Origin of the sequence: Streptomyces sp. NPDC001744 (assembly GCF_042892575.1) — a bacterium.
Taxonomy (GTDB): Bacteria; Actinomycetota; Actinomycetes; order Streptomycetales; family Streptomycetaceae; genus Streptomyces.
This window is the reverse complement of sequence record NZ_JBIAUG010000009.1, coordinates 171,029-228,699: the sequence shown is the minus strand read 5'-3', so window position 1 is coordinate 228,699 and position 57,671 is coordinate 171,029. Positions and strand designations below refer to the sequence as shown.

Genomic DNA, 57,671 nt, shown 5'->3' with positions numbered 1-57,671 from the left:
CGTGGTGTCCTCCACCGTGCGCCGGGCCTGGTCCAGGGTGCGGTCGACACCGCGCTTGGCGGCCTTGGTCACCTTCACGGCGGCGTACACCCCGAGCACCAGGAAGGACAAGAAGAGCAGGGCCATGATCGTGACAATCGTGGCTTCCATGGGCGCCCCTCCGGCATCGGTCGACTCACCACACGGCTGTGGTTCCTCCACGGTAAACGGAACGGGCAGGCCGCGGGTTCCCTCGGAACCCCCAACCTGCCCGTAGGGGAAACCCCCCATGCGCGGCCGCTCACCGGCCGCGCGCCGCTAACCGGCGACGATGTTGACCAGCTTCGGCGCGCGCACGATCACCTTGCGGATCTCGGCGCCGCCCAGCGCGGCGACCACGTGCGGGTCGGCCAGCGCCAGCGTCTCCAGCTCCGCGTCCGTGATCGACGGGGAGACCTCCAGACGGGCCTTGACCTTGCCCTTGATCTGCACGACGCAGGTCACGGTCTCGTCCACGACGTACGCCGGGTCGGCCACCGGGAAGTCCTGGTGGACGACCGACTCGGTGTGGCCCAGCCTGCGCCACAGCTCCTCGGCGATGTGCGGCGCCAGCGGGGCGACCAGCAGGACCAGCTGTTCGGCGACGGTCCGGGAGACCGCGCCGCCGGACTTGGTCAGGTGGTTGTTCAGCTCGGTGATCTTGGCGATGGCGGTGTTGAAGCGCATCGCGGCCATGTCCTGCGCGACGCCGTCGATCGCCTTGTGCAGGGCGCGCAGCGTGTCCTCGTCGGGCGCGGCGTCCACGACGGTGACCTCGCCGGTCGACTCGTCGACGATGTTGCGCCACAGCCGCTGGAGCAGCCGGTACTGGCCGACCACCGCGCGCGTGTCCCAGGGGCGGGACACGTCCAGCGGGCCCATCGCCATCTCGTACAGGCGCAGGGTGTCGGCGCCGTACTCGGCGCAGATCTCGTCCGGCGTCACGGCGTTCTTCAGGGACTTGCCCATCTTGCCCAGGACGCGGGAGACCTTCTCGCCCTGGTACCAGAAGCCGCCGTCGCGCTCCTCGACCTCGGCCGCCGTAACGGCGATCCCGCGCGCGTCCCGGTAGACGAACGCCTGGATCATGCCCTGGTTGTACAGCTTGTGGAAGGGCTCGGCCGAGGAGATGTGGCCCAGGTCGAACAGGACCTTGGACCAGAAGCGCGCGTACAGCAGGTGGAGCACGGCGTGCTCGGCGCCGCCGACGTACAGGTCCACACCGCCGGTCGGCATGCCCTCGCGCGGGCCCATCCAGTACTGCTCGACGGCCGGGTCGACCAGCTTCTCGGAGTTGTGCGGGTCCAGGTAGCGCAGCTCGTACCAGCAGGAACCGGCCCAGTTGGGCATGGTGTTGGTCTCGCGGCGGTACTTCTTGGGGCCGTCGCCCAGGTCCAGGGTGACGTTCACCCAGTCCTCGTTGCGGGAGAGCGGGGTCTCCGGACGGGTGTCCGCGTCGTCCGGGTCGAAGGTGCGCGGCGAGTAGTCCTCGACCTCCGGCAGCTCCAGCGGCAGCATCGACTCGGGCAGCGAGTGGGCGACGCCGTCCTCGTCGTAGACGATCGGGAAGGGCTCGCCCCAGTACCGCTGGCGGCTGAACAGCCAGTCGCGCAGCCGGAAGTTGACCGTGCCCTCGCCGATGCCCCGGTCGGCCAGCCAGGCGGTGATCCTGGCCTTGGCCTCCACGACGCCCAGGCCGTCCAGAGAGATCTCGCCGTTGGCCGAGTTGACCAGCTTCGCCTCGTAGGAGGCGAAGGCGTCGTCCCAGGTGGAGGGGTCGGTGCCGCGGTCGTCCGAGGGCTCGACGACGCAGCGCATCGGCAGCTCGAAGGCGCGCGCGAAGGCGAAGTCGCGGCTGTCGTGCGCCGGGACGGCCATGATGGCACCGGTGCCGTAGCCCATCAGGACGTAGTCGGCGATGAAGACCGGGACCCGCTCGCCGCTGACCGGGTTGGTCGCGTACGCGCCGGTGAAGACGCCGGTCTTGTCCTTGGCCTCGGCCTGGCGCTCGACGTCGGACTTGGAGGCGGCCTGCTTGCGGTAGGCGTCGACGGCCTCGGCCGGGGTGGCGTGACCACCGGTCCACACGTCGTGGGTGCCTTCGGGCCAGGCGGCCGGGACGATCTTCTCGACCAGCTCGTGCTCGGGCGCCAGGACCATGTAGGTGGCGCCGAACAGGGTGTCCTGGCGGGTGGTGAAGACGGTGATGGCGCCGGCGTCGCCGACCCGGAAGTCGACGCGGGCGCCCTCGGAGCGGCCGATCCAGTTCCGCTGCTGCAGCTTGATGGCCTCGGGCCAGTCCAGCGCGTCCAGGTCGTCGAGCAGGCGGTCCGCGTAGGCGGTGATCCGCATGTTCCACTGGCGCAGCTTGGACTTGAAGACGGGGAAGTTGCCGCGCTCGGAGCGTCCGTCGGCGGTGACCTCCTCGTTGGCCAGGACGGTGCCCAGGCCGGGGCACCAGTTGACGGGCGCGTCGGAGGCGTACGCCAGGCGGTACCCGCCCAGGACGTCGGAGCGCTCGGCGGCGCTCAGCTCGCTCCACGCGCGCGTGGAGCCGGGAACCTCACGCGTGCCGTTCTCGAACTGCTCGACCAGCTCGGCGATCGGGCGAGCCCTGCCGGCCTCGTCGTCGTACCAGGAGTTGAAGATCTGCAGGAAGATCCACTGGGTCCACTTGTAGTACTCCGGGTCGATCGTCGCGAACGACCGGCGCTTGTCGTGGCCCAGGCCCAGCCGGCGCAGCTGGACCTTCATGTTCTCCATGTTGGCCTCGGTGGACACGCGCGGGTGCGTGCCCGTCTGCACGGCGTACTGCTCGGCCGGCAGGCCGAAGGCGTCGAAGCCCAGGGTGTGCAGCACGTTGTGGCCGGACATGCGCGCGTGGCGGGCGAAGACGTCCGTCGCGATGTAGCCCAGCGGGTGTCCGACGTGCAGTCCCGCGCCCGAGGGGTACGGGAACATGTCCATGATGAACTTCTTGGGCCGGGCGGCGACCGCCGGGTCGCCCGCCAGGTCACCGGTGGGGTTGGGAGCCTCGTACGTGCCCTCGGCGTCCCAGAAGTCCTGCCAGCGTGCCTCGATGTCGGCGGCCATGGCCGCCGTGTAGCGATGCGGGGCCGCCGTCTCGGCGGCCGTATTGATCTCGGTCATGGTCCTTGAAGCTCCATCGATCGTCTCTGCCCACGGCCACTGACTGCCCGAAATGAAAAATCCCCTCGCACAGGAGGGGATGCCGCGCCGACTCCGACGAAATGTCTGTCACCCGTCGGGACTGGTCAGCGCGGCTCGGTAAGCAGGAGGCGTACGGCACGCATGGCGCCAGGGTACCGCAGCGCCCGAGCGGGCCGCACCGGCGTTCCGGGACCGGGACGCGAGAAAGCGGGCCACCCGATCCGGGTGACCCGCTCTCCCCTCCACGAGCCTTCCGTGGAGTTCCTGTGGAGCTAAGGAGAATTGAACTCCTGACCTCCTGCATGCCATGCAGGCGCTCTACCAACTGAGCTATAGCCCCTTGCTTTCCGTCTCCGTGTCGGTTTCCCTCGCGGCGACAGACAGAACATTAACCGGCTCCCCGGCAGATCTCCAAATCGATTCCCGGGGCCCTTCCGGCCCTCCGGGTAGGGTCGCCGACTGTGTCCGTCTCCCCGCTCTCGAAAACCCGCGCCCGGCCGTGGCCCCTGGTCACCGCCGCCGCGGTCTGCCTGCTCTCGCTCACGGCCTTCTGGGTGGCGCAACGCCTCGCCCACGTGAACATGCTCGACGTGATGGTCTACCGGGCGGAGGGGGAAACGGTCCGGGCCGGCGGCGACCTGTACGCGATGCGCGCCACCTCGGCCAACCTGGGCATGACCTATCCGCCCTTCGCGGCCCTGCTGTTCGTCCCGCTGACCCTGGTGGGCGTCCCGCTGATGCGGACGCTCGCCACCGCGGGGAACCTGCTCCTGGTGGTCGCCCTGGTCCAGCTGTCGGTCCAACTGGTCCGCCCGTCGCTGTCCCGCCCGGCCCTGTGGCGTACGACACTCTGGATCGCCGCGGCCGTGGTCTGGTGCGAGCCGGTGTGGACGACGCTGCGGTACGGACAGATCAACCTGCTCATAGCGGTGGCGGTGCTCTGGGACCTGACGCGGCGCGAGAGCAGCCGCTGGGCCGGTCTCGGCATCGGCCTGGCCACCGCGGTGAAGCTCACACCGGGACTCTTCGTGGTCCTGCTGCTCGTCGCCGGCCTGCTGCTGTGGCGCCGGGACCGCTCCTGGAACCGGTGGCTGCGCACGGCGGCGACGGCGACCGGGGTGTTCCTCGGGACGACGCTGGCCGTGGCGCTCGTCCTGCCCGCGGACTCGAAGAAGTTCTGGACGGAGACCCTGTTCGAGACCGGCCGGGTCGGTTTCGCCGAGGAGACCGCCAACCAGTCGATCCGGGGCGTCCTGGCGCGGCTGATGCACACCGACGACCCGGGCACGTGGTGGGCGGTGACGGCGGCCGTCCTCGGCGGCGCGGCCATGGTGGTGGCCGTACGGGCCGCGCTGCGCGGCGACAAGGCCGTGGCGGTGGTCGTCTGCGCCTTCACCGCCCTGATGATCAGCCCGATCTCGTGGTCCCACCACTGGGTCTGGTGCGTGCCGCTGCTGATCCTGCTCGCGGACCGCTCCACGCGCGCGTGGGCGGTGACGGGGACCGTGGCCCTGGTGTTCGCGTCGTTCGCGCTGTGGTGGGTCCCGCACGACCCGGGCCGCCCCGAACTGGACCAGAACGCGGGGCAGATGCTGCTCTCCGCCGTCTATCCGCTGACGGCGACGGCGCTGCTGCTGGGGTACGTGCTGACGCGGCGGCACCGGGCCGTGACCAAGGAGCGGGGCCTTCCGGAGAACGGGCGCCGGGCCGTGACCGGGGAACGGGATCTTCCGGAGAACGGGAGCCGATCCGCGGCCGGGGAGCGGAGCCTTCCGGAAGACCGGCGTCAGGCCGTGGCGAAGGAGTAGAACCGCTTGAGGGTGCAGTGCTCGTCGAGGAGCCGGCCGTAGATCGGCTCCCCCTCCAGCTCCCGGTACGTCTCGATCGGGTCGCCTTTTATGATCAGCGCCCGTGCGCACTCCTCGCACCAGTACTGGAAACCGGGGTTGACGGGGTCCATGTCGCGCACGATGGGCGTGCCGCTGCCGCACCAGTCGCACTTCCGCCTGTGTGCACCCATCAGTCAGCTCCAGCTGTGGCCGCAGGTCGTGCACCCACAGGACACCCTGCCGTTGTCGCCGAGCACGTGGGTCACCCTCCCGTCCGGATCTTCGTCCCCCTCCGGCCGTCCGATTCTGCCATGGCCCCGCAAGGGGGTCGGCGGACTTGGCACGAGAACCCCCCGGCGACGGGGCCGCGGGGCGGGAAGGACGGGGGAACGACGAATCCCGCCCCCTGATGGGGACGGGATCCGGTGACCGTGGAGCTAAGGAGAATTGAACTCCTGACCTCCTGCATGCCATGCAGGCGCTCTACCAACTGAGCTATAGCCCCTCGTGTTCTTCGCGCTCCGCGCTGCGAACAAGAAGAACTCTAGCCTGTGACCTGCCGGAAAGTGAAATCCGGGTCCGGCGGGCCGGTCGCGGGAGCTCAGTCGTCGTCGCCGAGGACCGGTGTGGGCAGCGTGCCGGCGTTGTGCTCCGTCAGGCGCCAGCCGCGCGCGCCCTCGCCGAGGATGGACCAGCAGCAGTTGGAGAGCCCGCCCAGGCTCTCCCAGTGCCGGGACTCCAGGCCCAGGAGCCGGCCGATGGTGGTGCGGATGGTGCCGCCGTGGCTGACCACCACGAGCGTGCCGTTCTCCGGGAGCTTGTCGGCGTGCTCCAGGACCACCGGGGCGGCCCGGTCGGCCACCTCGGTCTCCAGCTCGCCGCCGCCCCGGCGCACGGGCTCGCCGCGCTTCCACGCGGCGTACTGCTCGCCGTACCGCGCCACGATCTCCTCGTGGGTCAGTCCCTGCCACTCCCCCGCGTACGTCTCGCGCAGGGCGGCGTCGTGGGCGACGTCGAGGCCGGTGAGGGCGGCGAGCTCGGCGGCGGTGGCCGCCGCCCGCTTCAGGTCGGAGGCCACGATGGCGTCCGGTTCGAGCGCGGTGAGCAGCCGTGCGGCCCGGCGCGCCTGGGCGACGCCGGTCTCCGTCAGCTCGATGTCGGTCGAGCCCTGGAAGCGGCGCTCCAGGTTCCAGGCGGTCTGGCCGTGGCGCCAGAGGACGATGCGGCGGCCACTGCCGCCCCCGGTGGTGCTCAGCTCAGCTCACCGTCCGCTCCGTCCGGGAGCCCGGAGGCGTGGTCCGCGGTGTCGACGCCGGTCAGGGCGGCGTGCTCGGCGCCCTTGCCCCGGGTCTTCAGGGCGTCCTCGGGCAGCTCCAGCTCGGGGCAGTCCTTCCACAGCCGCTCCAGGGCGTAGAAGACCCGCTCCTCGCTGTGCTGGACGTGGACGACGATGTCGACGTAGTCCAGCAGGATCCAGCGCGCGTCGCGGTCGCCCTCGCGGCGGACCGGCTTGGCGCCCAGCTCCTTGAGCAGCCGCTCCTCGATCTCGTCGACGATCGACTTGACCTGGCGGTCGTTGGGTGCGGAGGCGAGCAGGAAGGCGTCGGTGATCGACAGCACGTCGCTGACGTCGTACGCGATGATGTCGTGCGCGAGCCGGTCGGCGGCCGCCTGGGCGGCGGTCTTGACGAGCTCGATGGAACGGTCCGTAGCGGTCACAAGCAGGCTTTCGTCGGCGGTCCAGTACCCCTCCAGGGTCTCACGGACCGCCGACACCGCCGTCTGCCTTTTCCGGAGCGCCGCCGGGACCGCCCCGCCGGGGCGCGACCGGGGCGGTCCCGGGGCGCGTTCCGGAAGCGGCCCGGCCGCCCGAGGGGCGGACGGGACCTCCGGAGAACACGCCCTACCGGGCTCCCGGGGCCTCGTAGTCCCGGCCCAGGACCACGGTGACCGCGGCCGTCCCGGTCGGGCTGCCCTTCTGGACGGAGCCGGCGGGCAGACCCAGCGTCCTGGCCACCTCGGCCGCCGTCGCCTTCCGGGCGTCGTCGCCGTAGAGGACCTGGGACTTCTCCCGCGCCGGCGCGCCGGTGGCCCCCACGAAGGCGTAGCCGCCGTTGACCAGGGCGATCCGGGCGGCCTCGGCCGCCTTCCCGCCCGATCCGTCCCGCACCGAGACCCGGGGCACCCCGCCCGTCTCCGGGGCGCTGACCTTGCCGCCGAGGACGTCCTTCACCAGGGTGTCGCCCGCGCCCTCGGAGAGCGCGCCGTCCTGCTCCACCGGGAGCAGGGCCGTCTTGTAGGCGCCGACCTTGGCGTGCTCGGCGAGCTTGGCCAGGGAGGCGCCGAGGTCCTTCTCCGGGAGCGAGGGGTCGAGGATCTGCTGGAGGGTCCCGATGGTGACGGTGGCGGCCTCGGGGTCGCCGGAGATCTTCCGCAGCACCCCGTACAGGACCTGGCCGAACCGCCGGAGCTGCTCGGCCCCGGTCTCGCCGGGGGCCCGGTGGGTGGCGTAGGCGACGGCGGCACGGCCGTTCAGCGTCTGCTTCTCGCCCTTCCTGACGAGCGGCTCGCCGCCCTTCTTGGGAGCGGGCACGTCGGTGTCGGTGTCGGTCTCGATGCCGCCGACGATCTCGACGAGGTTCTCCAGGTACGGGGTGTCCAGGCGCCAGGTTCCGGTGATCCGGGTGCCGAGGAGGTTGTCGATCGCCTCCCGGGTGCCGCTGGACCCGTCCTCCTCGACCGACTTGCCGAGGGTGGTCGGGGAGCCCTCGCCGTCGGCGACGACGAGGGAGTTCGGGAGCAGGACCGTGGTGCCCTGGCGGGTGGTCCCGTTCTCCACGAGCAGGGCGGTGGAGGTCCCGCCGCCGGTGGTGTCGTGGAGGTGGACGACGATCGCGTCGCGCTTCTGGGGGCCGCCCGCGGCGGTCCCCTTCTCCTCCGGGGCGGACGTTCCGGGGAGCATGCCCGCGGACCACAGGTAGCCGACGCCGCCGGCGAGGGCGAGCACGAGCGCGACGACGAGCGCGACGAGCCGGTTGCGGCCGCGCCGTCTGGCCTCCTCGCGCCGTTCCGAACGGCTCTCGGTGAACTTGAGCCAGTCGATGACGTCCTCGGAGTCCTCGTCGGGCTCCTCGATGAACGAGAACTGCTCGGTGCGGTACTCGCGGTCGTCGTCCCTCCGGGGCGCGGCGGAGCGCTCGGAGGCGGGGCGCTGGCCGGGGACCCCGGGCGGGGCGGCGACGGGCGCGGCCGGCGGTTCGGGAGCCGCCGGAACGGCCCGGACGGGCTCGGGCGGGGACTGCGACGGGAACGGGGCGGCCCACTGCTGCCCGGTGTCGTGGGAGGGGTGGGCGTAACCCTGCTGGGCGTACGGGTCGTACGGCGGCTGCCAGGTCTCCTGCGACGGCTGCTGGGCGTACGGGTCGTAGCCGTACGCCTGCTGCGGCTGCTGCTGCCGGTCGTCGTACGCCTGCTGCTGCCGGTCGCCGTACGGGTCGTGGTGCCGCTCGGGCGCCCGCCGCTGCGGCTGCTGGTACACCGGCTGCCCGTACTCGTCGTAGCCGATGATCTGCGGCTGCGGATGGTACGGGTCGTACGGGTGCTGCTGGTCGTTCACCGGTCCCCCTCCCCGAAGCTCACTGGTCGCGGTACAGCTGGCGCTTGTCGATGTAGCGCACCACGCCGTCCGGGACCAGATACCAGACGGGGTCGCCCTGGGCGACTCTCGCCCGGCAGTCGGTGGAGGAGATCGCGAGCGCGGGAACCTCGACGAGTGAGACCCCGCCCTTGGGGAGCCCGTCGTCGGTGAGGTCGTGGCCCGGACGGGTGACGCCGATGAAGTGGGCGAGCGAGAAGAGCTCCTCGGCGTCGCGCCAGGTGAGGATCTGCGCCAGCGCGTCGGCCCCGGTGATGAAGAAGAGGTCCGCGTCACCGTTGAGGGAGCTCAGGTCCCTGAGGGTGTCGATGGTGTAGGTCGCGCCGCCGCGGTCGATGTCGATCCGGCTGACCGAGAACTGCGGGTTGGAGGCCGTGGCGATGACCGTCATCAGATAGCGGTCCTCGGCCGCGGACACGGCCTTGTGGCTCTTCTGCCACGGCTCCCCGGTCGGCACGAACACCACTTCGTCCAGATGGAACAGGGCGGCGACCTCGCTGGCCGCCACCAGGTGTCCGTGGTGGATCGGGTCGAAGGTTCCGCCCATCACGCCGAGTCGGCGCTTCCCGCGCCCGCCAGTAGGCACTTCCTGCTCTCCCATGCGTGCAGAGCCTACTGGCACGGCGGCGGCCGCCGGATCGGCGGTGTCGGTTCAGCGGTCGCGGTTGAAGCGGGTGGTGATCCACAGCAGCAGAAGCAGGGCACCGAAGGCGCCGAAGCCGGTGAGGTAGGGGCTGAGGCTTTCGTGGTTGCCGCCGTGCTCGGCCCCTTCGGCGAGGGTGACCAGGTGGGCGGCGGTGCTGTGGAGGCTCATCTTCGGCAGACCTATCGATCGGGGGCGGGAGCGGAGACTTCGCGCACATCGTATGCGGGCCGTCCCGGCGTGCTCACGCCGACTCAGGCGTTGGCGTCGCGCTCGGTGTTGCCGTCCGTGCCGTCCGCCGCCCGGCCGCCGCCCGTTCCGTCGACGGTGCCGGCGGCGTCGTCGCGGTATCCGCGCAGCAGGAACCAGGCGAGCAGGGCGCCGCCCACGATCGAGACGAGCAGCACGATCCGGAGCGTGTCGCCCGGGCCCTCCCCCACGGCGAGCAGGGCGGTGGCGATGGTGTCCGGCATGTCGGTCGTGCCCTTCGTTCGTCCTCGGCGCCCGAGTTATCCACAGGCTTCGGCACACGGTAACGCCAACGCCTAGGCTGGGCGCAGTCAGGGGGACGAGCACCGACTCGTACGAACAGGGGGCATCCATGACCGAGAACGTCCAGGGGAGCACGCCGAGCAGGCAGCGGAAGCGGTTCCCCGGCATCTCCTCGCGGGCCTACGAGCACCCGGCCGACCGCTCGGCGCTGGTGGCGCTGCGCAAGCTCAGCGGCTTCGACACGGCCTTCAAGGCGCTCAGCGGGCTGCTGCCGGAACGCAGCCTGCGACTTCTCTACCTCTCGGACTCCGTCCGGGTGAGCGACGCGCAGTTCAGTCACCTCAACGAGATGCTGCGGGACGCCTGTTACATCCTGGACCTGGAGAAGGTCCCGCAGATGTACGTGACGCAGGACCCGAAGCCCCAGGCGATGTGCATCGGTCTGGACGAGCCGATCATCGTGCTGACCACCGGTCTCGTGGAACTCCTCGACGAGGAGGAGATGCGGGCCGTCGTCGGTCACGAGGTCGGTCACGCCCTCTCCGGGCACGCGGTGTACCGCACGGTCCTGCTGTTCCTCACCAGCCTGGCGCTCAAGATCGCCTGGATTCCGCTGGGGACGGTCGCGATCACGGCCGTCGTGACGGCGCTGCGCGAGTGGTTCCGCAAGTCGGAGCTCTCCGCCGACCGGGCCGGGCTCCTCGTGGGACAGGACGTGCGGGCCTCGATGCGCGGTCTGATGAAGGTCGCCGGCGGCAACCACCTGCACGAGATGAACGTGGACGCGTTCCTCGCCCAGGCCGACGAGTACGAGAAGGCCGGTGACCTGCGGGACTCGGTCCTGAAGATTCTCAACGTGCTGCCGCGCTCGCACCCCTTCACCGCCGTCCGGGCGGCGGAGCTGAAGAAGTGGTCGGAGAGCCGCGACTACCAGCGGATCATGGACGGCCACTACCCGAAGCGGTCCGAGGACAAGGACACCTCGGTCACGGACTCCTTCCGCGAGTCGGCCGGGCACTACGCCGAGACCGTACGGACCAGCAAGGACCCGCTGTTCAAGCTGGTCGGGGACATAGCCGGCGGCGCCGGTGACCTGGCGGGCGACCTCGGCGGGCGGCTGCGCAACCGGTTCGGCGGCCAGGGCGCTCCGAAGGCGGACGGGGGGAAGGACTCCCCGAAGGCCGGCGGCGCGGACGGTCAGGGCGAGGGCTGAGCGTTCGGCGCCAGCGCCCCGCACAGCGGCGGAGCGGCGGGCCGGGCCGTGGCGTACGGGTCGGTGACCGCCGGCCCCTCGCCCGCCCCCGGCGCCTCCGCTCCCGCCAGGAGCGGCCTCAGGGAGCCCGTGGCGTCCGGGCCGCACGCCTGCGGTCCGGCCTCCACGGTGCTGATCAGCAGCTCGGTGCGGTGCGTCCGCAGGTCCTCGCGGTCGAAGCGGAAGCGCATCGCCCGGTGGACGGTGAAGAGGGACGCGGCGGCCGGTCCGGCGTTCCCGGTGGCCGGGCGGAGGGCGTAGGTGTACGTGTGGTCCGCCGTGACGTCCAGGGTGTCGGGGCCGACCTCCTCGAAGCGCAGGGCGCCCCGCACCCGGACCTCGGGGGCCGCGAGGGCGACCCGGCGCGGGTCGAAGCGGACGAGCCAGGCGGCGAGGGCGTGCCGGCCGTCGTCGGCGGGCGCCTCGACGCTCCGGTCGAACTGTTCCCACTGGTCGGGGTCGAGCAGCAGGCGCGGGGGGCGCACGGTGGCTCCGGACAGGACGCCGGGCTCCAGGGAGGAGGCCACCAGGTAGTCCTTGGCGATGGCGAGGGCGGTGACGACCTGGCTCTCGGCGAAGTGGGGGGTGCGTCCCGTGACGGGCAGGTCGATGCCGGCGGCCCCGGCGCGGTGGTGGGCGGCCGGGCTGCGGGCGAAGAGCCGGGCGGGCTCGCCGCCCGGGACGGGGTTCCGGGGGGCGAGCGGGACCACGGTGGTCCGCAGGGGCTCGGCGCGCTGGTCCGCCGGAGGCAGGTACGGGTTGCGGATGCCCAGGTAGACGGCGGTGCCGAAGGCGAGGAGGACGAGCAGGACCAGCAGGCCCGCCTGGCGGGGGCCGCTCCTCCTCTCCCGGGAGGGGAGGCTGCGGACGGCCTGGGCGTGCCCTTCCAGCCGTTCGCGGGCGGAGGACTCCTGGAGGCGGGCAGCGCGGACGAACTCCTCGTCGAAGACGACGGACCGGTACTCGTCCTCACCACCGCCGGGGAACCCCTCGGGCGTCCCTTCGGGCGGGTCGCCACGCCCTGCCATACCTTCAGGGTAGGTCCGCCGGGCCTTCGGTAAACGCCCAGGTACACGACAGATTCGGAAGAATTCCGCCATGAGGGTGCGGGGACGCGGCGAAGACACGGAGGTGGCCGGGCGGCGGGACGCGGTGCGGATCCGGAGGACCGCCGGGGGCTATTCGGGGGACGCGGAGCGTACGGCGGGCGCGCGGGCCGCGGGCGGGGCCGGGCTCGGGGCGTCGACGCCGGTGGTGGCCGGCGACGGGACACGGTCCTGGCGGTTGGCCGCGGCGCCCCGGTAGACGGCGCTGAAGGCGAGGGCGACCATGCCGACCCCCATGACGAGAGCGAGGACCCAGGCGACGGGGCGGTGCCAGCGCGCACGGCCCCGGTAGGGGCGCAGGGCTCCGCCGTGGCGGCCGTAGGGGCTGTCGTCGTCGCCGATGTCGTCGGGCTCGTAGACGGGGCCCGGGAGGTCGGGGTCGCCCCCGTGGAGGTCGTCGTCGGCCGGTCCGCCGGCGCGGGCACGGGCCGCCTCGGCCTCGGCGCGGGCCTGGGCCGCGGCCAGGAGCCGTTCGACCGCGGACGGTTCGTGCACGGGGGCGGCCCGTACGAACTCCTCGTCGAAGACCACGGCGGCGTGGACCTCGTCGGCGCCTCCGCGGTCGACAGAGTCCTCGGGGTCCCCGCCGTTCTGGAACGGCCTGCCCCCCACGTCGTCCGGCACGGATCCAGGGTAGACCCGGAAGGGGGTCGAGGGCAGGGAGAGTGCGAACCCTCCCCGCCCGTGACGGAGAAAGGTGCTACCGCACGTGGCCGTCGCCGGTGACGATGTACTTGGTCGAGGTCAGCTCGGGGAGCCCCATGGGGCCCCGGGCGTGCAGCTTCTGGGTGGAGATACCGATCTCGGCGCCGAAGCCGAACTGACCGCCGTCGGTGAACCGGGTGGAGGCGTTCACGGTCACCGTGGTGGAGTCGACCAGTTGGGTGAAGCGGCGGGCCGCGGCCTGCGAGGTGGTGACGATCGCCTCGGTGTGGCCGGAGGACCACATCCGGATGTGCTCCACGGCCTTGTCGAGGGAGTCGACGACGGCGGCGGCGATGTCGTACGAGAGGTACTCGGTCTCCCAGTCCTCGGGCGTGGCCGGGACGACGGTGGCCCGGGAGCCCTCGGCGAGGGCGAGGACCCGCTCGTCGGCGTGGACGGTGACGCCGGCCTCGGCGAGGGCGTCGAGGGCCCTGGGGAGGAACGCCTCGGCGACGTCCTGGTGGACGAGGAGGGTCTCGGCGGCGTTGCAGACGCTGACCCGCTGGGCCTTGGAGTTGATCAGGATGTCGACGGCCATGTCGAGGTCGGTCTCGGCGTCGACGTAGACGTGGCAGTTGCCGGTGCCGGTCTCGATGACCGGGACGGTGGACTCCTCGACCACGGTCCGGATGAGGGAGGCACCGCCGCGCGGGACGAGGACGTCGACCAGGCCGCGGGCGCGCATCAGTTCGCGGACCGACTCGCGGGACTCGCCGGGGACGAGCTGGATCGCGTCGGCGGGCAGTCCGGCGCCCCCGACGGCGTCGCGCAGGACGGTCACCAGGGCGCTGTTGGAGGCGTACGCGGAGGAGGAGCCGCGGAGGAGGACGGCGTTGCCGGACTTGAGGCAGAGGGCGGCGGCGTCGACGGTGACGTTGGGGCGGGCCTCGTAGATGATGCCGACGACGCCGAGGGGGACGCGGACCTGGCGCAGGTCGATCCCGTTGGGGAGGGTGGAGCCGCGGACGACCTCGCCGACGGGGTCGGGCAGCGCGGCCACGTCGCGGACGTCGGCGGCGATGGCCCGGACGCGCTCCGGGGTGAGGGTGAGCCGGTCGATGACGGCCTCGCTGGTCCCGGCCTCCCGGGCCCTGGCGATGTCCACGGCGTTGGCCTCGACGATCTCGGCGGTGCGCACGTCGAGGGCGTCCGCGATCGCCAGCAGGGCGTCGTCCTTGGCCGCGCGCGGGAGTGGCGCGATTTCGGCGGCGGCGCCACGGGCCCGGTAGGCGGCCCGGACGACCGGGGAGAGGTTGTCGAGGGGCATGAGCGAGGTCATGTCCGCAGGGTACTGGCACCCCCGCGGACATCCCTCCCGTATCCCGCACTCCGAGACGTGCCCCGGCCGGGCGGCGCGCCCCGCCCCTGAGACCCGCTCCGGGCGGCGGGCCCGTCCCTCAGTACGGGTGGACGCCGACCGGGGCGGCGGGCGGCGGGCCGTAGCCCTCCGCGATCCGCTGGTGGTAGGTCTCGCGGTCGATGACCTCCAGGCCCACGATCTCCCACGGCGGCAGCTTGGCCGTCTGCCGGTGCTCGCCCCACAGGCGCAGGGCGACGGCCGCCGCGTCGTGCAGGTCGCGGGCCTCCTCCCAGTACCGGATCTCCGCGTGATCACCGGCGTAACGGCTGGTCAGCAGGAAGGGGTGGTCGTGGGCCAGCTGTTCGAGCCCGCGTCGCACCTCCTTCAGCGGCGACTCCACGCCCGACACGCTGAGCGTGATGTGCCAGAGCCTGGACACGGGCCGCTGCCGTTCCCCGGCGCGTGCCTCGTGCGTCTCGCGTGCCTCGTGCGGGTCGGTGGTGGACCCGGTCCTCCTGTCCGTGGACCCGTCCCGTGCCTCGTCGAAGTCGGCTCCGGCCTCGACACTGGTCAGGGCGCGTTCGGCAGTCCCGCGGGGCGGTGCCCCAGGGCGCGCTCGTCTCACCGGCGGCCTCCTGTGTGATGCGTGCGGTGCTGTACCCGCCTTGCTCGTACCCCCGGGACAAAGTTGACCAGTCCGAGGCGGCGCGTGGGGCGGTTTTGGGGAACGTCCCTTCCGGACGGCCGTGGTTTCGGCCGTTTCGGCACGGGGGCTCAGCGGATGACGACGAGGCCGTCGCGGTGCACGACCTCGCGTTCGTACTCGGGTCCCAGCTCCCCGGCGAGCTCGTGGGTGGAGCGGCCGAGCATCCGGGGGATCTCCTTGGCGTCGAAGTTGACGAGGCCGCGGGCGACGGCCCGGCCGGCGGTGTCGCGCAGTTCGACGGGGTCACCGGCCACGAAGTCCCCCTCGGCGGCCACGACGCCGGCCGCGAGCAGGGACTTCTTCCCCTCGACCACGGCACGGACGGCCCCGTCGTCCAGGGTGAGGGAGCCCTGCGGGGTGGAGGCGTGGGCGAGCCAGAGGAGCCGGTCGGCGGAGCGGCGGCCGGTGCGGTGGAAGTACGTGCCGGTGTCCCGGCCGGCGAGGGCGTCGGCGGCACGGCTGGCGGAGGTGAGGACGACGGGGATGCCGGCGGCGGCGGCGATCCGGGCCGCCTCGACCTTGGTGACCATGCCGCCGGTGCCGACGCCCGCCTTGCCCGCGGAGCCGATCTCGACGTGGGCGATGTCCGAGGGGCCGGTGACCTGCGCGATCCTCGACGTACCGGGCTTGGAGGGGTCGCCGTCGTAGAGTCCGTCGACGTCCGAGAGCAGCACGAGCAGGTCGGCGCGGACGAGGTGGGCGACGAGGGCGGCGAGCCGGTCGTTGTCGCCGAAGCGGATCTCGTCCGTGGCCACGGTGTCGTTCTCGTTGACGACCGGCAGCGCACCCATGGTGAGGAGCTGGTCGAGGGTCCGGTACGCGTTGCGGTAGTGGGCGCGCCGGCTGGTGTCGTCGGTGGTGAGGAGGACCTGGCCGACGCGGACGCCGTAGCGGGCGAAGGAGGCGGTGTAGCGGGCGACGAGGAGGCCCTGGCCGACGCTGGCGGCGGCCTGCTGGCGGGCGAGGTCCTTGGGGCGGCGGGTGAGGCCGAGCGGGGCGAGGCCGGCGGCGATGGCGCCGGAGGAGACGAGGACGATCTCCTTCTCGCCGCCGTCGCGCACCCTGGCGAGCACGTCGACGAGGGCGTCGACCCGGTCGGCGTCGAGACCTCCGGAGGCCGTGGTGAGCGAGGAGGACCCGACCTTGACGACGATCCTGCGGGCCTCCGTCACGTACTGCCTCGACCTGTCCGTCTGACCCGTCACCTGCGTCGTCACCCGTGCCGTCCTCGCTCGCCCGTCCCGCCACGCGCTCCGCGCCGCGGCTGCCGGGCAATCTACGCGAGCCGGGAGGGCTGCCGCTCGTCCGTTTCGCTCTCCGGACCGGTCCCGGCGGGGTCCTGGCCGGTGCCGCGCGGCACCAGGATGCGCTGGGAGATCAGGTAGGTGAAGGGGATCGCGACGACGGCCGCCGCGAGTGGCGCGATCCGGTCGTCCATGCCGGCCCAGGTGACGAGCGCGTAGAGACCGACGCTCTGGACGAGGTAGTTGGTGACGTTGGTGAGGGGGAAGAGGGCGAACTTCTTCCAGGTGGGACGGGTGCGGTAGGTGAAGTAGGTGTTGAGGAAGAAGGAGCCGATCATGCTGAGGACGAAGGCGAGGGAGTACGCGGCGAAGTACGGCATCCACGGGTGGAGGAGCAGGTAGCACCCGAAGAACGTGCCGGTGTTGACCCCGCCGACCAGGCCGAAGCGGAAGATCTCCGCGAGCCGTGCCCGCCGCGCGGCGGCCTGCCCGCCGGAACCGGTCGCCCCGGCCGCGCCGGTCGCTCCGGCGGCTCCGGACACCCCGCCCGTCCCGACGGCCCCGGACACCCCGGCCGCACCGGACGCCCCGGCGGCCCCGGCGGCCCCGGACGGCGCCCCGCCCGTGCCGTGCGGCTCCGCGGCACCGTCCTCCCCGCGGCGGTCCGTGCCCATCAGTGCTCCCGCTCGGTGGAGGCGAGACGGGTGCGCTCGACGGCGGAACGGGCGGGCGAGCGGTGGGTCTCCTTGACGAGGAAGTGCGGACGGCGCTTCGTCTCGTAGTAGATGCGGCCGATGTACTCCCCGATCAGGCCCAGCATCATCATCTGCACGCCCCCGAGGCCCACGATGATCGCGACCAGGGTGACGTACCCGGGCGAGGTGACGCCCTGGGTGAGGGCGTTGACGACCACCCAGACCACGTACAGGGCGGCGAGGCCGGTCAGCACCATGCCGAGCCAGAGGGCGATGCGCAGCGGACGGTTGTTGAAGGAGATCAGCCCGTCCATGCCGTAGTTGACCAGGGAGCTGAACTTCCACTTCGTCTCACCGCCCTCGCGCGCGGCGTTCTTGTAGTCGAAGGTGACGGCGTCGAAGCCGATCCAGGAGAAGAGGCCCTTGGAGAAGCGGTTGTACTCGGGGAGCGAGAGCAGGGCGTCGACGGCGGGACGGGAGAGGAGGCGGAAGTCCCCGACGCCGTCCATGATCTCCACGTCCACCCAGCGGTTGACCGCCCGGTAGTAGGTGCGGCTGAGGGCGCTGCGGATCTTCTTGTCGCCCTCGCGGGTGCGCCGCGCTATCACCTGGTCGTGGCCCTGGTGGTAGAGGTCCAGCATGCGTCCGAGCAGCTCGGGCGGGTGCTGGAGGTCCGCGTCCATGATCACCACGGCGTCGCCGGCGGCCTTGCGCAGGCCCGCGAGCATGGCCGCCTCCTTGCCGAAGTTGCGACTGAAGGAGGCGTACTGCGTGTGGCCCGGGTGCCGGGTGGCGATCTCGCGGAGCTTGCCGAGCGTTCCGTCGGAGCTGCCGTCGTCCACGTAACAGATCTCGTAGTCGACCTGGAGGGTGTCGAGCACCTGACGCATCCGCGCGTCGAAGAACTCGACGACGTCTTCCTCGTTGAAGCAGGGGACGACGACGGAAAGTTTGATCATGGAACGGTCACTCCAGAGGAATGGGCAAGCACGTTCTGAGGGGCCGCCACCGGGCTCTCATTCCAGTGGCACAAGGCGGCACAGGGTGGTGACGGCCGTCCGGCGCGCTCCGCGCGGCGGCTCCGGTCGACGTGCCGTCCATACAATAAAGCATGCGGGAAAGGGCTTGAAAATAAGTGGCATTTCACCCGTTTGTCACTTTTCGAGAGAGCCCCGAAGCAGCAGGAGTCACCACCGGTGAGCAGGATCACCGCCCCCGAGTGCGGCGAGTCGCCGACGGCCGAGGGCGAAACGGGAAGCGGCGCGCGCGGCGGGAAAGCGTTCCCCCGAGCACTGAACGGGGTCGCGCTCGCCGTCGCCGCCGGCTCGGGGGCGCTGCTCTCGGTCGGCGCCTTCCTCGGCCTCTACGTACGCCCCACCTCCGACGACTGGTGCGCCCTCTGGAAGACCCGGGACATGGGCGTCCTCGGAATCAGCGCGGACTTCTACCGCACCCAGAACGGGCGCGTCACCAACGCCTTCCTCACCGGCCTCGTCTACCTCGACGGCATGCGGGGGGCGAAGCTGATGCCCGTCCTGCTGGTGGTGGGGTTCGGCGTCGTCCTCACCCTCCTCGGCCGCGCCGCGCTGCGCGCCCTGGGCCACCCCCGGCCCCCCGTCGTACTCCTCCTGGCCGCGGTGGCGCTCTTCGAGGCGCTCCTGTTCTTCGCGGGCACGCGCGCCTACCAGGTACTGCTCTGGGCCCCGGCCACCCTTTCGCACACCCTGCCGAGCCTGATCGGCCTCACGGCCGTGCTCGGAGCGGTCGTCGCGGCCCGTTCCCCGCGCCCCCGGGCCCGGAGGGCCGGCGTGGCCATGGCGGTCGTGACCGGTCTGGCGATCGGCATGCTCAGTGAGCCGTTCACCATGGTCGCCGGGATCTTCGCCGCCGCCGCCGGGCTCGCCTGCCTCCCCCGCTTCGGCCGGACGAAGGACCGGTACGTCACCCTCTGGTGCGCCGCCGCCTGCGCGGGGCTCGCCGGGGGCCTCGTCCTCCTGTACACCTCCCCGGGCGCGCGGTGGCGCCGCGCGCAGACTCCGCAGGAGCCCATGACCCTCGAAGGGGCGGGAGAGACGTTCCACGACTGGTGGCGCATCTGGCAGACGATCGGCGGCCAGTGGGCGTACCTGGGAGCCGCCGCCGTCGGCGTCCTGCTGGGTCTGGGCGTCGCCTTCGCCGGACGGCCCGGCGTCCGCGCCCCTTCCGCCGGGGCGGACCGCCCGCGCCGGGTGCCGTGGGCCCTGGCGCTCCTGCCCGTGCCGCTGATCGCCCTGGCCAGCCTGGGCGTCACGTACGGCCTGCGCAGCGGGTACGGCCCGACCGGCTGGACGTACGGCCGGACCTGGACGAACTTCGTCGTCCCGCTGCTGCTCACCCTCTGCGCGTACGGGGCGGCGGCCGGCCACCGGCTCGGGCGGCTCCTCCTGGCTCCCGGCCGATCCGCCTCCCGCGCCGCCACGCTGACCGTGGCGGGCGCGCTGACCGTGGCGGGCGCGCTCGCCCTGGGCAGCGCGACCGCCCTGGTGCGGCCGGTCTACACGATGACCGGGCAAACGGTGTACCGGAGCATCGCCTGGGACCACCAGAACGCCCGGATCCGCGCGGAGGCGGCGAAGGGGGCCACGGAGGTGACGTACCGCCCCCTGCCCATCGCCTCGCTCGCGGAGCCCTTCTTCACCGAGGCGTACGCACGGGACTGGGTGGCGCAGTGCGCGGCCCGGTACTACGGAGTGGACCGCGTCCGCCGGCCCTGACCGTCCGGAGAGCGGGGCGGCACGCCCGGGCCCGGCTCCCTCCCCCCGGTTCCCACCGTCCGGAACCCGGCGGCGTGTGTTCCCCGTCACCCCTCCCGGCCGCTCGCGGAGGGAGGTGGGGTACCTTCTCGGCACGTGCGGCCCCGCGCGGACGCGGCGGAGCGGGGAACGCCCGTACGGGCGACTCCTCGTACGCGAGGATGGTTGCCCCGCGGACCCGGTCCGCTCCATCACGATCGGGACACAGCGCGCGCCGCCCCGCCGGAAGCCGCGACGAACCGCGCGGGGAACACCAGGTAGCTTGGACGTGCCTGGAGGAAAGACAAGTGGATCGAGGTGCAAGTGCCTGACGTCTCCGTGGTCGTCATCGCCTACAACGACGCAGAGCGTCTCCCGACGGCCGTTCGGTCGGTGCTGGACCAGACCCTGCACGGCGTCGAAGTGGTGATCGTCGACGACTGCAGCAAGGACAACACCTTCGAGGTCGCCCAGGCGCTCGCCGCCGCTCACCCGGACCGGGTGAGGGCCTTCCAGCTGCCGCAGAACAGCGGTGGCTGCGGCGCGCCCCGCAACCACGGCATCCAGCAGTGCGCCGGCGACTACGTCATGTTCCTCGACAGCGACGACGTGCTCGAACGCAACGCCTGCCGCAACATGCTCGACGCCGCCGAGAGCACCGGTGCGGACATCGTCTCCGGCCTCTGCGTCCGCGTGCACCTGGACAGCCGCCACAAGAAGACCACCGCCTGGTACCCGTGGCTCTACTCCGCGACCCGGACGATCGAGTCGATCACCGAGCTGCCGGACCTGCTGACCTTCGACACCCTGTCGACGAACAAGTGCTACCGCCGTGCGTTCCTCCTGGAGTCCGGCCTCGAGTTCCCGGTCGGCATCCACTACGAGGACCTGCTCTTCTCGGCCCAGGCGTACGTCGCCGCGAGCCGGATCACGCTCATCCCGAACACGGTCTACCACTGGAACGTGCAGGAGAGCGCCGCCGCCAAGTCGATCAGCAACCGGCGGCACGAGATCGCCAACTTCGTGCACCGCATGGAGATCCACCGCCGCGTGGACGCCCTCCTGGAGAGCAAGGGCTACGAGGAGCTCAAGTACCGCAAGGACATCAAGTTCCTCAAGCACGACCTGGTCCTCCACTTCCGCGACCTGGCGCTGCTCGACGAGGACTACCGGCGCGAGTTCGCCGACCTGGCCAACGGCTACCTCGCCGAGATCGACCCGCGGGCGTACGAGGAGGTGCAGCCGCTGCACGCCATCTGCGCCTACCTGCTGAGCAAGGAGGACTGGGACAACCTGCTCCCGGCCACCGAGGCGCTCACCAACCCGGGCCGCCTCACCTCCCCGCTCGCCGAGGTCGACGAGCGGATCTACTGGTGCGACCGGCACCTGGACACCGAGCAGGGCCGTCAGATCCTCGACGTCACCCCGCGCGGCTTCCACGTCCGTCCGCTCACGGCGCTCGCCCTCGGCAACAAGCTGACCTCGTACGCGAGCACCGACGGCGTCGTCGAACTCGCCGGCCGGGTGGTCAACCCGCTGGGACGGATCGCCCCGGACGCGAAGCTCGGCGCCGTCATCGAGTTCTCGGCCCGCCGCAGCGTCGGCGGCAAGACCGCCCGCATCCCCGTGACCTCGGTCCGGCACGCCGGCCGGTGGATCGAGTGGGAGGGCACGGTGGACGTCGCCCGCGCCGTCCGCCCGCTCGGGATCATCGACGCCGTCTGGGACGTGCGCGTGATCCTCACGGTCGACGGCCAGCGGCTGCGCACCCGGGTCTCCGTCGGCGGCACCGCCCTCGACGACGCCCGCTCCCTGAAGGTCCGCCCCCGGCTGACGACGCTGGTCTCCGACCGCTTCGTCCCCGAGATCACCAAGAAGGGCAACCTCTCCTACGTGCTCTCCGCCGAGGGCAAGGCCGCCGTGCGCGCCTCCTCGGTGATCGAGGAGGCCATGCACGGGCGCGCCGCCCGGCTGGCGAAGACGAGCCTGCGCCGCCTGCTGAAGGCCAAGAAGGACCTGAACTCGGGCGAGACCAAGCTGCGCGTCTACCACGAGTTCTACAGCAAGCTGCCGATCCGCAAGGGGCTCGTGGTCTTCGAGAGCCACCTCGGCAAGCAGTACAGCGACAGCCCCCGCGCGATCTACGAGGAGATGCGCCGCCAGGGCGTCGCCTTCGAGGCCGTCTGGTCCTACGCGGGCGCGGAGCCGACCGGCTTCCCCGAGGACGCCACGCTGGTGCGGCGCTGGAGCTGGCAGTACCTGCGGGCGCTCGCCCAGGCCGAGTTCTGGATCGACAACCAGGGCTTCCCGCTGCGCCTCACCAAGCGCCCGGGAACCACGTACATCCAGACCTGGCACGGCACCGCCCTCAAGCGGATGGGCTTCGACGAGCCCAACACCAAGGCCCGCGGGCTCGCCGCCCAGGCGTCCTTCCAGCAGTCCCTGGACCGCTTCGACCACTTCCTGATCCGCGGCGAGCACGACCGGCGCACCCTCGCGAAGGGCTTCCGGCTCCGCGACGAGGTGCTGCTGCCCGTCGGCTACCCGCGCAACGACGGCCTCGCCGAGGCGCGTCGCAGGGAGGCGGAGACCGGCGTCCGGGAGCGCGGTCCGCTCGCGGCCGAGCTGGGCGTCGACCCGGAGAAGAAGGTGCTGCTGTACGCGCCGACCTTCCGGGCCGCCCCGGGCGGCAAGGTGCGCGCCTTCCAGGCCCCGTTCGACGTGGAGGAGTTCGCCGAGCGCTTCGGCGAGACGCACACCCTGCTGATCAGGACCCACTACCTGAACAGCGTGACCCTGCCGCCCTCGGTCAGGGGGCGGGTCGTCGACGTCTCCGAGCAGCACGACATCACCCCGCTCCTCGCCCTCGCGGACGGGCTGATCACCGACTACTCGTCCGTGATGTTCGACTACGGCCTGCTCGACCGTCCGATGGTCTTCTTCGCCTACGACTACGACGAGTACGCCAAGGAGAACCGGGGCACCTACTTCGACCTGAAGGAACGCGCGCCGGGCCCGGTCGTGGAGACGGCGGAGGAACTCTTCGACGTGATCGCCGACTTCAAGGACGAGGCCGACACCAAGTACGCGGCGGCCCGTCAGCGGTTCAACGCGGAGTTCAGCGAGTACGACCGGGGCGACGCGGCCCGTCGGATCGTCGCCAAGTTCTTCACCGGGAGCGGGAAGTGACCCATCAGACCACTGCGTCCGGCGGCCGCGACATCTTCATCGTCTCCAACAGCGTGGACGAGATGGGCGGTGTGACCACCTGGACCCACCAGATGGCCCGGGAGTTCACCGACCGCGGCCACCGGGTCCACGTCATCGGCATCACCCCGGCCCCGGCGGGCCGGCAGCACGAGTTCCCGGACCCCCTGCCGTACGCCACCACCACCCTGTACGACGCGCACCCGCCGCAGGTGCGGCCGCTGCGCGGTCTCAAGGGGAGGCTCAACGCGGCGGAGCGGCGGCGCCACGCCGCGCGGGCCGCCGGGATGCGGGAGCGCGCGGACCGGCTGACGGCGCTCTTCGCCGCCGCCCGGCCCGGCGCGATCGTGATCGTGACCCAGGTGTGGGCGATGGAGTGGGTCGCCCTCGCCGACACCAAGGGCCACGTGGTGATCGGCATGAGCCACGAGTCGTACGCGGCCAGCGCCGCGTCCTCGCGGCTCGCCCGGGTGAAGCGCTACTACAAGGACGTCGACCGGCTCCTCGTCCTCACCCCGGGCGACGCGGACCAGTGGATCCGCGCCGGCATGGACAACGTCGGCCACATGCCGAACGCCCTGCCGTTCATGCCCCCGGCCCCGGTGCCGCGCGACGAGAAGGTCGTCGTCTCCGTCGGCCGCCTCTCGCACGAGAAGGGCGTCGACATGCTGCTCGACAGCTGGGCCGAGGTCGCTCCCCGTCATCCCGACTGGAAGCTGCGGATCTACGGCACCGGTGACGAGGAGCAGGCCCTGCTGCGGCGGACCACCGAACTGGGCCTCGACGGGTCCGTGGAGTGGATGGGCCGCACCAACGACGTGCTGGGCGCGCTCTCCGGGGCGTCGGTGTTCGCGCAGGCGTCCCGCGCCGAGGGCTTCCCGATCACCCTCCTGGAGGCGATGGCGGCGGGCGTTCCCTGTGCCGCGTTCGACTGCGCGCCGGGCGTCCGGGAGATCATCCGGGACGGCGAGGACGGGCTGCTCGCACGGCTCGGCAACGCGCTGGAACTCGGCGGGCACATCAGCACGCTGATCTCCGACAAGGAGCTGCGCGACCGGATGGGCGACGCGGCCTTCGAGAACGTGAAGCGGTACTCGGCCGACGAGATCACCGACCGCTGGGAGGCGCTGTTCGCCTTCCTGGAGCGCTGACGGTCCGGCGACGCGTACGGGCACGGCAACGGGCCGGGGAGTCGAACTCCCCGGCCCGTTGCCGTGCGTCCGTTCCGGTCAGACGGTGGCGCCCCGGCGCGCGACCCAGCCCTCCCAGGCGGAGCCGACCATGTCGCGCACGTCGTGGCGGGCCTTCCAGCCCAGTTCGGCGGCGATGCGGTCGGCGGAGGCCACGACCCGGGCGGGGTCGCCGGCGCGGCGCGGGGTGACGACGGGCTCGGTCGTGTGCCCGGTGATCTCGTTGATCAGCGTGACCATCTCGGTGACGGAGACGCCCTCGCCCCGGCCGATGTTGACGGTCAGGTCGCGCGGCTCGCCCGCCTCGGCCCACTCCGCGAGCTTGCGCGCCGCGACGAGGTGGGCGTCGGCCAGGTCCTCGACGTGGATGTAGTCGCGGACGCAGGTGCCGTCCGGGGTGTCGTAGTCGTCGCCGAAGACGCGCGGGGACTCGCCCGCGTCGAGGCGCTCGAAGACCATCGGGACCAGGTTGAAGACGCCGGTGTCGGCGAGTTCGGGGGTCGCCGCGCCGGCCACGTTGAAGTAGCGCAGGCAGGCCGTCGAGATGCCGTGGGCCCGGCCGGCGGCACGGACCAGCCACTCGCCGACGAGCTTGGTCTCGCCGTAGGGGCTCATCGGCCGGCAGGGGGTCTCCTCGGTGACGAGGTCGACGTCCGGCATGCCGTAGACGGCGGCCGAGGAGGAGAAGAGGAAGTTGCGCACGCCCGCGGCGGCGACGGCCTCCAGGAGGACCGTGAGGCCGGTGACGTTCTCGCGGTAGTAGTGCAGGGGCAGCTCGACCGACTCGCCGACCTGCTTCTTCGCGGCGAGGTGGACGACGCCGGTGACGCCGTGTTCGGCGATCGTCCGGTCCAGCACCTCACGGTCGAGCGTCGAACCGATCACCAGGGGGACGCCCTCCGGAACCCGCTCCGCGTAGCCCGTGGACAGGTCGTCGAGGACGACGACCCGCTCGCCCGCCCGCGTCATGGCACGGACCACATGCGAACCGATGTAACCGGCGCCGCCGGTGATCAGATAAGTCATAGCGCCCCAAACCCTTTCACTGAGAACTGCGGACGAGCCGGCGGAGCCGGGTCTCGACCGCCCGGAACCCTCCCCGGGCACCGGGTGCGATGCGTAGCGCCATCGAACCGTTGGCCGTGACGTACTGCTGCACGAGAAGTACACCGTACCGGCTGCTCGGAAGCGCCGATCGCCACGGGGAGCCGTCCGGCGGCCGGAGCGCGGTCGTGTACGACTCGCCGTTCGCGCAGGTCACCGTGGCGGTGACGTCCCACTGCTGGAGGCCCCGGAACCCGCGTCGGCGCCCGGCGCCGGCGAGCCCGGTGAACCGGACCGGGACCCGGCCGGTCCAGTGCTCCTCCGCCCCGCTCCGGGCGTGCAGTTCGGTCCGTTCGGTACGGGCGGGCTCGTCGTCGCCGCGCGGCACGAACGCGATGTCGGCGGTACGGGGCCCGGCCTCGGCGAGCCGCCCGTACAGGTCCCGCACGGTGATCCGCAGGTCGCCGCCGCGCAGGGTGGCGTCCACCACGAGCGGCAGTTCGGCGAGGGGCAGTCCGTCCGTGCCGTCGAGCCGGGCCTCCGGCAGGTCCCCGGACCAGACGGCGGCGGTGCGGGTGCCCGCGTACGGCGGGAGCAGACGGGCCGGGCGGGCGGACAGCCGCGACAGCCGGAGCAGGTCGCGCGGCTCCTCCGCGGCCAGCAGGAACCGGGCCGCCCAGCGGGCGGGGGCGACGGCGGCGGCGATCTCGGGCTCCTGGAAACCGGCCAGGTACGCGCGGGTGACCTTCCACCACTCGGCGCGGTGCGCCTCGTCGCGCGACCGCAGGTCCCTGGCGTACATCCGCAGGTCGTGTTCGAGGAACTTGGTGCGGCAGGCGGCCGCGAGGTCCGCGCGCCCCGCGTCGGCGAAGGCCCCGACGGCCGCGCGGTGGGCGTCGATCCGGGACCGCCAGTTGGAGACGCCCTCCCGGTCGAGGGAGATGGACAGCCGGGAGGCGGCGCGCCGGACGTGCCAGACGTAGACGGTGTCGGGGACCACGGCGACGCGGGGGACGACGGCGTACACCCGGGCGGTGAAGAGGAAGTCCTCGTAGACGAACCGGCCGTCGGGGAAGCGGATGCCGTGCTCGTCGAGGAAGGCGCGCTCGTAGACCTTGTTGACGCAGAGGGTGTCGTGGACGAGGGGACGCAACTCCTCGGGCGTCTCCAGGACGGCCGGTTCCCGGTAGAGGGCGGGCTGCCAGCGGACGTCCCGGCCCTCGGGGAGTTCGCGCCGTACGCAGGCGCCCACGGCCACCGGGGCGCGGTGCCGCAGGGCGGCGGAGACCAGGGCCTCGGCGGCGCCGGGCGGCAGGACGTCGTCGCTGTCCAGGAACATGACGTAGGGGGCGGTGGCGGCCCGGACGCCGTCGTTGCGCGGGGTGCCGCAGCCCCCGCTGTTCTCCGTACGGCGCACCACCCGCACCCGGGGGTGCAGGGCGGCCAGTTCGTCGAGGACCCGCGCCGTGCCGTCGCCGGAACAGTCGTCCACCGCCACGACCTCGGCCACCACGGGGCCCTGGTCGAGCGCGGACCTGATGGCCTCGCCGACCAGCTCCTCGTCCTCGTAGGCGATGACCACGACGCTGAGGCGGCCTGCGGTTCCGGGGGCGGGGTCGGTGCTCACAGCAGGATTTTACGGGAGCCCCCCGGCCGGCCCGTCGGCCGGTCGGAGGGCTCCTCCCGCCACCGGAACGGCTCCCCTACCGTCAGGAGGAGCCGAAACCGCTAGAACGGGTTGAACTCGTCGAACTCGCGCTGCGGGTCGTCGCGCTCCGCCTCGCGGTCCCGGCGGCGCTGCGCCGCCGGGCGCGGGGCCTCCAGACGGTGGTCCTCGCCGCGGCGGCCGAGCATCTCGGCTCCGGCCATCATGGTGGGCTCCCAGTCGAAGACGACCGCGTTCTCCTCGGGGCCGATCGCGACGCCGTCGCCCCCGCGGGCGCCCGCCTTCATCAGCGCGTCCTCGACGCCGAGGCGGTTGAGGCGGTCGGCCAGGTAGCCCACGGCCTCGTCGTTGTTGAAGTCGGTCTGGCGGACCCAGCGCTCCGGCTTCTCGCCGCGCACCCGGTAGACGTCCTCGGCCTCGTCGTACGTGACCGTGAAGCCCGTCTCGTCGACGGCCTTCGGGCGGATGACGATGCGGGTCGCCTCCTCCACCGGCTTGGCCGCGCGGGCCTCGGCCACGATGCCGGCGAGGGCGAAGGAGAGCTCCTTCAGACCGGTGCGGGCCACGGCGGAGACCTCGTACACCTGGTAGCCGCGCGCCTCCAGGTCCGGGCGGATCATGTCCGCGAGGTCCTGGCCGTCCGGGATGTCGATCTTGTTGAGGACGACGACCCGGGGCCGGTCCTCCAGACCGCCGTACTGCCGCAGTTCCTCCTCGATGACGTCGAGGTCGGAGAGCGGGTCGCGGTCGGACTCCAGGGTCGCCGTGTCCAGGACGTGGACGAGGACCGAGCAGCGCTCCACGTGGCGGAGGAACTCCAGGCCCAGGCCGCGGCCCTGGCTCGCGCCCGGGATCAGGCCCGGCACGTCCGCGATGGTGTAGACGGTCGCGCCGGCGGTGACGACGCCCAGGTTCGGGACGAGCGTCGTGAAGGGGTAGTCCGCGATCTTCGGCTTGGCGGCCGACAGGACCGAGATGAGGGAGGACTTGCCGGCGCTCGGGTAGCCGACGAGGGCCACGTCGGCGACGGTCTTGAGCTCCAGGACGATGTCCCGGGCCTCGCCGGGCTCGCCGAGGAGCGCGAAGCCGGGGGCCTTGCGGCGCGCCGAGGACAGCGCCGCGTTGCCGAGGCCGCCGCGTCCGCCCTGGCCCGCGACGAAGGTGGTGCCCTGGCCGACCAGGTCGGCGAGCACGTTGCCCTGCTTGTCGAGGACGACGGTGCCGTCGGGCACGGTCAGGACCAGGTCCTGGCCGTCCTTGCCGGAACGGTTGTCGCCCGCGCCCGGCTGGCCGTTGGTGGCCTTGCGGTGCGGCGAGTGGTGGTAGTCGAGCAGGGTGGTGACCGCCTGGTCGACGACCAGGATCACGTCACCGCCACGGCCGCCGTTGCCGCCGTCGGGGCCGCCGAGCGGCTTGAACTTCTCCCGGTGAACGGAGGCGCAGCCGTGGCCTCCGTTACCCGCGGCGACGTGCAGCTCGACGCGGTCCACGAAGGTGGTCATGGGGGTGCCTCCAGAGAAATACGTGCGGGATGTCTATCTAGTAACACGCGAAAGGCGGACCCGCTTCCCTTCCGGGAAGTGAGGTCCGCCTCCGCAAAGTATTCCGATCAAACGACCGGAACGATGTTCACGACCTTGCGGCCACGGTGGGTGCCGAACTGCACCGAACCGGCCTGCAGGGCGAACAGCGTGTCGTCGCCGCCACGGCCGACGCCCGCGCCCGGGTGGAAGTGAGTGCCGCGCTGGCGGATCAGGATCTCACCCGCGTTGACGACCTGACCGCCGAAACGCTTCACGCCGAGGCGCTGGGCGTTGGAGTCACGACCGTTCCGGGTGGACGATGCGCCCTTCTTGTGTGCCATTGCTCAGTCCCTCTTTACTTCGCGGCCGACGGGATCGCGGTGACCTTGATCGCCGTGTACTGCTGACGGTGACCCTGGCGACGACGGTAGCCGGTCTTGTTCTTGTAGCGCAGGATGTCGATCTTGGCGCCCTTGTGGTGGTCCACGACCTCGGCCGTGACCTTGATGCCGTCGAGGACCCACGGGTCGCTGGTCACGGCATCGCCGTCGACAACGAGCAGGGTCGAGAGCTCGACCGTGTCGCCGACCTTGGCAGTGGAAATCTTGTCAACCTCAACGATGTCGCCGACAGCAACCTTGTGCTGGCGACCACCGCTGCGCACGATGGCGTACACGCGGATCTCTCTCTCACTCGGGATGAAACCTCTGACGCCAGCCGCCCACACGGACCCGGGGGTCCGTGGCGTTCCGGAATCGGACGAGCGGCCTCTCCCGGCGGGCGGGAGGGAGGTGCTCAGAGGCGCGGCGTGTCAAGAGACACGCCGACGGTCAAGGGTACGGGCGGCTGCCACGAGGGGTCAAATCCGCCCGAGCGGTGCGGGCCGCTCCCCCTCCGGGGAGGGGGAGCGGCCCGCACCCGCCGGTCAGTCCTGGGCCGGGGCGGCGGGCTTCTCCGCCGTCTTCTTGGCCGCGGTCTTCTTGGCGGTCGTCGTCTTCTTCGCCGCGGTCTTCTTGGTCGCCGCCGTCTTCTTGGCGGTGGCCTTCTTGGCCGTGGTCTTCTTCGCCGCGGTCTTGCGCGCCGCCGTCTTCTTGGCGGGAGCGGCCTCGGCCTCGGTACCGCTCTCCGGGATCCCGGACGCGGCCGGGGCCGTGGTGACCACGACGACGGCGGCCTCCTCGGCGCCCGCGGGCGAACCGGCGGGGGCGGTGGCCTTGCGGACCACCCGGCGGCGGGCGCGCGGCGGGGCGGCCGCGGGGACCTCCTCGGCGGCGGGCGCGGCGGCGGGCTCCTCGGTCACGACGGGCTCCGGGGCGGTCCGCTCGGGAGCGGCCGGCTCCGGTGCCCGCTCCGGGGCGGGCTCCACGACGGTGACCGGCTCGGCCGGTTCCGAGGTGGAGACGACCGGGGAGGTCGCCCGGCGGGTGGCACGGCGGCGGCGCGGGGCCGGGGCCTCCTCGGCCACGGTCTCCGCCTCCACCACGGGGGCGGGCGCGGGCTGCGCGGTCGGCTCGGCCGCGACGGTCCCGGCCTCCACGACCGGACCCTCGGCCGCCGGAGCCGCCGGGACGGCCGGAGCCTCGGGCGCCGGGGCGGCCTGGGCGGTCGCCCGGCGGGTCGCGCGGCGGCGGCCACGGCCACCGCGCGACGCGGCGGCCTCCGCCTCGGCGATGGAGCCGTACAGCTCCTCGTCCGGGGCGATGGGCTCCGGCAGGGCCACCGGGGCGGCCAGCTCCGCCGCCACCTCGGCCTCGGTCTCGACCTCCTGGGCCGCGGCGTCCGAACCGGACTCCACGGCCTCGTCCTGCTCGTGCTCGTGCTCGTGGGTGTGCTCGTGCCCGTCCCCGCCACGGCCGCGCTTCTTCGCGCGCTTGCCGCCGCCACCGCCACCGGAGGTGGTCGGCTGCTCCATGTGGACGATGACGCCGCGGCCGTTGCAGTGGACGCAGGTCTCGGAGAAGGACTCCAGGAGGCCCTGACCGACCCGCTTGCGGGTCATCTGCACCAGGCCGAGCGAGGTGACCTCGGCCACCTGGTGCTTGGTCCGGTCCCGGCCCAGGCACTCCAGGAGGCGGCGCAGCACCAAGTCGCGGTTGGACTCCAGGACCATGTCGATGAAGTCGATGACGACGATGCCGCCGAGGTCGCGCAGACGGAGCTGGCGCACGATCTCCTCGGCCGCCTCCAGGTTGTTCCTGGTGACGGTCTCCTCCAGGTTGCCGCCCTGGCCGGTGAACTTGCCGGTGTTGACGTCGACGACGATCATCGCCTCGGTCTTGTCGATCACCAGCGAGCCGCCGGACGGCAGCCACACCTTGCGGTCGAGCGCCTTCATCAGCTGCTCGTCGATCCGGTACGTCGCGAAGACGTCCACCTCGCTCGTCCACCTGGACAGGCGGTCGATCAGGTCCGGGGCGACGTGGCTGACGTACCCGTGGATGGTCTCCCACGCGTCGTCGCCGCTGACGATGACCTTGGAGAAGTCCTCGTTGAAGATGTCGCGGACGACCCGGACGGTCATGTCCGGCTCGCCGTAGAGCAGCGTCGGGGCGTTGCCGCTCTTCGCCTTCTTCTGGATCTCCTCCCACTGCGCCTGCAGACGCTCGACGTCGCGGCGCAGCTCGTCCTCGCTCGCGCCCTCGGCGGCGGTGCGCACGATGACGCCCGCGTCCTCGGGGACGATCTTCTTGAGGATGGTCTTGAGGCGGGCGCGCTCGGTGTCCGGGAGCTTGCGGCTGATGCCGGTCATCGAGCCCTCGGGCACGTACACGAGGTAGCGGCCGGGCAGGGAGACCTGGCTGGTCAGACGGGCGCCCTTGTGGCCGATCGGGTCCTTCGTCACCTGGACGAGGACCGGCTGGCCGGACTTGAGGGCGGTCTCGATGCGGCGCGGCCCGTGGGCCATGCCGAGCGCCTCGAAGTTGACCTCGCCGGCGTACAGGACGGCGTTGCGGCCCTTGCCGATGTCGACGAAGGCGGCCTCCATCGACGGCAGGACGTTCTGGACCTTGCCCAGGTAGACGTTGCCGACGTACGAGGTGGCCTGCTCCTTGTTGACGTAGTGCTCGACCAGCACGTTGTCTTCCAGGACGCCGATCTGGGTGCGCTCGCCGTTCTGGCGGACGACCATGACGCGCTCGACGGCCTCGCGGCGGGCCAGGAACTCGGCCTCGGTGATGATCGGGACGCGGCGGCGGCCCTGCTCGCGGCCCTCGCGGCGGCGCTGCTTCTTGGCCTCCAGGCGGGTCGAGCCCTTGATGGACTGGACCTCGTCGGCCCCGGTGCCCGGCTCGGCCTTCTCACGGGCCGGGCGGGGCTCGCGGACCTTGACGACCGTACGGACGCCGTCCTCGTCGCCCGCCTCGGCCTCGGCGCCGTCCCCGCTGCGGCGGCGACGGCGACGGCGGCGGCGGGAGCTGCTGGAACCGCCGGCGTGGGCCCCGGCCTCGTCCTGCTCCTCCTCGTCGTGGTCGGAATCGTCGGCGTCGTGGGAGTCCGCGTCGTCGGACTCGTCCTCGGCGTGCGGCTCCTCGTCCTCCTCGGTCTCCTCGGCCTCGGCGAGCTCACCGCGGCGGCGGCGACGGCCGCCGCGACGGCGACGGCGGGACGGACGGTCCTCGTACTCGCCGGTCTCGTCGTTCTCCTCGGCCTCCTCCTCCACCTCGTCGGCGGCGGCCTCGACCTCGGGCTCGTCGGCGACGGTGGCCGGGACGGGCTCGACGGCGACGGGCTCGCCGCGACGGCGGCGGCGACGGCGGGAACCGGACTCGGCCCGCTCGGCGGTCTCCACGGCCTCGGCGGTCTCGACCGTCTCGTCCGCCGTCTCCTCGTCCTCCGGCTCCACCGGGGCAGCGGCGGCGGCGGCCGCGGCGGTCTCCGGGGTCTGGAACATCGGCTCGGTGAAGACCGGGGCCTGGAAGACGGCGACGGCGGGGCGCGCGGCGCGGCGCGGCTCGCGGGCCGGGGCCGGCTCGGAGGTGAACTGCGGGGAGGCGGCGCGGCGACGGCCCCGGCCGCGCGTGGCGGCGGTCTCGGCGGCGGCGACCTCGGGCCCGTCGGCGGCGATCTGCGCGACGGCGGCCTCGGGCGGCGACTCGCCGGCGGGCGTCTCGGCGACCGGCTCGGGCGAGGCGGTCTTGCGGGTGGCCCGGCGGCGGGTACGCGGCGCGGGAGCGGCCTCGGGGGCCTCCTCGACGGCCTCGGGCGCGGTCTCGGCGACCGGCTCTGCGGCGACCGGCTCGGCGGCGGGCGCGGGCGCCTCCTCGGCGGCGGGCGCGCCGGCCGGGGCGGTGGCCTTGCGGGTGGCCCGGCGGCGGGTACGCGGCGCGGGAGCGGCCTCGGAGGACGTCTCGGGAGCCGTCCCGGCGGGCGCGGCGGCCTCGGGCGCGGCCTCCGCGACCGGCGTGTCGGCGACGGGCGCCTCCTCGGCGGCGGCCGGGGAGGTCACCGGCGACGTGGCCTTGCGCGTGGCGCGGCGACGGGCCGGGCGCGCCGGGGCGGCCTCGGGGGCCTCCGCGACGGCTTCGGGCGCGGTCTCGGCGGCCGGCTCCGGTACCTCCGCCGTCTCCTCGGCCGGGGCCTCCGCGACCGGGGCGGTGGCCTTGCGGGTGGCCCGGCGGCGGGTACGCGGCGCGGGAGCGGCCTCGGAGGACGTCTCGGGAGCCGTCCCGGCGGGCGCGGCGGCCTCGGGCGCGGCCTCCGCGACCGGCGTGTCGGCCGGCGCGTTCTCGGCGGTGCCGGTGGAGTCGGCGGTGTCGGCGGCTCCGCCCGTCACCGGCGGACCGGCGGGGCGGGAAGCGGCGCGGCGCCTGCGGCGCGGCGGCAGCTTGTCACCGGGGGCATTGGTGTCTTCGTTGGACTCGAGCATGCGGGGTTCTCCCGTCACGCTCCCGGGCGCCGCGTCTGGATCCGGTCCGGCGGCACGGCCGCGCCTGGGGCGCGGTGCCGCCGTCCGGGGCGCGGGCGCCGCACGGGAGCTCTGTGTCTGGCTCGCCGGTTCCGTACGCCCTGTGCGGACGGCCTGGCGAAAGTCTCCTGGTCAGTGCGCGGCCCGGCCCAGGTGGCTCCCGAGTGCCAGGGCTGCGCTGCGACGACCGCTCCCTACGCGGTGTCCGTACCCGGCGCCGTCGCCGGGGCGGTCGCGGCGGCCGTGGGTGAAGCGGCCGTGACTGCCTCGCGGTCGGGCGCGAGCGGGTCGGTCACCGTGCCGGACTCCTCGTCGAAGGGCCCCTGCGCCAGCCTGGTCACCGCTGCGGGGACCGGCGGCGCCAGGTCGGCCACGGCTCGGAGACCGGACAGGACGTCGTCGGGTCGTACGGCGGGTGTCACGTGCCGAACGACCAGCCGCAGTATCGCACAGGCGCTGTCCAGCGGCCCATCGTCCCGGGGATCGCCCTGGGGACGGACGGCCGTCAGCCCGGTGACGGCGGAGCGGGTGTCGAAGGTGCGGACGCCGTTCTTGGTCTTGCGCTGCACCTCCACGGTCTCGGCCGCGAGGAACGCCTCGACGGCCTTCTCCGCGTCCTCGGTGGTGACGCCTTCGAGCCGCAGCTCCCACACGGAGGCGGTGAGCCGGTCGGCCAGGCCCGGGGTACGGGCCTCGACGGCGTCGGTGATGTCGAGGCCGGCCGGCAGGGACTCGTCGAGCAGGGCCCGCAGGGTCTCCGGGTCACGCTCCTCGGTGAGGGCGATCTCCAGGAACTCGGCCTCGGACCCCGTCCCCGTCGGGGCGGCGTTGGCGTACGACACCTTGGGGTGCGGGGTGAAGCCGGCCGAGTACGCCATGGGTACCTCGGCGCGGCGCAGTGCGCGCTCGAAGGCGCGCTGGAAGTCGCGGTGGCTGGTGAACCGGAGGCGGCCGCGCTTGGTGTAGCGCAGTCGGATGCGCTGCACCGCCGGTGCGGGCGGCGGGCCTTCGGGCTGTCGCTTGCCCAGTGGTTCTTCTCCTCGGTGCGGGGCGGCGCGGGTGCGCGCCGTCCACGAGACGTACGGCTGGCCCCGGGGGGCCCGCCCGGTTCACCCCCGCCTCGGCGGGGAGATCTCGGGGGCGGGCGCCGCGCCGGGGACGTTCGTTGTACTACCCAGAGTACGCGCACGGGCCGCCGCGGGTTCCCGGGGCTCGGCCGACCGGGCCGGTCCGCGCGGGACGCGCCGGGCGTCCCGGGCGGTCACCCGGGCCGGGACCGGGCGCGGCCCGGGCCGGTGGCGGAAACGGCGCGACGGCCCGGCGGAGGGTGGACCCTCCGCCGGGCCGTCGCCCGGGGCCGCGCGACCGGCCTACTTCACGACCGTCAGCGGGAGCAGCTTCTTGCCGGTGGGGCCGATCTGGATGTGCGTGTCCATCTGCGGGCACACGCCGCAGTCGAAGCACGGGGTCCAGCGGCAGTCCTCGACCTCGGTCTCGTCGAGGGCGTCCTGCCAGTCCTCCCAGAGCCAGTCCTTGTCGAGGCCGGAGTCCAGGTGGTCCCAGGGCAGGACCTCCTCGTAGGAGCGCTCGCGGGTGGTGTACCAGGCGACGTCCACGCCGTACGCGGGCAGCGTCTTCTCGGCGCAGGCCATCCAGCGGTCGTACGAGAAGTGCTCGCGCCAGCCGTCGAAGCGGCCGCCGTCCTCGTAGACGGCGCGGATGACGGCGCCGACGCGGCGGTCGCCGCGCGAGAGCAGGCCCTCGACGATGCCGGGCTTGCCGTCGTGGTAGCGGAAGCCGATCGAGCGGCCGTACTTCTTGTCGCCGCGGATCTTGTCGCGGAGCTTGCGCAGGCGCTCGTCCGTCTCCTCGGCCGAGAGCTGCGGGGCCCACTGGAAGGGGGTGTGCGGCTTGGGCACGAAGCCGCCGATGGAGACGGTGCAGCGGATGTCGTTCTGGCCGGAGACCTTGCGGCCCTCGGCGATCACGTTCATCGCCATGTCGGCGATCTGGAGGACGTCCTCGTCGGTCTCCGTCGGCAGGCCGCACATGAAGTACAGCTTCACCTGGCGCCAGCCGTTGCCGTACGCGGTGGAGACGGTCCGGATGAGGTCCTCCTCCGAGACCATCTTGTTGATGACCTTGCGCATGCGCTCGGAGCCGCCCTCGGGGGCGAAGGTGAGGCCGGAGCGGCGTCCGTTCCTGGTCAGCTCGTTGGCCAGGTCGACGTTGAAGGCGTCCACGCGGGTGGAGGGGAGGGACAGGCCCACCTTGTCCTCGGTGTAGCGGTCCGCGAGGCCCTTGGCGATCTCGCCGATCTCGGAGTGGTCCGCCGAGGAGAGCGAGAGGAGGCCGACCTCCTCGAAGCCCGTCGCCTTCAGACCCTTCTCGACCATCTCGCCGATGCCGGTGATGCTTCGCTCCCGCACGGGGCGCGTGATCATGCCGGCCTGGCAGAATCGGCAGCCGCGGGTGCAGCCGCGGAAGATCTCGACGGACATGCGCTCGTGGACGGTCTCCGCGAGCGGGACGAGGGGCTGCTTGGGGTAGGGCCACTCGTCGAGGTCCATGACGGTGTGCTTGGAGACGCGCCACGGCACGCCGGACCGGTTGGGCACGACGCGGCCGATGCGGCCGTCCGGCAGGTACTCGACGTCGTAGAAGCGCGGGACGTAGACGTTGCCGGTCCTCGCGAGGCGGAAGAGGACCTCCTCGCGGCCGCCCGGCCGGCCCTCCGCCTTCCAGGCGCGGATGATGCCGGTCATGTCGAGGACGGCCTGCTCGCCGTCGCCGATGACCGCCGCGTCGATGAAGTCGGCGATCGGCTCGGGGTTGAAGGCCGCGTGGCCGCCCGCGAGCACGATGGGGTGGTCGACGGTCCGGTCCTTCGACTCCAGCGGGATGCCCGCGAGGTCGAGGGCGGTGAGCATGTTCGTGTAGCCGAGCTCCGTGGAGAAGGAGAGGCCGAACACGTCGAAGGCGCCGACGGGACGGTGCGAGTCGACCGTGAACTGCGGGACCCCGTGCTCGCGCATCAGCTCTTCGAGGTCCGGCCACACGCTGTAGGTGCGCTCGGCGAGGACGCCCTCGCGCTCGTTCAGTACCTCGTAGAGGATCATGACGCCCTGGTTGGGCAGGCCGACCTCGTACGCGTCCGGGTACATCAGTGCCCAGCGGACGTCGCACTCGTCCCAGTCCTTGACCGTGGAGTTGAGTTCTCCGCCGACGTACTGGATCGGTTTCTGCACGTGCGGGAGCAGAGCTTCGAGCTGCGGGAAGACAGACTCGGCAGCAGACATCTCGAACCTTCGTGAGCTGGCAGGGGGGCGACTCTCAAGCGTACCCCGGTGCCCGGTGGGCTCAGTGCCGCAGCGACCGGGGGACGGTGGCCCGGGACCGGACGCGGGGGAGGTCGCGCTCGGTCGCCCCGGCCGCCGCCTCCTCGCGGCCGTGCAGGAGTCCCCAGGTGAAGGCGGTCTCGCCGGCCGCGTGGGCCTGGGCGGCGATCTCCAGCAGGGCCTTCCGGGCGACCACGCTGTCCTGGTGTTCCCCGAGGAGGGACTGCACCGCCTTCACGCGTCCGGAGAACTTCTTGGCCGGTTTTCCGAGGGTGGGGCGGGCGGCGTCGGCGGCGTAGCGGGCGCGCTTGGCGGCCTTGCGGGCCTCGTGGAGGGCGAGGTCGCGTTCGCGGCCGGGGGCGAGGGAGAGGGCGCGGTCGACGCGGGCGGCGAGGCGGTCGTGGTCCTTGCGGACGGCGCGGGCGAGGACCCCGGCGGCGTCGCGGGAGGCGGCCCTGCGCAGGGGCGGGTCGGTGAGCAGGGCGTCCAGCGCGTCGAGCAGGGCGAGGTACCGGTCGGAGTCGAGGGCGGTGACGGCCCGGCGGCGGGCGTCGTCGGCGCGGGCGGCGGCCCAGACCCGGAGCCGGGCCTTGACCGGGCCGCGGCGCAGGGGGCGGGGAACGTCGGCGAGGAGGGCGCGCAGCCGCTCGGTGAGGACTTCCTGGTCCCGGGCGGCGCCCAGCTCGCCGGCCAGCCACTTCAGCTCGTCGCCGAGGGGGTCGGTGGCCTTCCGGTCGAGGACGGAGCGGTACGTCTTGAGGGCGCCGCGCAGGCGGCGGCAGGCGACGCGGAACCGGTGGACGGCGTCGGGGAGGTCGCGACGGACGGCGGGGTCGAGGGCGACGATCGCCCCGGCCTGTTCCCGTACGTAGGCGAGGACGGCGGCTCCGGCGGTGCCGGGGGCGGGGTGCCCACCGTGGCCGCCGTGGCCGCCGCGGTCCTCCGGGGCGGTCTCCGCGAGGGCCCTGGCCAGTTTGGAGGGGTGGCGCGCGGGGCGGATGCCGGCCTTTCCGAGGCGTTTGCCGACGGCGTCGAGGACGCGGGGGTCGGCACCCTCGGCCGCCTCGACCTCGATCTCGGTCCAGGAGGTCCGGGGCCCGTCGGGCAGGCGTTCGGCGTGGACGGTGTCCACGGAGAGCTCGGCGAGGGGGGCGCCGTCGGCGTCGAGGAGCCGGCGGACGTCGCGGGCGGAGCGGAGGCGGACGACGGGGACGACCTCGCCGCGGCGGACGCGGGAGCGCAGGAGGACCGCCAGGTCGGGCGGGAGGGTGTCGGTTCCGGTGGGCGAGAGGGGGGCCCTGATCTCGTCGCGGACGCCGGCGGCGACGGGGAACTTCAGGTGCCAGCCCTCGTCCGCGCCGCCGGTGCGGCGGCGCAGGGTGATCGAGTCGGCGGCCAGGCGCAGGTCGGGGGTGTCGTGGTAGACGGCGTCGAGCTCCGTGACGCCGTCGTCGACGACGGTCGCGACGCCCGGGACCCCGGTGAGGTCCGGGACGTCGGTCTCCGGCGTGGCTTCGTACTTCCGCTCGGTCTCGCGCTTCGTCTCGGCCATGTCCGGCGTCTAACCGCCGGCGGGGGCGCTTACTCGGTTTCCGGGAGAAATCAGGCCCCCGCCGGACCCGCCGGGCGCCCGTCAGGCCGTCATCGGGCGCTGGACGCGGATCGACTGGAGGAGTCCGATCGCCACCCACACCGCGAACATCGAGGAGCCGCCGTACGAGACGAACGGCAGCGGCAGGCCCGCGACCGGCATGATGCCGAGGGTCATGCCGATGTTCTCGAAGGACTGGAAGGCGAACCAGGCGGCGATTCCGGCCGCGACGATCGTGCCGTACAGCTCGGTGGTCTCGCGGGCGATCCGGCAGGCCCGCCAGAGCACGGTCCCCAGGAGGAGGAGGATGAGGACGGCGCCGAGGAAGCCCAGCTCCTCCCCCGCGACGGTGAAGATGAAGTCGGTCTGCTGCTCGGGCACGAACTGGCCGCTGGTCTGGTGTCCCTTGAAGAGACCGGTGCCGTACAGGCCGCCGGAGCCGATCGCGATGCGGGCCTGGTTGGTGTTGTAGCCGACGCCGGCGGGGTCGAGGTCGGGGTTGGCGAAGGCGGCGAAGCGGTTGATCTGGTACTCGTCCAGCATGCCGAGGGCGGTGACGAGGACGGCGCCGAGGACTCCCGCGCCGATCAGGCCGAGGACCCAGCGGTTGGACGCCCCGGAGGCGAGGAGCACGCCGAGGACGATGACGGCCATCACCATGACCGAGCCGAGGTCGGGCATCAGCATGACGATGCCCATGGGGAGGGCGGCGAGGAGGAGGGCCTTGGCGACGGTTCCGTGGTCGGGATGGAGCTGGTCCCCCGCGTCGACCTTGGCCGCGAGCAGCATCGCCATGATCAGGATGATCGTGATCTTGACGAACTCGCTGGGCTGGAGGGAGAAGCCGCCGCCGATCACGATCCACGCGTGGGCGCCGTTGATGGTGGCGCCGAGCGGGGTGAGGACGGCGAGGATCAGCAGGATCGAGATGCCGTAGAGGACCGGCACGGCGCCCCGCAGGGTGCGGTGGCCGAGCCAGACCGTGCCGACCATCAGGGCGAGGCCGATGCCGGTGTTGAGGAGGTGCCGGAAGAGGAAGTAGTACGGGTCGCCCTGGTTGAGCTGGGTGCGGCCCCGGGTGGCGGACCAGACGAGCAGGGAGCCGATGAGGGAGAGCGCGAGCGCCGAGAGCAGCATCGGCCAGTCGAGGCGGCGCAGCACCGAGTCGCGGGCGGTGAGCTTCACCAGCGGGCCGCGCCGGGGGGCGTAACGGGAGACGGAGAAGTCGGTGCGGGTCGTCATCGGGTCAGTCCCTCCAGACGGGGGGCGGGCCCGCGAGCGGCGGCTGTCCGTCACCCTTCTTCGCGGGGTCGGCCTTCTTCGCGGGGTCGACCTTCTGCGACGCCGGATCGTACGGCTTGACCGCGGGGGCGTCGATGGTGCCGTAGCGGTTGATCTTCGGCAGGGTCTTCTGCGGGTGGGGCAGCAGGGCCCGCCGGAGGTCCTGGTTGCCCTCGTCGTCGAGGCCGTAGAGGGCGTCGTAGATGTTGCGCACGGCGGGGCCGGCGGCGCCGGAGCCGGTGCCGCCCTGGGAGATCGTCATGACGATGGTGAAGTCGTCGGTGTAGGTGGCCAGCCAGGAGGTGGTCTGCTTGTCGTACACCTGGGCGGTGCCGGTCTTGGCCCGCATCGGGATCTTGTCCTGGGGCCAGCCGCCGAACCGCCAGGCGGCGGTTCCGCCGGGTTCGACGACGGAGCGCAGCCCCTTGTCGAGGTCCCGGACGGTCTGGGCGCTGATCGGGAGCCTGCCGTGGGGCGTGGGCTCGATCTCGCGGACCTTCTTGCCGTCGGGGCTGATGACGGCCTTGCCCACGGTGGGGTTGTAGAGGGTGCCGCCGTTGGAGAGGGCGGCGTAGATGGTGGCCATCTGGATGGGGGTGACGAGGACGTCGCCCTGGCCGATGGCGAAGTTGACGCTGTCGTACGCCTTCAGCTGGTTGCCTTCGAGGCAGCTCTCGTAGGCGATCTGCTGGACGTAGGTGCCGCCCTTCTTGCCCTGCTTGCACCAGACGTCCTTGTTGGCCGCCCAGAAGTTCTGCTTCCACTGGCGGTCGGGGATGCGGCCGGTCACCTCGTTCGGCAGGTCGACGCCGGTCTCGGCGCCGAGCCCGAAGTCGCGGGCGGTGCGGTAGAACCAGTCCTTCGCGTCCTTCTTGGGCTTGAGCCCGCCGTCGTGCTGCCACTCCTGGTGGCCGAGGGCGTAGAAGACGGTGTTGCAGGAGTACTTGAGGGCGTCGCCGAGGGTGATGGGGCCGTGCCCCTTGGACTCGAAGTTGGCGAAGCTGCGGCCGCCGATGCTGTAGGAGCTGCTGCAGTTGTACTTGTCGTTGAAGTCGTACCCGGCCCGTACGGCGGCGCTGGCCGACACCACCTTGAAGATGGAGCCGGCGGGGGCCTGGCCCTGGATGGCCCGGTTGAGCAGCGGGTAGTTGGAGCTCTTGCCGGTCAGCGTGGCGTAGTCCTTGGCGGAGATGCCGCCGACCCAGGCGTTGGGGTCGTAGTCGGGCTGGGAGGCCATCGCGACGACCCGGCCGGTCTTGGTCTCCATGACGACGACGGCGCCCGAGTCGGCCTCGTACTTGCGGCCGGTGACCTTGTCGGTCTCCTTGCGGACGGTCTTCATCGCCTCGTGGAGCTCGTACTCGGCGACGGCCTGGACGCGCGCGTCGATGCTGGTGACGAGGGTGGAGCCGGCCACGCCCGGGTCGGACTTGGTCTGGCCCATGACGCGGCCGAGGTTGTCGACCTCGTAGCGGGTGACGCCGGCCTTGCCGCGCAGCTCCTTGTCGTACGTGCGCTCGATCCCGGAGCGGCCGATCTGGTCGGAGCGGAGGAACGGCGAGTCGGTGTCCTTGGCCTTCTTGATCTCGTCGTCGGTGACGGGCGAGAGGTAGCCGAGGACCTGCGCGGTGCGGGCCTTGCCGGGCGCCGGATAGCGGCGGACGGCGGTGGGCTCGGCGGTGATGCCGGGGAAGTCCTCCGCGCTCTCACGGATCGTCAGCGCCTGCTGGGTGGTGGCCTCGTCCGTGACGGGGATCGGCTGGTAGGGGGAGCCGTTCCAGCAGGGCTTGGGGGTCTTGGAGTCGCAGAGCCGGATGCTGTTGATGACGTCCTGGGGCTTCATCCCGAGGACGCCGGCGAGCCGGGTGAGGACGGCCTTGCCGTCGTCCTTCATCTTCATCAGCTCGGTGCGGGACGCGGAGACCACGAGCCGGGTCTCGTTGTCGGCGAGCGGGACGCCGCGGGCGTCCAGGATGGAGCCCCGGACGGCGGGCTGGACGACCTGCTGGACGTGGTTGTTCTTGGCCTCGTCCGTGTACTCCTTGCCGTTGCGGATCTGGAGGTACCAGAGCCGTCCCCCCAGGGTGAGGAGCAGGGAGAAGACGAGGATCTGGATGACGACGAGCCGGATCCGGACCCGGGGGGTCCGGCCGGTCTCGGGGATGTTGCTCATGCTGCCGTTGCCCCCTCGGTCACAGTCGCTTGACTCCCTTGATGCGTCCGGCCCGTGAGGCGCGGTTCTTCGCGGCCTTCACCCGCAGGCCGCCGCGCTGGGTGCCGATGCGCAGGCCGGTTCCGGAGGAGAGCCAGCCGGAGGCGACGTCGGTGCCGCCGCCGGTGTCGGCGAGCGGGTCGTTGTCGGCGCGGCGGGCCAGGGCCATGAGGAGCGGCACCACGAAGGGCGCGAGGAGCAGGTCGTACAGGACCGCGGTGAACAGCAGGAAGCCCAGGCCGACATGGCGGGCGGCGGTGTCGCCGACGAGGGCGCCGACGCCCGCGTAGAGGAGCGTGGAGCCGACGGCCGCGGCGGCGACGACGGCCATGGGGCCGGCCGCGGAGGTCGTCCGGCCGTTCTCGGGGCGGGCCAGGCCGACGAGGTAGCCGACGAGGCAGAGCACGAGGGCGTAGCGGCCGACGGCGTGGTCGGCGGGCGGGGCGAGGTCGGCGAGGAGGCCGGCGGAGAAGCCGGCGAGGGCGCCGGTGACGTGTCCGTACACGAGGGCGAGGGCGACGACGGTGAGCAGGACGAGGTCGGGGACGGCGCCGGGGAGCTGGAGGCGGGCCAGGACGGAGACCTGGACGACCAGGGCCACCACGATCAGGGCGGCGGAGAGGAGGATGCGGTTGATCTTCACGGTGTCGCGTCCCCCTGGTTCTGGTTCCGGGCCTGGTTCTGCTCCCCGTCCGGCTTCTGTCCCGCCCGCTGTCCGTCCGGTGGGGGCGGCGAGGCGGTGACGGTGACGGTCGGCGCGGGCGCGGGCTTCCGCGGCAGGACCGCGTCGCGCGGGTCGGAGCGCGGGGCCTGGACGACGACGCCGACGATGTCGAGCTTGGTGAAGCCGGCGTACGGGCGGACGTAGACGTTGCGGGTCAGGCCGCCGCCCGCCGGGTCGACGCGGACGATCTCGCCGACCGGGACGCCGGGCACGAAGGGCTTGTCGCCGCTCGAGCCGAAGGTGACGAGCCGGTCGCCGGGCTTGACCTTGGCCTTGCCGTTGAGGAGCTGGACGACGAGCGGGCTGTTGCCCTGGCCGGTGGCGAAGCCGAGTTCGTCGCTCTTCTCCATGCGGGTGCCGACGGTGAAGTCGGGGTCGTTGGCGAGGAGGACCGTGGAGGTGGAGGGGCCGACGGTGGTGACGCGTCCGACGAGCCCGGCGCCGTTGAGCACGGTCATGTCCCGCTCGATGCCGTCGCGGGCGCCGACGTCGATGGTGACGGTCCAGGAGAAGCCCTGGGCCGCTCCTATGGCGACGACCTGGGCTCCCTTGATGCCGTACTGGCCGGCGCCGGCGGTCTTGAGCAGGGTGTCGAGCTCGTTCAGCCGGCTGCGGTTGCGGTCGTCGCTGCCGAGCCTCGCCTTGAGTTCGGCGTTCTCCTTCTCCAGGGCCGCGATCCGGGTGTGCCGCTCGCCGGAGTCGCGTACCGCCCCTATGGCGTTGCCCACGGGGTCGACGGCGGCGGCCACACCGTTCTCGACCGGTCCGAAGACCGCCGCCGCGGCCCTGCGGGCGCCGTCGACGGGTGATTCCCGGCCGCCGCGGATGTCCACCGTGATCAGCGCGAACGCGATGGCGATCAGCAGTACCAGGAGCAGCCGGCTCTCTCGTGTGTCCCTCACGTGCGGCGGCCGTGCCTTTCCTCGTGGTTCGGTCGTTCCGTGGTGCGGTTGTTCCGCGGGGTGGTCCGTTCCGCCACGCGGTCGTCCCCGTGCGGCGGGCCGGTCCGTGGGCGGGGCCGGTGCGGGTGTTCCCGCGACCGTGCCGGTGCGGCAGTTCTACCGCACCGGCACGGTGCCGTGGTGTTCCGGCGTCAGCGGCGCGGCTGCGCGTCGAGGACCTGCTGGAGGGCCTCGAACTCCTCCACGCACTTGCCGGAGCCGAGCGCCACCGAGTCCAGCGGGTCCTCGGCGATGTGGATCGGCATGCCGGTCTCGTGGCGCAGGCGCTCGTCCAGGCCGCGCAGCAGGGCGCCGCCGCCGGTGAGGACGATGCCGCGGTCCATGACGTCGCCGGACAGCTCCGGCGGGCACTTGTCGAGGGTGGTCTTCACCGCGTCCACGATCGCGTTGACCGGCTCCTCGATGGCCTTGCGGACCTCGGCGGCGGAGATGACCACGGTCTTGGGGAGCCCGGACACCAGGTCGCGGCCGCGGATCTCGGTGTGCTCGTCCTGGTCCAGGTCGAAGGCCGAACCGATGGTGATCTTGATCTGCTCGGCGGTGCGCTCGCCGAGGAGGAGGGAGTACTCCTTCTTGACGTGCTGGATGATCGCGTTGTCCAGCTCGTCGCCGGCGACCCTGATGGACTGCGCCGTGACGATTCCGCCGAGGGAGATGACGGCGACCTCGGTGGTGCCGCCGCCGATGTCCACCACCATGTTGCCGGTGGCCTCGTGGACGGGGAGGCCCGAGCCGATGGCCGCCGCCATGGGCTCCTCGATGATGTGCACCTGGCGGGCGCCGGCCTGGGTCGACGCCTCGATGACGGCGCGGCGCTCGACCCCGGTGATGCCGGAGGGCACGCAGACGACGACCCGGGGACGGGCCAGGTAACGACGCTTGTGGATCTTGAGGATGAAGTAGCGGAGCATCCGCTCGGTGATCTCGAAGTCGGCGATCACACCGTCCTTGAGCGGGCGCACGGCGACGATGTTGCCGGGGGTCCGGCCGATCATCTTCTTCGCCTCGGCGCCGACCGCGAGGATGCCACCGGTGTTGGTGTTGATCGCGACGACGGACGGCTCGTTGAGGACGATGCCCCGACCCCTGACGTACACCAGCGTGTTGGCGGTCCCGAGGTCGACAGCCATGTCACGGCCGATGAACGACATTGAGTTCCCCTTGATTTCCCATGGCTGAGGGTGGTGCGGCGTGGAGTTTTCCATCGTAGTGCCGCCCGCCCGGATACCGCGCGGTGGTCCACCTCTGTGTACAGGTGACGGCAGGACGCGGCGATCCGTTCCCGGGTTCCGCGCTCATATGCCTGAGGGCGACCGAAATTCCTTCGGTCGCCCCACAGGGTGGTTCGTTCGGCCGTCCTCGCGAGGCTGACGCCGGGTCGGACGGGCCCGGTCGGACGAGACCGGCCGGGCGGGTCCGGTCAGACGAGGCCGGGGAAGAAGATCTTCAGCTCGCGGAGCGCCGACTCCTCGGAGTCCGAGGCGTGGATGAGGTTCTCGCGCACGATGGTGCCGAAGTCGCCCCGGATGGACCCCGGCGCGGCGGCGATCGGGTCGGTCGGGCCGGCGAGCTGCCGGACGCCCTCCACGACCCGCTCGCCCTCCACGACGAGCGCGACGACGGGACCCGAGGACATGAAGCCCATCAGGGGCTCGTAGAAGGGCTTGCCCTTGTGCTCGCCGTAGTGCTGCTCCAGCGTCTCCTGGTCCAGCTCGCGCAGCTCCAGGGCCGCGAGCGTCCAGCCGGCCTTGCGCTCGATGCGGCCGATGATCTCGCCGACCAGGCCGCGTCGGACGGCGTCGGGCTTGAGCAGGACGAGCGTGCGCTGGCTCACGGGGGAACTCCTTCGGGAAAGCGGTGTGCGGGTCTCCGAGGCTACAGGGCCCGCACGTGCCCCGATTACGCAGCGTCAGGCTCCGCCGGGGCCTGGGCGGCCTGCGCCGCGGCCCAGCGGGCCTTGATCCCGTCCACCTTCCGGCCGTAGTGCACGGAGGCCCACCACAGGACGGCGAAGAGCGCCCCCAGGAAGAACATGACCGGGACGACGAAGCCGCTGGCGATCAGGCCGATCTGGAGCGCCCAGCCGAGCTGCACGCCGCCGGGCCGGGTGACCATCCCGCACAGCAGTACGGAGAAGACCATCGCGGCCCCGCAGACCCACCAGACGGCGGACATCGACAGGCTGTCGTCCTTCATGGCGACGAGCCCGGCGAAGCCGATGACGAAGAACTCGCCGACGAGCGTGGAGGAACAGAGCGTACGCATGGGATTCAGCCCCTTCGGAGCAGCAGCCGGGCGTCGCCGACCGTGAAGATCGAACCGGTCACGAGCACGCCCGCGCCGCCGTACTCGGCCTCTTCCTCCGCGAGGGTGATCGCCGTCTCGATGGCGTCGGGCAGCCGCGGTTCCACGACGACCCGGTCCTCCCCGAAGACCTCGACCGCGATCGCGGCGAGCGCGTCCACGTCGGTGGCGCGCGGGTGGGAGTTCGCGGTGATCACGACCTCCGCGAAGATCGGCTCGAACGCCTCCAGGACGCCCCTGGCGTCCTTGTCGGCGCTCGTGGAGACCACGCCGACGAGCCGGGAGAAGCCGAACGCCTCCCCGATGCCCTCGGCCGTCGCCCGCGCGCCGTGCGGGTTGTGGGCGGCGTCCAGGAGCACCGTCGGGGAGGAGCGGACGATCTCCAGGCGGCCGGGCGAGGTCACCCGCGCGAACGCCTGCCGGACCGTGTCCGCGTCCAGGGTGCGGGCCTGCTGCGCGCCGATGCCGAAGAACGCCTCGACCGCCGCGAGCGCCACCGCCGCGTTGCACGCCTGGTAGGCGCCGTGCAGCGGCAGGAAGACGTTGTCGTACTCGCCGCCGAGGCCGCGCAGGGTGAGGAGCTGGCCGCCGACCGCGACCTCGCGGGAGACGACGCCGAACTCCATGCCCTCGCGGGCCACGGTGGCGTCCACCTCGACGGCCTTCTTCAGCAGGACCTGCGCCGCGTCGACCGGCTGCTGGGCCAGGATCACGGTCGCGCCCGGCTTGATGATCCCGGACTTCTCGCCGGCGATCTCGGCGGTGGTCCCGCCGAGCCGGTCGGTGTGGTCGAGGTCGATGGGGGTGACGACGGCGACGGAGGCGTCGATGACGTTGGTCGCGTCCCAGGTGCCCCCCATGCCGACCTCGACCACGGCCACGTCGACCGGGGCGTCGGCGAAGGCCGCGTAGGCCATGCCGGTGAGGACCTCGAAGAAGGAGAGCCGGTACTCCTCGCGGGCGTCGACCATGTCCACGTACGGCCGGACGTCCCGGTACGTCTCGATGAACCGCTCGGCGGAGATCGGGGCGCCGTCGAGGCTGATGCGCTCGGTGATGGTCTGCACGTGCGGCGAGGTGTAGCGCCCGGTGCGCAGCTCGAAGGCGCCGAGCAGGGCCTCGATCATGCGGGCCGTCGACGTCTTGCCGTTGGTGCCGGTGATGTGGATCGAGGGGTACGCGCGCTGCGGCTCGCCCAGGACGTCCATCAGGGCCGCGATCCGGGTGACCGAGGGCTCCAGCTTGGTCTCGCCCCAGCGGGTGGACAGCTCGGTCTCGACCTCGCGCAGCGCCGCGTCCAGCTCCGGGTCCGCGGGGCGGCCCGGCACGGGATCGCCCTGGGGCGGTCCGGCCTGGGTGCGCAGGGTGCGGCTGCCGGCCTCGATCACGGCCAGGTCGGGGGCGGGGGTCTCCCCCGGCCGGGCGGAGTCGGGGCCCTGGGGGAGGCGGGCCTCGTTGTCGACGATCTCGTCGAAGGCGTCGGGGGTGCCGGGGGCACCGGGGGTGCCGGACGGTTCGTCGGGCGTGTCGGACGGATCGCGGGGCTCACTCACGGGCCCAGTCTACGGAGCCGCTCCGGCGGGACGGCGGACCCACCCCTTTCGGTGGTTCCGGGACGGCGGCGGGATCACGCGGCTCTCCGTGCCCCGCCCGTCCGCTCCGGTTCGGGCACCGGGCCCCACGAAGCGCCCCCATATGATAATCATCCGAGTTTCGGCCCCGTGAGGCGGCCGGACACGACCACCACGGGACCACTTCACCATGACCGCTCCGATAGACACTGCTCCGGACACGCACGTCCCGGAGCAGCGGGACAGGGCCTCCACCGCGGGCGGGCGGCGGATCGCCGACCGTCTGCGCGGCAGCGAGAAGGCGGCGGCGCTGTCCGCCGCGATCCTGTCCATGACGGCCTTCTGCGTGGGCATGGCCGCCTACGGCACGTACCCCTTCGGGCCGAGCACGCGCGCGATGAACGACCTGCGCCACCAGTACGTGCCGTTCCACGCCCACCTGTGGGACCTCCAGCACGGGGCGGCCCGGGGCGACCTGCTGTTCAACTGGCAGAGCGGCTTCGGCAACGGGTTCCTCGCGGAGTTCTTCACCTACCTGAGCAACCCGCTGTCCTGGATCACCGGACTCTTCCCCCGCCAGTACGTCGACTTCCCCGTCTTCCTCGTCTCCCTCCTCAGCATCGGCCTCGCCGCGGCCGCCATGACGGTCTTCCTCGGCCGCCTGCGCCCCGGCTCCCCCTGGCTGCGCGCCCTGCTCTCCACCGGTTACGCCGTCTGCGGCTGGACCGTGCTGGACGCGAGCATCGTCCCCATGTGGATGACCGGCCTCGTCGCGCTGCCGCTGTTCTGCATCGCGGTCGACGACTGCCTGAGGGAACGCCGCTGGGTGCTGGGCACCGTCTCCTTCGCCGTGTGCTGGTTCGCGAACTTCTACAGCGCCGCGATGGCCACCATCGGCGCGGTGCTCTTCCTCCTGCTCCGGCTGTTCCTGGACGACACCACCGGGCGCGCCCGGGTCCGCGCCCTGGCCCGTGCCGCCGGCATGGCCGCCACCGGACTCCTGCTCGCCGCGCCCGCCGTCATCGTCCCCGGCCTGGCCAACGGACAGTCGCAGCCGACCACCAGCTACGTCGTCGACGTCAGCACCGGCCCCCTCACCTACCTGGGGCTCTTCCTCCCCGGCAGCGTTCCCGAGCCCGCCGCGCCCAACGTCTTCACCGGCGTCCTCGTCCTGCTGCTCGTGCTCGCCCTGCCGTTCCAGTCCAGGGTCCCGGGCCGGGAACGCGTCGCCTGGCTCACCCTGATCGTCCTGACGGCCCTCTCCTTCGTCTTCGCGCCCACCGCCAAGGTGTGGCAGGGCTTCACGCTTCCCCACGGCGCGCCCTTCCGGGAGAGCTTCGTCCTCAGCGGGCTGCTGGTCATGGCCGCCTGGGTCTGCCTCGCCCACTCCCCCGGACGGCGGGCGCTGCTCGGCGGCGGCGGGCTCCTGGCCGGCCTGGTGCTCCTCACGCACTCGGCCCAGCCCGTCAGTTCGTACGCCCTCGGGGGGACGGTGGTCGGCGGCGCGGTCGTCGGGGCGCTGCTCCTGCTCCACGCCCGCGGCCCGCGCCACCGGGGCCGGGCCCTCGTCGTCCCGGCGCTCGCCCTGTCGGTCCTCGCGACCACGGCGTACGCGGTCTACGGCGTCCAGGTGGTCTTCGACACGGCCCGCCGTTCGTTCAACACGACCACGACGATGAGCCTGCTGACCAAGAACGTGCACCGGGCGGCCGTCGAGAACGACGACTGGCCCGAGTCCCGCGTCGGCGTCGCCCCCTCCCTCTACGTCACCAACAACGACCCCATGCTCCTCGGCGTCCAGAGCGGCGGCTACTACAGCAGCTACATCACCAAGGAGGCCGCCACCGGCCTGCGCGAGCTGGGCATCGGCTACGCGATGGGCGGGCGCAACCTGTGGATCCCCCGGGACCCCTACCTCAACGCCCTGATGGGCGTGGGCACCCTCCTGGAGCCGGCGACCGGCCCCCGGATCGCCGCGCGTTCCGTCCCCAGCGTTCCGCTGGTCAGCCTCCGTGCCCCCGGCAGCGACCGGACGTACGGCGCGCCGGCCGGTTCGGTCTGGGCGAACCGCCAGGCGGCGCTGGGCGCACAGGTGTACACCGTGCCCGAGATCCGGTACGACAAGGGACCGGTGGCCGTGCGCGGCTCGGACGGCTGGCAGCTGAGCCCCCGTCTGCCGGGCAAGGCGTGGTCCGGTTTCACCGCGCGGTGCGCCCCGGGCGACGAGGCGTACCTCTACGCACCCGCCCTCTCCGGCCTGTCCGTGGCCGCCGGCGCCAAGCCCATGAGCAACAGCGGCCGGCCGCCGGTCGTCGTGAGCCCGGTGAATCCGCTGGGCACGGTCCCGGCGGACGGAAAGCTGCGGTTCGCGATCGGCGCGTCACGGCCGAACCAGGTGCTGCCGTACGACGCCGTCGGCTGCATGAACCCGAAGAAGTTCCAGGACGTCGTGCGGTCCCTGCGCGCCGGGGGCCCCACGCGGCTGGACGTCGGCGGCCACTCCGTCGAGGCGGAGCTGCCGAAGGGCTCCACCGGGACCGCCGTCGTGGCGACGCCCGCCATCCAGGGCTGGTCCTGCTCCGTGGACGGCGGCGCGTCGCGCCCGCCGGTCTCCCACCGGGGCCTGCTCGGCGTCCCGCTCGGAGCGGGCGCCGACCGCATCGCCTGCTCGTACACCCCGCCGGGCCTGAAGGCGGGTCTCGCGGGCACCGGCGCGGGCGTCCTGGCCCTCGCCGGGGTGCTGGTCGCCGGGGCCGTCCGGCGCCGCCGGGCCTGACCCGAGCCGGCGGACCGGCCACGACGAAGAAGGCTCCCGCCCCGGGAAACCGGGGCGGGAGCCTTCTTCGTCGTGCCGTGCCGGGCCGTCAGGCCTGCGGCAGGTTCGCCAGCTGGGCCTGGATGCGGGCGATGTCCTCGTCCGCCTTGGCCAGGCGGGTGCGGATCTTCTCGACCACGTTGTCGGGCGCCTTCGCCAGGAACGCCTCGTTGCCGAGCTTGCCGTTGGCCTGCGCCTTCTCCTTCTCGGCCGCCGCGAGGTCCTTCGTGAGGCGCTTGCGCTCCGCCTCCACGTCGATCGTGCCCGACAGGTCGAGCGCGACCGTGGCCCCGGCGACCGGCAGGGAGGCGGTGGCGGAGAAGCCCTCGCCCTCCGGCTGGAGGCGCAGGATCTGGCGGATGGCCGCCTCGTGCGGGGCGAGCGCGGTGCCGGTCACGTCGACCCGGGCCGGAACCTTCTGGCCGGGCTGGAGGCCCTGGTCGGAGCGGAACCTGCGGACCTCGGTGACGACCCGCTGGACCAGCCCGATCTCCTGCTCGGCGGCCTCGTCGCGGAACCCGGAGTCGGCCGGCCACTCCGCGACGACGAGGGACTCGCCGCCGGTGAGGGTGGTCCACAGGGTGTCGGTGACGAAGGGGACGATCGGGTGCAGCAACCGCAGCATGACGTCCAGGACCTCGCCCAGGACGCGGGCCGAGACCCGGGCCTGCTCGCCGCCGGCGAAGAACGTCGTCTTCGACAGCTCGACGTACCAGTCGAAGACCTCGTCCCACGCGAAGTGGTAGAGGGCGTCCGCGAGCTTCGCGAACTGGTAGTCGTCGTAGTACGCGTCCGCCTCGGCGACGACCTTGTTCAGCCGCGAGAGGATCCAGCGGTCCGCCGCCGACAGTTTCTCGGGAGCGGGCAGCTCGCCCTCGACGGTCGCGCCGTTCATCATCGCGAAGCGGGTGGCGTTCCAGATCTTGTTGGCGAAGTTCCGGGACGCCTGGACCCAGTCCTCGCCGATCGGGACGTCGACGCCCGGGTTGGCGCCCTTGGCCAGGGTGAAGCGCAGGGCGTCGGAGCCGTACTTGTCCATCCAGTCCAGCGGGTTGACCGTGTTCCCGAACGACTTCGACATCTTCTTGCCGAACTCGTCGCGGACCATGCCGTGGAAGGCGATCGTGCGGAACGGCGGCTGACCGTCCATCGCGTACAGGCCGAACATCATCATCCGGGCGACCCAGAAGAACATCAGGTCGTAGCCGGTGACCAGGACGGAGTTCGGATAGAACTTCTCCAGGTCCGGCGTCCGCTCCGGCCAGCCGAGCGTGGAGAACGGCCACAGGCCGGACGAGAACCACGTGTCGAGGACGTCGGTGTCCTGCGTCCAGCCCTCGCCGGTGGGCGGCTCCTCGTCCGGGCCGACGCAGACCAGTTCGCCGTCCGGGCCGTGCCAGACGGGGATGCGGTGGCCCCACCACAGCTGGCGGGAGATGCACCAGTCGTTGAGGTTGTCGACCCAGTCGAAGTAGCGCTGCGACATCTCGGCCGGGTGGATGTCGACCCGCCCGTCGCGGACCGCGTCGCCGGCCGCCTTGGCCAGCGTCTCGACCTTGACCCACCACTGCAGGGAGAGACGCGGCTCCAGCGTCGTCTTGCACCGCGAGCAGTGGCCCACCGAATGGACGTACGGGCGCTTCTCGGCGACGATCCGGCCCTCGGCGCGCAGGGCGGCGACGATCGCGGAGCGGGCCTCGAAGCGGTCCAGGCCCTGGAAGGGGCCGTGGGCGGTGATCACGCCGCGCTCGTCGAGGACCTCGATGGATTCGAGGCCGTGGCGCTGGCCGATGGCGAAGTCGTTCGGGTCGTGCGCCGGGGTCACCTTGACGGCGCCGGTGCCGAACTCGGGGTCGACGTGGGCGTCGGCGACGACCGGGATCGTACGGTCGGTCAGCGGCAGCTTGATCCGCCTGCCGACCAGGTGCTTGTAGCGCTCGTCGTCGGGGTGGACGGCGACGGCGGTGTCGCCGAGCATCGTCTCCGCGCGGGTCGTGGCGACGACGATGGCGTCCTCGCCCTCGCCGTACTTCATGGAGACGAGTTCGCCGTCGTCGTCCTGGTAGTCGACCTCGATGTCCGAGATGGCCGTCAGACAGCGCGGGCACCAGTTGATGATGCGCTCGGCGCGGTAGATCAGCCCGTCGTCGAACATCTTCTTGAAGACCGTCTGGACGGCCCGGGACAGACCCTCGTCCATGGTGAAGCGGTCCCGGCTCCAGGCCAGGCCCTCGCCGAGGCGCCGCATCTGGCCGGCGATCTGGCCGCCGGACTCGGCCTTCCACTCCCAGACCCGCTCGACGAAGGCCTCACGGCCCAGGTCGTGCCGGGACTTGCCCTCCTTGGCGAGTTCGCGCTCGACGACGTTCTGGGTGGCGATGCCGGCGTGGTCCATGCCGGGCTGCCACAGCGTCTCGAAGCCCTGCATCCGCTTGCGGCGGGTGAGGGCGTCGATCAGCGTGTGCTCGAAGGCGTGGCCCAGGTGGAGCGAGCCGGTGACGTTCGGCGGCGGGATGACGATGGTGTACGCCGGCTTCTCGCTCTTCGCGTCCGCCTCGAAGTACCCGCGCTCCACCCAGCGCTCGTACAGCGGCCCCTCTACCTCGGCCGGCGCGTACTGGGTCGGCAGTTCGGTGGTGGGCGCTGTCTGCTGCTGAGTGTTCTCGGTCACGGGGTCAGTTTAGGGGGGACGCGGCGGTGTCCCGAAACTCGATTGTTCGGTAACGGTGTGGCCCCCGCCGCACCGGGTGTCCGATCGTTCCGCCAGGATGTCGGACAGGCATAAACATCCTGTGAGGGGAACCTGTCGATGAGCTACAACCAGCCGGGACCGTACGGCGGCCAGCCGCCCCAGCAGCCCGGGCCCTACGGCCAGCCGGGCCCGTACGGCCAGCAGCCGCAGCCGGGGCCGTACGGCGCCCAGCCGGGCTACGGGTACCCCCAGCAGGCTCCGCAGGGCGTCCCGCCGCAGCAGCCCCCGTACGGTTACCCGCCCCAGCCCGGCCCGTACGGCCAGCAGCCGCAGTACGGCGGCCCCCAGGGCCCCGGCGGTTACCCGCCGCCCCCGCCCGCCCCGAAGAAGTCCAGGGCGGGTCTGGTCGTCGGCGCGGTGGCCGTGGTCGCGGCGATCGCCGTGGGCGCGTACTTCGTGCTCGGCGGTGGCGGCTCGTCCGTCGCGGACGACGGCCCGCACAAGCTGGTCACCCCGGAGACGGTGCTCACCGAGTACAAGAAGGCGCCCGACAAGGACAAGAAGTCGGACGACGACCCCCTCGCGGACTCGGCGGCGCTCGGGGTCAAGAACCCCCAGGACGTCGGCGGCTCGTGGCGGGCCGAGAACAAGGTCAACCCGCTCGCCGGCAAGATGCTGGCGTTCGGCGGTACGTACGGCCAGATCGACGATCCCGAGAAGGTCGTGGACAACGTCTTCGCCGCCTTCAAGGCCAAGGCCGAGAAGGAGCAGGGCAAGGGCCAGGTCCTCGGCACCCCCAGGGCGGTCACGCCCGCGGGCCTCGACGGCGCCGTGATGAAGTGCCAGGAGATGCAGTACAAGCCGGACTCCGAAGCCGGGGGCGCCGGCCCGAAGGAAGTGGTCATGCCCGTGTGCGTCTGGGGCGACCACAGCACCATCGGCTACGTGATGCACTTCAACCTCGCCGAGCTGATGGCCGGAAAGGCGGGCACCGTGGACGGGACCGCCACGATCGCCGCCGGTCTCCGCAAGGAGGTGCGCGTCAAGCTCTGACGCGCCGTACGCGTGAGGGGCGCCCCGCCGGTCCGGCGGGGCGCCCCTCACGCGTACGTGGTGCCGTCAGGCCGACTTCTCGTGCCTGCCGTCGTTCTTCACGATCCGCGGCACCAGCGTCGGGTTGACGTTGTCGCGGACCACGTCCGCGGTGATGACGACCCGGGCCACGTCCTTGCGGGACGGGACCTCGTACATCACCGACTGGAGGACCTCCTCCATGATGGCGCGCAGGCCGCGCGCGCCGGTGCCGCGCAGGATCGCCTGGTCGGCGATGGCCTCCAGGGCCGGGCGGTCGAAGTCCAGCTCCACGCCGTCGAGTTCGAAGAGGCGCTGGTACTGCTTCACCAGCGCGTTGCGCGGCTCGACCAGGATCTGGAGGAGCGCCTCGCGGTCCAGGTTGTGGACGGAGGTGAGGACGGGGAGACGGCCGATGAACTCGGGGATCATCCCGAACTTCACCAGGTCCTCCGGCATGACCTCCTGGAACTGGTCGCTCGCCTCGATCTCGCGCTTGGAGCGGATGGTCGCCCCGAAGCCGATGCCCTTGGCGCCCGCCCGCGACTCGATGATCTTCTCCAGGCCGGCGAAGGCGCCGCCCACGATGAAGAGCACGTTCGTCGTGTCGATCTGGATGAACTCCTGGTGCGGGTGCTTGCGTCCGCCCTGCGGCGGCACGGAGGCGGTGGTCCCCTCCAGGATCTTCAGGAGGGCCTGCTGCACGCCCTCGCCGGAGACGTCGCGCGTGATCGACGGGTTCTCGCTCTTGCGGGCGACCTTGTCGATCTCGTCGATGTAGATGATCCCGGTCTCGGCCTTCTTGACGTCGTAGTCGGCCGCCTGGATCAGCTTGAGCAGGATGTTCTCGACGTCCTCGCCGACGTAGCCGGCCTCCGTCAGCGCCGTCGCGTCGGCGATGGCGAACGGGACGTTCAGCATCCGGGCCAGGGTCTGCGCGAGCAGCGTCTTGCCCGAGCCCGTGGGGCCGAGGAGCAGGATGTTGGACTTCGCCAGCTCGATGGCGTCGTCCCGGCCCTGCGCGCCGCCGTTCTCACCGGCCTGGACGCGCTTGTAGTGGTTGTACACCGCGACCGAGAGGGCCTTCTTCGCGGGCTCCTGCCCGACGACGTACCCCTCGAGGAACTCGTAGATCTCGCGGGGCTTGGGAAGTTCCTCCCAGCGCACCTCGCTCGTCTCCGCGAGTTCTTCCTCGATGATCTCGTTGCAGAGGTCGATGCACTCGTCGCAGATGTACACACCGGGTCCCGCGATGAGCTTCTTCACCTGCTTCTGGCTCTTTCCGCAGAACGAGCACTTGAGCAGGTCGCCGCCATCACCGATGCGTGCCACGAGGTGCTTCCCCTTCGCCTGGGAGTGCTTGGTTCAGCGACTCCTGGTGCCTCATATTCGACGGTACCTTGCCGGGCCCCCCGTTCGGGCCCCCCTTGGCACGGTTCACATGGTCGCGATTCGGCCACGAGGCCGTCCGGGGCGTGTGCACCGTGCCAGGGGAAGGTCGAGCGTCAGACCGTGGCGGCCGTGCTCTTGCGGGTCGAGACGATCTGGTCCACCAGACCGTACGCGAGGGCGTCCTCGGCGGTCAGGATCTTGTCGCGCTCGATGTCGTCGCGGATCTTCTCGATCGGCGTCGAGGAGTGCTTGGCCAGCATCTCCTCCAGCTGGCTGCGCATGCGCAGGATCTCGTTGGCCGCGATCTCCAGGTCGGAGAGCTGCTCGCGGCCGGTGCCGCCGGAGGGCTGGTGGATCAGCACGCGGGCGTTCGGCAGGGCCATCCGCTTGCCGGGGGTGCCGGCGGCGAGCAGCACGGCCGCGGCGGAGGCCGCCTGGCCCATGCAGACCGTCTGGATGTCGGGCTTCACGAACTGCATCGTGTCGTAGATCGCCGTCAGCGCGGTGAAGGAGCCGCCGGGGCTGTTGATGTAGATCGAGATGTCGCGGTCCGGGTCCATCGACTCCAGGCACAGGAGCTGCGCCATGACGTCGTTGGCGGAGGCGTCGTCGATCTGCACGCCGAGGAAGATCACGCGCTCCTCGAACAGCTTCGCGTACGGGTCGTACTCGCGCACGCCCTGCGAGGTGCGCTCCACGAAGCGGGGCACGACGTAACGGTTGTCCATCGGCGCGCCGGTGTGGAGGCCGCTCATGGAGAGGTTGTTGTACATCTGGGTGTTCACCGTCCTGGTGGCGTTCGGTGGGCTGGGGCTCTTGAGCTGGCCGGCGGGGCTCAGGCGCCCGTGCCGCCGCCGCCGGGAACGCCCGAAGCGGCAGAGATGATCTCGTCGATGAGGCCGTAGTCCTTGGCCTCCTCCGCGGTGAACCAGCGGTCGCGGTCGCCGTCGCGGATGATCGCCTCGACGGTCTGGCCGGAGTGGTGCGCGGTGATCTCGGCCATGCGCCTCTTGGTGCGCAGGAGGTACTCGGCCTGGATCTTGATGTCCGAGGCGGTGCCACCGATGCCGGCGGAGCCCTGGTGCATCAGGATGTCGGTGTTCGGCAGCGCGAAGCGCTTGCCGGGGGTGCCGCCGGTCAGCAGGAACTGGCCCATGGAGGCGGCCATGCCCATGCCGATGGTGACGACGTCGTTCGGGATGTACTGCATGGTGTCGTAGACGGCCATGCCGGCCGTCACCGAGCCACCGGGGCTGTTGATGTAGAGGTAGATGTCCTTGTCCGGTTCGGCGGCCAGGAGGAGCATCTGGGCGGTGATCTTGTTGGCGATGTCGTCGTCGACCTGCTGGCCGAGGAAGACGATGCGCTCGCCGAGCAGCCGGTTGTAGACATGGTCGCCGAGGCCGCCACCGATGGACGGCTCACCCGCGGCGTAAGGCTTCAGATTCGTCACGTATCCACCTGCTCGTCTCCGACGGCCCGGGGCCGTCTCAGCGTCTCGTTCAGAGGGCACTGCCCCGTATTCATGGACCCTAACGCGCAGGTGGGACAACGCCATCCCGGTTCCCGAACTGTTCGCTGGGAGCGCAAGGTAGTTGGGGCGCCGCGGGGCTCTTCCGGCGGGCGCGCGGGGCCCTCCCGGCCCGGCCCGCGCCGGGTCCCCGGAAGGCCCCCCGGTACGCCCGCGGGCCCGTACGCACGGTCGGTGCGTACGGGCCCGCGGGACGGGACCGGGCGGGGGCGCGGGGCCCCTCGCCGCTTCCCCGGCCTACTTCTCCTCGGAGCCCTCGGAGCCCTCGGCGTCGGCGGCCTCGACGGCGGTGTCGGCCTCGTCCTCGTCGTCGGAGAGGTCCACGACCTCGCCGTTGGTGTCGACGACCTTGGCGGCCTCGACGACGACCGCGAGGGCCTTGCCGCGGGCGACCTCGCCGACGAGCATCGGCACCTGGCCGCCCTGGGCCACGGCCTGGGCGAACTGGTCGGGGCTCATGCCGGAGGAGGCGGCACGGCGGAACAGGTGCTCGGTGAGCTCCTCGCGGGAGACGTCGAGCTTCTCCCGGTTGACCAGCTCGTCCAGGATGAACTGGGTCTTGATGCCCTTCTCGGCCTGCTCCTTGGTCTCGGCCAGGAACTCCTCCTCGGTCTTGCCCTGGAGCTCCAGGTACTTCGCGAGGTCGATGCCCATCTGGCCGAGCTGGTGGTGCTCCAGGTTGTGCTTGCGGGTGTTGATCTCGTCCTCGAGGAGCTTCTCGGGCATCGGGACCTCGACCAGCTTGAGGAGCTCGTCGAGGACGCGCTCCTGGGCCTGGGTGGCCTGGTCGAACTGCTTCATGTTCTCGAGGCGCTTGCGGCTGTCGGCCTTGAGCTCGTCGAGGGTGTCGAACTCCGACGCCATCTGCGCGAACTCGTCGTCCAGCTCGGGAAGCTCGCGGGCGGCGACGGCGGTGACCTTGACGGTGACCTCCGCGTCCTTGCCCTCGGCGGAGCCGCCCTTCAGCTGCGAGGTGAAGGTGGCCTCGCCGCCGGCCTCCAGGCCCTTGACGGCCTCGTCGATGCCGTCGAGCAGCTCGCCCGAGCCGATGGTGTACGAGACGT

General features: G+C 72.1%; 45 protein-coding genes and 2 tRNA genes (2 of these 47 running past the window's edge). 7 read left to right on the top strand and 40 right to left on the bottom strand.

Annotation, left to right across the window (positions count from 1 at the left end; translation table 11 throughout):
- The 3 genes from ACFYZY_RS14005 to ACFYZY_RS13995 form a co-directional block, all read right to left on the bottom strand.
- Positions 1-150, bottom strand: partial view of a hypothetical protein gene (locus tag ACFYZY_RS14005; protein WP_388693170.1) — the 5' end (the start) only. It extends 582 nt beyond the left edge of the window; only the first 150 of its 732 coding nucleotides appear in the window; it begins with the start codon at positions 148-150; its stop codon lies beyond the left edge, outside the window.
- A 147-nt stretch (positions 151-297) separates the two neighbouring features.
- Positions 298-3,168, bottom strand: a complete 2,871-nt coding sequence (gene leuS / locus ACFYZY_RS14000; protein ID WP_388693169.1) for a leucine--tRNA ligase — start codon at positions 3,166-3,168, stop codon at positions 298-300.
- 288 nt (positions 3,169-3,456) lie between these two features.
- Positions 3,457-3,529: transfer RNA gene (locus ACFYZY_RS13995), tRNA-Ala, on the bottom strand.
- 121 nt (positions 3,530-3,650) lie between these two features.
- Here ACFYZY_RS13995 and ACFYZY_RS13990 point away from each other — a divergent pair.
- Positions 3,651-4,997 carry a glycosyltransferase 87 family protein gene (locus ACFYZY_RS13990; protein WP_388693167.1) on the top strand — a complete coding sequence of 449 codons (1,347 nt, stop codon included), beginning with the start codon at positions 3,651-3,653 and terminating at the stop codon, positions 4,995-4,997.
- Here the strand turns inward: ACFYZY_RS13990 and ACFYZY_RS13985 are convergent.
- The 8 genes from ACFYZY_RS13985 to ACFYZY_RS13950 all read right to left on the bottom strand — a co-directional run bounded on the left by ACFYZY_RS13985 (position 4,976) and on the right by ACFYZY_RS13950 (position 9,789).
- Positions 4,976-5,209, bottom strand: a complete 234-nt coding sequence (locus tag ACFYZY_RS13985; RefSeq protein ID WP_015033559.1) for a hypothetical protein — start codon at positions 5,207-5,209, stop codon at positions 4,976-4,978. The two genes, ACFYZY_RS13990 and ACFYZY_RS13985, sit on opposite strands and share 22 nt — an antisense overlap.
- A 241-nt stretch (positions 5,210-5,450) precedes the next feature.
- Positions 5,451-5,523 (bottom strand) — tRNA-Ala (locus ACFYZY_RS13980).
- Positions 5,524-5,619: 96 nt separating this feature from the next.
- A complete protein-coding gene (locus tag ACFYZY_RS13975) occupies positions 5,620-6,273 on the bottom strand; it encodes a histidine phosphatase family protein (RefSeq protein WP_388693230.1) in 654 nt (217 codons plus the stop codon).
- A complete protein-coding gene (gene rsfS / locus ACFYZY_RS13970; protein WP_388693229.1) occupies positions 6,270-6,737 on the bottom strand; it encodes a ribosome silencing factor in 468 nt (155 codons plus the stop codon). Before rsfS ends, ACFYZY_RS13975 begins: the two co-directional genes overlap by 4 nt.
- Positions 6,738-6,921: 184 nt before the next feature.
- Positions 6,922-8,634 carry a LytR C-terminal domain-containing protein gene (locus ACFYZY_RS13965; RefSeq protein ID WP_388693165.1) on the bottom strand — a complete coding sequence of 571 codons (1,713 nt, stop codon included), beginning with the start codon at positions 8,632-8,634 and terminating at the stop codon, positions 6,922-6,924.
- Positions 8,635-8,653: 19 nt separating this feature from the next.
- Entirely contained in the window at positions 8,654-9,274 is a 621-nt protein-coding gene (gene nadD / locus ACFYZY_RS13960; RefSeq protein WP_388693163.1) for a nicotinate-nucleotide adenylyltransferase, read from the bottom strand.
- A 51-nt stretch (positions 9,275-9,325) separates the two neighbouring features.
- Complete coding sequence (locus tag ACFYZY_RS13955; protein ID WP_185893249.1) at positions 9,326-9,487, bottom strand: hypothetical protein; 162 nt, start codon at positions 9,485-9,487, stop codon at positions 9,326-9,328.
- An 83-nt stretch (positions 9,488-9,570) separates the two neighbouring features.
- The gene (locus ACFYZY_RS13950) at positions 9,571-9,789 is read right to left on the bottom strand and encodes a hypothetical protein (protein WP_388693232.1); all 219 of its coding nucleotides are present in this window, start codon (positions 9,787-9,789) and stop codon (positions 9,571-9,573) included.
- A 128-nt stretch (positions 9,790-9,917) separates the two neighbouring features.
- Here ACFYZY_RS13950 and ACFYZY_RS13945 point away from each other — a divergent pair, with 128 nt between their 5' ends.
- The gene (locus ACFYZY_RS13945) at positions 9,918-11,021 is read left to right on the top strand and encodes a M48 family metallopeptidase (protein WP_388693161.1); all 1,104 of its coding nucleotides are present in this window, start codon (positions 9,918-9,920) and stop codon (positions 11,019-11,021) included.
- Here the strand turns inward: ACFYZY_RS13945 and ACFYZY_RS13940 are convergent.
- The 7 genes from ACFYZY_RS13940 to ACFYZY_RS13910 all read right to left on the bottom strand — a co-directional run bounded on the left by ACFYZY_RS13940 (position 11,006) and on the right by ACFYZY_RS13910 (position 17,775).
- Positions 11,006-12,088 carry a hypothetical protein gene (locus ACFYZY_RS13940; protein WP_388693159.1) on the bottom strand — a complete coding sequence of 361 codons (1,083 nt, stop codon included), beginning with the start codon at positions 12,086-12,088 and terminating at the stop codon, positions 11,006-11,008. The genes ACFYZY_RS13945 and ACFYZY_RS13940 overlap by 16 nt on opposite strands.
- 150 nt (positions 12,089-12,238) lie before the next feature.
- Entirely contained in the window at positions 12,239-12,790 is a 552-nt protein-coding gene (locus ACFYZY_RS13935; protein ID WP_388693157.1) for a hypothetical protein, read from the bottom strand.
- A gap of 76 nt (positions 12,791-12,866) precedes the next feature.
- Entirely contained in the window at positions 12,867-14,150 is a 1,284-nt protein-coding gene (locus ACFYZY_RS13930; RefSeq protein WP_388693155.1) for a glutamate-5-semialdehyde dehydrogenase, read from the bottom strand.
- A 118-nt stretch (positions 14,151-14,268) separates the two neighbouring features.
- Positions 14,269-14,796: a hypothetical protein gene (locus tag ACFYZY_RS13925; protein WP_388693153.1), complete on the bottom strand. Its 528-nt coding sequence runs from the start codon at positions 14,794-14,796 to the stop codon at positions 14,269-14,271.
- Positions 14,797-14,945: 149 nt separating this feature from the next.
- On the bottom strand, positions 14,946-16,049 hold the full coding sequence (gene proB, locus ACFYZY_RS13920; protein ID WP_388693227.1) for a glutamate 5-kinase: 1,104 nt from the start codon (positions 16,047-16,049) through the stop codon (positions 14,946-14,948).
- Positions 16,050-16,153: 104 nt separating this feature from the next.
- Positions 16,154-16,576: a GtrA family protein gene (locus ACFYZY_RS13915; protein WP_388693225.1), complete on the bottom strand. Its 423-nt coding sequence runs from the start codon at positions 16,574-16,576 to the stop codon at positions 16,154-16,156.
- 218 nt (positions 16,577-16,794) lie between these two features.
- Positions 16,795-17,775: a glycosyltransferase family 2 protein gene (locus ACFYZY_RS13910; RefSeq protein ID WP_388693152.1), complete on the bottom strand. Its 981-nt coding sequence runs from the start codon at positions 17,773-17,775 to the stop codon at positions 16,795-16,797.
- Positions 17,776-18,012: 237 nt separating this feature from the next.
- Here ACFYZY_RS13910 and ACFYZY_RS13905 point away from each other — a divergent pair, with 237 nt between their 5' ends.
- The 3 genes from ACFYZY_RS13905 to ACFYZY_RS13895 all read left to right on the top strand — a co-directional run bounded on the left by ACFYZY_RS13905 (position 18,013) and on the right by ACFYZY_RS13895 (position 23,945).
- A complete protein-coding gene (locus tag ACFYZY_RS13905; protein WP_388693150.1) occupies positions 18,013-19,569 on the top strand; it encodes a DUF6056 family protein in 1,557 nt (518 codons plus the stop codon).
- A gap of 336 nt (positions 19,570-19,905) precedes the next feature.
- Positions 19,906-22,776 carry a CDP-glycerol glycerophosphotransferase family protein gene (locus ACFYZY_RS13900; protein WP_388693148.1) on the top strand — a complete coding sequence of 957 codons (2,871 nt, stop codon included), beginning with the start codon at positions 19,906-19,908 and terminating at the stop codon, positions 22,774-22,776.
- A gap of 62 nt (positions 22,777-22,838) precedes the next feature.
- Positions 22,839-23,945, top strand: coding sequence for a glycosyltransferase (locus ACFYZY_RS13895; RefSeq protein WP_388693223.1), 1,107 nt, complete (start codon positions 22,839-22,841; stop codon positions 23,943-23,945).
- A 78-nt stretch (positions 23,946-24,023) separates the two neighbouring features.
- On the opposite strand, the gene galE is transcribed toward ACFYZY_RS13895, so the two are convergent.
- The 17 genes from galE to ACFYZY_RS13810 all read right to left on the bottom strand — a co-directional run bounded on the left by galE (position 24,024) and on the right by ACFYZY_RS13810 (position 47,088).
- The gene (galE, locus tag ACFYZY_RS13890) at positions 24,024-25,010 is read right to left on the bottom strand and encodes a UDP-glucose 4-epimerase GalE (RefSeq protein ID WP_388693146.1); all 987 of its coding nucleotides are present in this window, start codon (positions 25,008-25,010) and stop codon (positions 24,024-24,026) included.
- A gap of 16 nt (positions 25,011-25,026) precedes the next feature.
- Positions 25,027-26,655 (bottom strand): glycosyltransferase family 2 protein, encoded by a 1,629-nt coding sequence (locus ACFYZY_RS13885; RefSeq protein WP_388693144.1) that lies wholly within the window; start codon positions 26,653-26,655, stop codon positions 25,027-25,029.
- A gap of 101 nt (positions 26,656-26,756) precedes the next feature.
- A complete protein-coding gene (gene obgE, locus ACFYZY_RS13880; RefSeq protein WP_388693143.1) occupies positions 26,757-28,196 on the bottom strand; it encodes a GTPase ObgE in 1,440 nt (479 codons plus the stop codon).
- Between the two features lie 107 nt (positions 28,197-28,303).
- On the bottom strand, positions 28,304-28,558 hold the full coding sequence (rpmA, locus tag ACFYZY_RS13875; protein WP_388693142.1) for a 50S ribosomal protein L27: 255 nt from the start codon (positions 28,556-28,558) through the stop codon (positions 28,304-28,306).
- A gap of 14 nt (positions 28,559-28,572) precedes the next feature.
- Positions 28,573-28,893: a 50S ribosomal protein L21 gene (gene rplU / locus ACFYZY_RS13870; RefSeq protein ID WP_388693140.1), complete on the bottom strand. Its 321-nt coding sequence runs from the start codon at positions 28,891-28,893 to the stop codon at positions 28,573-28,575.
- A gap of 249 nt (positions 28,894-29,142) precedes the next feature.
- Positions 29,143-33,084, bottom strand: coding sequence for an Rne/Rng family ribonuclease (locus tag ACFYZY_RS13865; RefSeq protein ID WP_388693139.1), 3,942 nt, complete (start codon positions 33,082-33,084; stop codon positions 29,143-29,145).
- A gap of 233 nt (positions 33,085-33,317) precedes the next feature.
- A complete protein-coding gene (locus ACFYZY_RS13860) occupies positions 33,318-34,109 on the bottom strand; it encodes a TIGR03936 family radical SAM-associated protein (RefSeq protein WP_388693137.1) in 792 nt (263 codons plus the stop codon).
- Between the two features lie 384 nt (positions 34,110-34,493).
- Positions 34,494-36,422 (bottom strand): TIGR03960 family B12-binding radical SAM protein, encoded by a 1,929-nt coding sequence (locus ACFYZY_RS13855; protein ID WP_388693135.1) that lies wholly within the window; start codon positions 36,420-36,422, stop codon positions 34,494-34,496.
- Positions 36,423-36,483: 61 nt separating this feature from the next.
- Positions 36,484-38,013: a CHAD domain-containing protein gene (locus ACFYZY_RS13850; RefSeq protein WP_388693133.1), complete on the bottom strand. Its 1,530-nt coding sequence runs from the start codon at positions 38,011-38,013 to the stop codon at positions 36,484-36,486.
- Positions 38,014-38,094: 81 nt separating this feature from the next.
- Positions 38,095-39,294: a rod shape-determining protein RodA gene (gene rodA, locus ACFYZY_RS13845; protein WP_388693132.1), complete on the bottom strand. Its 1,200-nt coding sequence runs from the start codon at positions 39,292-39,294 to the stop codon at positions 38,095-38,097.
- A 4-nt stretch (positions 39,295-39,298) separates the two neighbouring features.
- Positions 39,299-41,506: a penicillin-binding protein 2 gene (gene mrdA, locus ACFYZY_RS13840; protein WP_388693130.1), complete on the bottom strand. Its 2,208-nt coding sequence runs from the start codon at positions 41,504-41,506 to the stop codon at positions 39,299-39,301.
- A 19-nt stretch (positions 41,507-41,525) separates the two neighbouring features.
- On the bottom strand, positions 41,526-42,188 hold the full coding sequence (mreD, locus tag ACFYZY_RS13835; RefSeq protein ID WP_388693128.1) for a rod shape-determining protein MreD: 663 nt from the start codon (positions 42,186-42,188) through the stop codon (positions 41,526-41,528).
- Positions 42,185-43,171 (bottom strand): rod shape-determining protein MreC, encoded by a 987-nt coding sequence (mreC, locus tag ACFYZY_RS13830; protein ID WP_388693126.1) that lies wholly within the window; start codon positions 43,169-43,171, stop codon positions 42,185-42,187. The genes mreD and mreC overlap by 4 nt, the downstream gene beginning before the upstream one ends.
- A 191-nt stretch (positions 43,172-43,362) precedes the next feature.
- The gene (locus ACFYZY_RS13825; RefSeq protein ID WP_388693124.1) at positions 43,363-44,382 is read right to left on the bottom strand and encodes a rod shape-determining protein; all 1,020 of its coding nucleotides are present in this window, start codon (positions 44,380-44,382) and stop codon (positions 43,363-43,365) included.
- A gap of 269 nt (positions 44,383-44,651) precedes the next feature.
- Entirely contained in the window at positions 44,652-45,065 is a 414-nt protein-coding gene (ndk, locus tag ACFYZY_RS13820) for a nucleoside-diphosphate kinase (protein ID WP_388693123.1), read from the bottom strand.
- Positions 45,066-45,130: 65 nt separating this feature from the next.
- Positions 45,131-45,496, bottom strand: coding sequence for a DUF4233 domain-containing protein (locus tag ACFYZY_RS13815; RefSeq protein ID WP_388693121.1), 366 nt, complete (start codon positions 45,494-45,496; stop codon positions 45,131-45,133).
- A gap of 5 nt (positions 45,497-45,501) precedes the next feature.
- Positions 45,502-47,088 (bottom strand): bifunctional folylpolyglutamate synthase/dihydrofolate synthase, encoded by a 1,587-nt coding sequence (locus ACFYZY_RS13810; RefSeq protein WP_388693119.1) that lies wholly within the window; start codon positions 47,086-47,088, stop codon positions 45,502-45,504.
- A 208-nt stretch (positions 47,089-47,296) separates the two neighbouring features.
- Between ACFYZY_RS13810 and ACFYZY_RS13805 the strand changes: the two genes are divergently transcribed.
- Positions 47,297-49,882: a YfhO family protein gene (locus ACFYZY_RS13805; RefSeq protein WP_388693117.1), complete on the top strand. Its 2,586-nt coding sequence runs from the start codon at positions 47,297-47,299 to the stop codon at positions 49,880-49,882.
- 88 nt (positions 49,883-49,970) lie between these two features.
- Here ACFYZY_RS13805 and ACFYZY_RS13800 read toward each other — a convergent pair whose 3' ends face one another.
- A complete protein-coding gene (locus ACFYZY_RS13800) occupies positions 49,971-52,592 on the bottom strand; it encodes a valine--tRNA ligase (RefSeq protein WP_388693115.1) in 2,622 nt (873 codons plus the stop codon).
- Positions 52,593-52,730: 138 nt separating this feature from the next.
- Between ACFYZY_RS13800 and ACFYZY_RS13795 the strand changes: the two genes are divergently transcribed.
- Positions 52,731-53,666: a hypothetical protein gene (locus ACFYZY_RS13795; protein ID WP_388693114.1), complete on the top strand. Its 936-nt coding sequence runs from the start codon at positions 52,731-52,733 to the stop codon at positions 53,664-53,666.
- Between the two features lie 66 nt (positions 53,667-53,732).
- Here ACFYZY_RS13795 and clpX read toward each other — a convergent pair whose 3' ends face one another.
- From clpX to tig, 4 genes are all read right to left on the bottom strand, one after another.
- The gene (gene clpX, locus ACFYZY_RS13790; RefSeq protein ID WP_030210686.1) at positions 53,733-55,016 is read right to left on the bottom strand and encodes an ATP-dependent Clp protease ATP-binding subunit ClpX; all 1,284 of its coding nucleotides are present in this window, start codon (positions 55,014-55,016) and stop codon (positions 53,733-53,735) included.
- Between the two features lie 173 nt (positions 55,017-55,189).
- Positions 55,190-55,849, bottom strand: coding sequence for an ATP-dependent Clp protease proteolytic subunit (locus ACFYZY_RS13785; protein ID WP_388693221.1), 660 nt, complete (start codon positions 55,847-55,849; stop codon positions 55,190-55,192).
- A gap of 62 nt (positions 55,850-55,911) precedes the next feature.
- A complete protein-coding gene (locus ACFYZY_RS13780) occupies positions 55,912-56,529 on the bottom strand; it encodes an ATP-dependent Clp protease proteolytic subunit (RefSeq protein ID WP_388693112.1) in 618 nt (205 codons plus the stop codon).
- 315 nt (positions 56,530-56,844) lie between these two features.
- Positions 56,845-57,671, bottom strand: partial view of a trigger factor gene (gene tig, locus ACFYZY_RS13775; protein ID WP_388693110.1) — the 3' portion only. Its footprint extends 553 nt past the window's final position; 827 of the gene's 1,380 nt are visible here — the last part of the coding sequence; its start codon lies beyond the right edge, outside the window; the stop codon is at positions 56,845-56,847.

Excerpts from the sequence above, each read along its gene's own strand:
- nadD (WP_388693163.1), bottom strand. The coding sequence starts at position 9,274 with ATGGGAGAGCAGGAAGTGCCTACTGGCGGGCGCGGGAAGCGCCGACTC.
- ACFYZY_RS13825 (WP_388693124.1), bottom strand. The coding sequence starts at position 44,382 with ATGTCGTTCATCGGCCGTGACATGGCTGTCGACCTCGGGACCGCCAAC.
- ACFYZY_RS13945 (WP_388693161.1), top strand. The coding sequence starts at position 9,918 with ATGACCGAGAACGTCCAGGGGAGCACGCCGAGCAGGCAGCGGAAGCGG.
- ACFYZY_RS13805 (WP_388693117.1), top strand. The coding sequence starts at position 47,297 with ATGACCGCTCCGATAGACACTGCTCCGGACACGCACGTCCCGGAGCAG.
- ACFYZY_RS13785 (WP_388693221.1), bottom strand. The coding sequence starts at position 55,849 with ATGTACAACAACCTCTCCATGAGCGGCCTCCACACCGGCGCGCCGATG.
- leuS (WP_388693169.1), bottom strand. The coding sequence starts at position 3,168 with ATGACCGAGATCAATACGGCCGCCGAGACGGCGGCCCCGCATCGCTAC.
- rpmA (WP_388693142.1), bottom strand. The coding sequence starts at position 28,558 with ATGGCACACAAGAAGGGCGCATCGTCCACCCGGAACGGTCGTGACTCC.
- rodA (WP_388693132.1), bottom strand. The coding sequence starts at position 39,294 with ATGACGACCCGCACCGACTTCTCCGTCTCCCGTTACGCCCCCCGGCGC.
- ACFYZY_RS13955 (WP_185893249.1), bottom strand. The coding sequence starts at position 9,487 with ATGAGCCTCCACAGCACCGCCGCCCACCTGGTCACCCTCGCCGAAGGG.
- ACFYZY_RS13895 (WP_388693223.1), top strand. The coding sequence starts at position 22,839 with ATGGGCGGTGTGACCACCTGGACCCACCAGATGGCCCGGGAGTTCACC.
- galE (WP_388693146.1), bottom strand. The coding sequence starts at position 25,010 with ATGACTTATCTGATCACCGGCGGCGCCGGTTACATCGGTTCGCATGTG.
- ACFYZY_RS13795 (WP_388693114.1), top strand. The coding sequence starts at position 52,731 with ATGAGCTACAACCAGCCGGGACCGTACGGCGGCCAGCCGCCCCAGCAG.
- obgE (WP_388693143.1), bottom strand. The coding sequence starts at position 28,196 with ATGACCACCTTCGTGGACCGCGTCGAGCTGCACGTCGCCGCGGGTAAC.
- ACFYZY_RS13910 (WP_388693152.1), bottom strand. The coding sequence starts at position 17,775 with ATGATCAAACTTTCCGTCGTCGTCCCCTGCTTCAACGAGGAAGACGTC.
- ACFYZY_RS13815 (WP_388693121.1), bottom strand. The coding sequence starts at position 45,496 with ATGCGTACGCTCTGTTCCTCCACGCTCGTCGGCGAGTTCTTCGTCATC.
- ACFYZY_RS13930 (WP_388693155.1), bottom strand. The coding sequence starts at position 14,150 with ATGACCTCGCTCATGCCCCTCGACAACCTCTCCCCGGTCGTCCGGGCC.
- ACFYZY_RS13855 (WP_388693135.1), bottom strand. The coding sequence starts at position 36,422 with ATGTCTGCTGCCGAGTCTGTCTTCCCGCAGCTCGAAGCTCTGCTCCCG.
- ACFYZY_RS13865 (WP_388693139.1), bottom strand. The coding sequence starts at position 33,084 with ATGCTCGAGTCCAACGAAGACACCAATGCCCCCGGTGACAAGCTGCCG.
- ACFYZY_RS13950 (WP_388693232.1), bottom strand. The coding sequence starts at position 9,789 with ATGCCGGACACCATCGCCACCGCCCTGCTCGCCGTGGGGGAGGGCCCG.
- ACFYZY_RS13850 (WP_388693133.1), bottom strand. The coding sequence starts at position 38,013 with ATGGCCGAGACGAAGCGCGAGACCGAGCGGAAGTACGAAGCCACGCCG.
- mrdA (WP_388693130.1), bottom strand. The coding sequence starts at position 41,506 with ATGAGCAACATCCCCGAGACCGGCCGGACCCCCCGGGTCCGGATCCGG.
- ACFYZY_RS13940 (WP_388693159.1), bottom strand. The coding sequence starts at position 12,088 with ATGGCAGGGCGTGGCGACCCGCCCGAAGGGACGCCCGAGGGGTTCCCC.
- ACFYZY_RS13985 (WP_015033559.1), bottom strand. The coding sequence starts at position 5,209 with ATGGGTGCACACAGGCGGAAGTGCGACTGGTGCGGCAGCGGCACGCCC.